Source organism: Chromobacterium alkanivorans, assembly GCF_016937655.1.
Lineage (GTDB): Bacteria > Pseudomonadota > Gammaproteobacteria > Burkholderiales > Chromobacteriaceae > Chromobacterium > Chromobacterium alkanivorans.
Genome location: NZ_JAFHKL010000011.1, coordinates 57,672 through 115,342, shown reverse-complemented (window position 1 = coordinate 115,342; position 57,671 = coordinate 57,672). Strand labels below are relative to the sequence as shown.

At 66.2% G+C, this 57,671-nt stretch carries 46 protein-coding genes and 1 pseudogene (2 of these 47 cut by a window edge); 26 read left to right on the top strand and 21 right to left on the bottom strand.

Annotated elements, in window-relative coordinates; genetic code table 11:
- From JW897_RS18900 to JW897_RS18875, 6 genes are all read left to right on the top strand, one after another.
- Positions 1-941 carry the 3' portion of a glutamine synthetase family protein gene (locus tag JW897_RS18900; protein ID WP_231589176.1) on the top strand. The gene continues 397 nt to the left of window position 1, outside the view, so the window shows 941 of its 1,338 coding nt (coding positions 398-1,338); its start codon lies off the left edge, out of view; its stop codon occupies positions 939-941.
- Positions 942-2,327, top strand: a complete 1,386-nt coding sequence (locus JW897_RS18895; RefSeq protein WP_205467269.1) for an aldehyde dehydrogenase family protein — start codon at positions 942-944, stop codon at positions 2,325-2,327. It begins immediately after the preceding gene.
- Between the two features lie 4 nt (positions 2,328-2,331).
- On the top strand, positions 2,332-3,492 hold the full coding sequence (locus JW897_RS18890; protein ID WP_205467268.1) for an iron-containing alcohol dehydrogenase: 1,161 nt from the start codon (positions 2,332-2,334) through the stop codon (positions 3,490-3,492).
- Positions 3,492-4,202, top strand: coding sequence for a gamma-glutamyl-gamma-aminobutyrate hydrolase family protein (locus JW897_RS18885; protein ID WP_048412139.1), 711 nt, complete (start codon positions 3,492-3,494; stop codon positions 4,200-4,202). Before JW897_RS18890 ends, JW897_RS18885 begins: the two co-directional genes overlap by 1 nt.
- Before the next feature lie 159 nt (positions 4,203-4,361).
- Entirely contained in the window at positions 4,362-5,900 is a 1,539-nt protein-coding gene (locus tag JW897_RS18880; RefSeq protein ID WP_048412140.1) for an amino acid permease, read from the top strand.
- A gap of 101 nt (positions 5,901-6,001) precedes the next feature.
- Positions 6,002-6,640, top strand: a complete 639-nt coding sequence (locus tag JW897_RS18875; protein ID WP_205467267.1) for a LysE family translocator — start codon at positions 6,002-6,004, stop codon at positions 6,638-6,640.
- 75 nt (positions 6,641-6,715) lie between these two features.
- Here the strand turns inward: JW897_RS18875 and JW897_RS18870 are convergent, their stop codons facing one another.
- The 5 genes from JW897_RS18870 to JW897_RS18850 form a co-directional block, all read right to left on the bottom strand.
- Entirely contained in the window at positions 6,716-6,919 is a 204-nt protein-coding gene (locus JW897_RS18870; protein WP_019099892.1) for a DUF2788 domain-containing protein, read from the bottom strand.
- Between the two features lie 114 nt (positions 6,920-7,033).
- A complete protein-coding gene (locus JW897_RS18865; RefSeq protein ID WP_205467266.1) occupies positions 7,034-7,921 on the bottom strand; it encodes a DMT family transporter in 888 nt (295 codons plus the stop codon).
- 57 nt (positions 7,922-7,978) lie between these two features.
- Positions 7,979-9,205, bottom strand: coding sequence for an argininosuccinate synthase (locus tag JW897_RS18860; RefSeq protein ID WP_048412217.1), 1,227 nt, complete (start codon positions 9,203-9,205; stop codon positions 7,979-7,981).
- Between the two features lie 99 nt (positions 9,206-9,304).
- Positions 9,305-10,228 (bottom strand): ornithine carbamoyltransferase, encoded by a 924-nt coding sequence (gene argF / locus JW897_RS18855; RefSeq protein ID WP_205467265.1) that lies wholly within the window; start codon positions 10,226-10,228, stop codon positions 9,305-9,307.
- 192 nt (positions 10,229-10,420) lie between these two features.
- Positions 10,421-12,379: an aminotransferase class I/II-fold pyridoxal phosphate-dependent enzyme gene (locus tag JW897_RS18850; protein WP_048412144.1), complete on the bottom strand. Its 1,959-nt coding sequence runs from the start codon at positions 12,377-12,379 to the stop codon at positions 10,421-10,423.
- A gap of 215 nt (positions 12,380-12,594) precedes the next feature.
- Between JW897_RS18850 and dinG the strand changes: the two genes are divergently transcribed.
- The 3 genes and pseudogenes from dinG (at position 12,595) to JW897_RS18835 (ending at position 16,529) form a co-directional block, all read left to right on the top strand.
- Positions 12,595-14,721, top strand: coding sequence for an ATP-dependent DNA helicase DinG (gene dinG / locus JW897_RS18845; RefSeq protein WP_205467264.1), 2,127 nt, complete (start codon positions 12,595-12,597; stop codon positions 14,719-14,721).
- Between the two features lie 126 nt (positions 14,722-14,847).
- Positions 14,848-15,132: pseudogene (locus JW897_RS18840) on the top strand (DUF3579 domain-containing protein); the annotation flags it as partial.
- 212 nt (positions 15,133-15,344) lie between these two features.
- The gene (locus JW897_RS18835) at positions 15,345-16,529 is read left to right on the top strand and encodes a porin (protein WP_205467263.1); all 1,185 of its coding nucleotides are present in this window, start codon (positions 15,345-15,347) and stop codon (positions 16,527-16,529) included.
- 52 nt (positions 16,530-16,581) lie between these two features.
- On the opposite strand, the gene JW897_RS18830 is transcribed toward JW897_RS18835, so the two are convergent.
- Complete coding sequence (locus JW897_RS18830; protein WP_205467262.1) at positions 16,582-17,466, bottom strand: LysR family transcriptional regulator; 885 nt, start codon at positions 17,464-17,466, stop codon at positions 16,582-16,584.
- 118 nt (positions 17,467-17,584) lie between these two features.
- On the opposite strand from JW897_RS18830, the gene JW897_RS18825 reads away from it, so the two are divergent.
- From JW897_RS18825 to JW897_RS18815, 3 genes are all read left to right on the top strand, one after another.
- On the top strand, positions 17,585-18,229 hold the full coding sequence (locus tag JW897_RS18825) for an NAD(P)-dependent oxidoreductase (protein ID WP_048412148.1): 645 nt from the start codon (positions 17,585-17,587) through the stop codon (positions 18,227-18,229).
- 452 nt (positions 18,230-18,681) lie between these two features.
- The gene (locus tag JW897_RS18820; protein WP_048412149.1) at positions 18,682-20,082 is read left to right on the top strand and encodes an L-serine ammonia-lyase; all 1,401 of its coding nucleotides are present in this window, start codon (positions 18,682-18,684) and stop codon (positions 20,080-20,082) included.
- Positions 20,083-20,170: 88 nt separating this feature from the next.
- A complete protein-coding gene (locus tag JW897_RS18815; RefSeq protein ID WP_205467261.1) occupies positions 20,171-20,701 on the top strand; it encodes a GNAT family N-acetyltransferase in 531 nt (176 codons plus the stop codon).
- Here JW897_RS18815 and JW897_RS18810 read toward each other — a convergent pair.
- From JW897_RS18810 to JW897_RS18800, 3 genes are all read right to left on the bottom strand, one after another.
- The gene (locus JW897_RS18810; protein ID WP_205467260.1) at positions 20,689-21,858 is read right to left on the bottom strand and encodes an MFS transporter; all 1,170 of its coding nucleotides are present in this window, start codon (positions 21,856-21,858) and stop codon (positions 20,689-20,691) included. The two genes, JW897_RS18815 and JW897_RS18810, sit on opposite strands and share 13 nt — an antisense overlap.
- Before the next feature lie 176 nt (positions 21,859-22,034).
- Positions 22,035-22,451 carry an RNA-binding S4 domain-containing protein gene (locus JW897_RS18805; RefSeq protein ID WP_205467259.1) on the bottom strand — a complete coding sequence of 139 codons (417 nt, stop codon included), beginning with the start codon at positions 22,449-22,451 and terminating at the stop codon, positions 22,035-22,037.
- Entirely contained in the window at positions 22,436-23,092 is a 657-nt protein-coding gene (locus tag JW897_RS18800) for a fumarylacetoacetate hydrolase family protein (protein ID WP_205467258.1), read from the bottom strand. Before JW897_RS18800 ends, JW897_RS18805 begins: the two co-directional genes overlap by 16 nt.
- A gap of 344 nt (positions 23,093-23,436) precedes the next feature.
- Here JW897_RS18800 and JW897_RS18795 point away from each other — a divergent pair, with 344 nt between their 5' ends.
- A complete protein-coding gene (locus tag JW897_RS18795) occupies positions 23,437-25,137 on the top strand; it encodes a PHA/PHB synthase family protein (RefSeq protein WP_420837272.1) in 1,701 nt (566 codons plus the stop codon).
- Between the two features lie 157 nt (positions 25,138-25,294).
- Positions 25,295-26,473: an acetyl-CoA C-acetyltransferase gene (locus tag JW897_RS18790; RefSeq protein ID WP_048412154.1), complete on the top strand. Its 1,179-nt coding sequence runs from the start codon at positions 25,295-25,297 to the stop codon at positions 26,471-26,473.
- 220 nt (positions 26,474-26,693) lie between these two features.
- Here JW897_RS18790 and JW897_RS18785 read toward each other — a convergent pair whose 3' ends face one another.
- Together JW897_RS18785 and JW897_RS24550 are read right to left on the bottom strand one after the other, a co-directional pair.
- Complete coding sequence (locus tag JW897_RS18785; protein WP_205467256.1) at positions 26,694-27,059, bottom strand: DOPA 4,5-dioxygenase family protein; 366 nt, start codon at positions 27,057-27,059, stop codon at positions 26,694-26,696.
- A gap of 300 nt (positions 27,060-27,359) precedes the next feature.
- Positions 27,360-27,488: a hypothetical protein gene (locus JW897_RS24550; RefSeq protein ID WP_275899884.1), complete on the bottom strand. Its 129-nt coding sequence runs from the start codon at positions 27,486-27,488 to the stop codon at positions 27,360-27,362.
- Positions 27,489-27,683: 195 nt separating this feature from the next.
- On the opposite strand from JW897_RS24550, the gene JW897_RS18780 reads away from it, so the two are divergent.
- On the top strand, positions 27,684-29,471 hold the full coding sequence (locus JW897_RS18780; RefSeq protein ID WP_205467299.1) for an aminopeptidase P family protein: 1,788 nt from the start codon (positions 27,684-27,686) through the stop codon (positions 29,469-29,471).
- 46 nt (positions 29,472-29,517) lie between these two features.
- On the top strand, positions 29,518-30,450 hold the full coding sequence (locus tag JW897_RS18775) for a LysR family transcriptional regulator (protein ID WP_107732372.1): 933 nt from the start codon (positions 29,518-29,520) through the stop codon (positions 30,448-30,450).
- A 199-nt stretch (positions 30,451-30,649) separates the two neighbouring features.
- Here the strand turns inward: JW897_RS18775 and JW897_RS18770 are convergent, their stop codons facing one another.
- The 6 genes from JW897_RS18770 to JW897_RS18745 all read right to left on the bottom strand — a co-directional run bounded on the left by JW897_RS18770 (position 30,650) and on the right by JW897_RS18745 (position 39,354).
- Complete coding sequence (locus JW897_RS18770) at positions 30,650-31,621, bottom strand: polysaccharide deacetylase family protein (RefSeq protein WP_205467255.1); 972 nt, start codon at positions 31,619-31,621, stop codon at positions 30,650-30,652.
- 27 nt (positions 31,622-31,648) lie between these two features.
- Positions 31,649-32,356, bottom strand: coding sequence for an SDR family oxidoreductase (locus JW897_RS18765; protein WP_205467254.1), 708 nt, complete (start codon positions 32,354-32,356; stop codon positions 31,649-31,651).
- Positions 32,353-32,877, bottom strand: a complete 525-nt coding sequence (locus JW897_RS18760) for an ester cyclase (RefSeq protein WP_240352294.1) — start codon at positions 32,875-32,877, stop codon at positions 32,353-32,355. The genes JW897_RS18765 and JW897_RS18760 overlap by 4 nt, the downstream gene beginning before the upstream one ends.
- A gap of 341 nt (positions 32,878-33,218) precedes the next feature.
- Positions 33,219-34,661, bottom strand: coding sequence for a metalloprotease TldD (gene tldD / locus JW897_RS18755; protein ID WP_205467298.1), 1,443 nt, complete (start codon positions 34,659-34,661; stop codon positions 33,219-33,221).
- 14 nt (positions 34,662-34,675) lie between these two features.
- Positions 34,676-35,485, bottom strand: a complete 810-nt coding sequence (locus tag JW897_RS18750) for a carbon-nitrogen hydrolase family protein (protein ID WP_205467252.1) — start codon at positions 35,483-35,485, stop codon at positions 34,676-34,678.
- Positions 35,482-39,354, bottom strand: a complete 3,873-nt coding sequence (locus JW897_RS18745) for a YhdP family protein (protein ID WP_205467251.1) — start codon at positions 39,352-39,354, stop codon at positions 35,482-35,484. Before JW897_RS18745 ends, JW897_RS18750 begins: the two co-directional genes overlap by 4 nt.
- Before the next feature lie 57 nt (positions 39,355-39,411).
- Here JW897_RS18745 and glnE point away from each other — a divergent pair, with 57 nt between their 5' ends.
- The 6 genes from glnE (at position 39,412) to JW897_RS18715 (ending at position 45,858) form a co-directional block, all read left to right on the top strand.
- Entirely contained in the window at positions 39,412-42,102 is a 2,691-nt protein-coding gene (gene glnE / locus JW897_RS18740; RefSeq protein ID WP_205467250.1) for a bifunctional [glutamate--ammonia ligase]-adenylyl-L-tyrosine phosphorylase/[glutamate--ammonia-ligase] adenylyltransferase, read from the top strand.
- Positions 42,103-42,204: 102 nt separating this feature from the next.
- On the top strand, positions 42,205-43,128 hold the full coding sequence (locus tag JW897_RS18735) for a branched-chain amino acid transaminase (protein WP_205467249.1): 924 nt from the start codon (positions 42,205-42,207) through the stop codon (positions 43,126-43,128).
- 43 nt (positions 43,129-43,171) lie between these two features.
- A complete protein-coding gene (locus tag JW897_RS18730) occupies positions 43,172-43,372 on the top strand; it encodes a zinc-finger domain-containing protein (protein WP_019104039.1) in 201 nt (66 codons plus the stop codon).
- Positions 43,373-43,504: 132 nt separating this feature from the next.
- Positions 43,505-44,545 (top strand): lipopolysaccharide heptosyltransferase II, encoded by a 1,041-nt coding sequence (gene waaF, locus JW897_RS18725; RefSeq protein WP_205467248.1) that lies wholly within the window; start codon positions 43,505-43,507, stop codon positions 44,543-44,545.
- A gap of 41 nt (positions 44,546-44,586) precedes the next feature.
- Positions 44,587-45,135 carry a TetR/AcrR family transcriptional regulator gene (locus JW897_RS18720; RefSeq protein ID WP_231589177.1) on the top strand — a complete coding sequence of 183 codons (549 nt, stop codon included), beginning with the start codon at positions 44,587-44,589 and terminating at the stop codon, positions 45,133-45,135.
- Between the two features lie 123 nt (positions 45,136-45,258).
- Complete coding sequence (locus JW897_RS18715) at positions 45,259-45,858, top strand: hypothetical protein (RefSeq protein ID WP_205467247.1); 600 nt, start codon at positions 45,259-45,261, stop codon at positions 45,856-45,858.
- 67 nt (positions 45,859-45,925) lie between these two features.
- Here the strand turns inward: JW897_RS18715 and JW897_RS18710 are convergent, their stop codons facing one another.
- From JW897_RS18710 to JW897_RS18695, 4 genes are read right to left on the bottom strand one after another with little or no spacing between them, the layout of a single operon-like run.
- A complete protein-coding gene (locus JW897_RS18710; protein ID WP_048412172.1) occupies positions 45,926-46,486 on the bottom strand; it encodes a cob(I)yrinic acid a,c-diamide adenosyltransferase in 561 nt (186 codons plus the stop codon).
- Positions 46,479-49,304, bottom strand: coding sequence for a hypothetical protein (locus JW897_RS18705; RefSeq protein ID WP_205467246.1), 2,826 nt, complete (start codon positions 49,302-49,304; stop codon positions 46,479-46,481). The genes JW897_RS18710 and JW897_RS18705 overlap by 8 nt, the downstream gene beginning before the upstream one ends.
- Positions 49,305-49,306: 2 nt before the next feature.
- Positions 49,307-49,732, bottom strand: coding sequence for a DNA polymerase III subunit chi (locus JW897_RS18700; RefSeq protein ID WP_231589178.1), 426 nt, complete (start codon positions 49,730-49,732; stop codon positions 49,307-49,309).
- Positions 49,716-51,281 carry a leucyl aminopeptidase gene (locus JW897_RS18695; RefSeq protein ID WP_205467245.1) on the bottom strand — a complete coding sequence of 522 codons (1,566 nt, stop codon included), beginning with the start codon at positions 51,279-51,281 and terminating at the stop codon, positions 49,716-49,718. The genes JW897_RS18700 and JW897_RS18695 overlap by 17 nt, the downstream gene beginning before the upstream one ends.
- A 201-nt stretch (positions 51,282-51,482) precedes the next feature.
- Here JW897_RS18695 and lptF point away from each other — a divergent pair, with 201 nt between their 5' ends.
- The 4 genes from lptF to JW897_RS18675 form a co-directional block, all read left to right on the top strand.
- Positions 51,483-52,583, top strand: coding sequence for an LPS export ABC transporter permease LptF (gene lptF, locus JW897_RS18690; RefSeq protein WP_048412175.1), 1,101 nt, complete (start codon positions 51,483-51,485; stop codon positions 52,581-52,583).
- Positions 52,584-52,590: 7 nt separating this feature from the next.
- Complete coding sequence (lptG, locus tag JW897_RS18685; protein ID WP_048412176.1) at positions 52,591-53,667, top strand: LPS export ABC transporter permease LptG; 1,077 nt, start codon at positions 52,591-52,593, stop codon at positions 53,665-53,667.
- A 1-nt stretch (position 53,668) separates the two neighbouring features.
- Complete coding sequence (locus JW897_RS18680; RefSeq protein WP_205467244.1) at positions 53,669-56,242, top strand: [protein-PII] uridylyltransferase; 2,574 nt, start codon at positions 53,669-53,671, stop codon at positions 56,240-56,242.
- 342 nt (positions 56,243-56,584) lie between these two features.
- Positions 56,585-57,671, top strand: partial view of a S53 family peptidase gene (locus JW897_RS18675; RefSeq protein WP_205467243.1) — the 5' portion only. It continues 542 nt past the right edge of the window; the window shows 1,087 of its 1,629 coding nt (coding positions 1-1,087); its start codon is at positions 56,585-56,587; the stop codon falls past the right edge of the window.

The following is a 57,671-nucleotide window of genomic DNA, read 5'->3' as shown; positions in this document are numbered from 1 at the left end:
TCCTGGCGGTGGACGAAGACAACGACGCGTTGCAGCAGCGCCTCTACCAACACCCCAAGCCGCTGGGCAGCGGCGCCTTCGGCTACTCCATCCTGCGCAGCTCGGTGAACACCGACTTCTACCGCGCGCTGCTGGACTTGTGCGAGCGGATGCAGATGCCGATCGAAGGCCTGCACGAGGAAACCGGGCCCGGCGCGCTGGAGGCCGCGCTGTGCGTGGACAACGCCTTGCGCGCCGCCGACAACGCCGTCTGTTTCAAGACCTTCTCCAAGGTGCTGGCGGAAAAACAGGGGCGCATGCTCTGCTATATGGCCAAGTGGCACCAGGAGCAATCCGGCCAGGGCGGCCACATCCACATCTCGCTGCGCCGCCGCGACGGCGGCGACAGCGCCTTCCACCAGCCTGGCCGCGAGCACGCGATCAGCGACGCGATGCGCCACTTCATCGGCGGCATCCAGCGGCTGATGCCGGAATTCATGAGCCTGGCCGCGCCCACGGTCAATAGTTTCCGCCGGCTGGTGCCCGGCTACTGGGCGCCCACCAGCTCGCTGTGGGGCGTGGACAACCGCACCGTGGCCATCCGCGCGATTCCCGGCAGCGCCAAGTCCCAGCGCGTCGAATACCGGCTGCCCGGCGCCGACAGCAATCCCTATCTGGCGCTGGCCAGCGGCCTGGCCGCCGGCCTCTACGGCATCGAGCACCGCATCGAGCCGGAAGAGCCGGTCAGCGCCAACGGCTATTTGCTGGACGCTCCGCCCCACCTGAAGCTGCATCGCACGCTGTGGGAAGCCGCCCAGGCGCTGCGCGCCTCCAGCGCCGCCCGCGACTGGTTCGGCGACGACTTCGTCGACCACTTCGCCGCCACCCGCGAGTGGGAGGAGCGCGAGTTCCAGCGCCACGTCACCGACTGGGAATTGAAACGCTACTTCGAGATCATCTAAATGAGCGAAAACTACTCCGTCATCACCCCGCTGGACGGCTCCACCCTGCTGCAGCGCGGCTACACCAGTCCGGTCCAGACCCAGGCCGCGCTGGACGCCGCCCGCGCCGCCCAGGCCGGCTGGCGCGCCACGCCGCTGGCCGAGCGCAAGGCCTTGATCGGCCGGGCGGTGGACTGGCTGATCGCCCACAAGAGCGACTGCGCCGACGCCATCACCCGCCAGATCGGCCGGCCCATCCGCCAGTCCCCCGGCGAGATCGGCGGCCTGGCCGAGCGCGCGCGCCATATGCTGGACATCGCCGAAGAAGTGCTGGCCGACCTCCATCCCGCGCCCAAGCCCGGCTTCGAGCGTTGGCTACGCCGCGAGCCGCTGGGCACGGTGCTGGTGCTGGCGCCGTGGAACTACCCCTTCCTCACCGCCATCAACACCATCGCGCCGGCGCTGGCCGCCGGCAACTGCGTGCTGCTCAAGCACTCCTCGCAAACACCATTGATCGCCGATCTGTTCCGCCAGGCCTGCACCGCCGCCGGCCTGCCCATCGGCGTGTTCCAGACCCTGGAGCTGGACCATGCCGCCGCCTTGAAGCTGACGGCCGCGCCCGAGATCGACTTCGTCGCCTTCACCGGCTCGGTGAGCGGCGGCCGCGCGGTGCAAAGGGCGGCCGCCGAGCGCTTCATCGGCGTCGGCCTGGAGCTGGGCGGCAAGGACCCGGCCTATGTGCGCGCCGACGCCGACCTGCCGGCTGCGGTGGAAAACCTGGTGGACGGCGCCTTTTTCAACTCCGGCCAGTCCTGCTGCGGCATCGAGCGCATCTATGTTCAGCGCCAGCGCTACCGCGACTTCGTCGACGGCTTCGTCGAGCTGACCCGCGCCTATCGCTTCGGCCACCCGCTGGACCCGGACACCAATCTGGGGCCTATGGTGCGCGCCGGTGCCGCCGATTTCGTCCGCGGCCAGATCCAGGCGGCGCAGGCCGCCGGCGCGCGCGCGCTGATCCCGGCCGGCCATTTCGCCGCCGACGCGCCGGGCAGCGCCTACCTGGCGCCGCAGGTGCTGGTGGACGTGGACCACGCCATGAGCGTGATGCGTGACGAGAGCTTCGGCCCGGTGATAGGCATCATGGCGGTGGATTCCGACGAAGAAGCGCTGCGGCTGATGAACGACAGCGCCTACGGCCTGACCGCCTCGATCTGGACCGCGGACCGCGACGCCGCCGTCCATCTCGGCCAACAGCTGGAAACCGGCACCGTGTTCATGAACCGCTGCGACTACCTGGACCCGGCGCTGGCCTGGACCGGGGTCAAGGACACCGGCCGCGGCGTCTCCCTGTCCACGCTGGGCTATCAGCAGCTGACCCGGGTCAAATCCTTCCATCTCAAGGGGTAAGGCGATGCAACTGCAAGGCAACTGGAACTATCCGACCAGCATCCGCTTCGGCGCCGGCCGCGCCGCCGAACTGCCGGCGCTGTGCCGCGAACTGGGCATGCGCCGCCCGCTGCTGGTCACCGACCCCGGCCTCGCCAGGCTGCCGATGCTGGCGCGGCTGCAAGCCCTGCTGAGCGACGCCGGCCTGGAGACGGCGCTGTTCAGCGATATGCGCCCCAACCCGGTGGGCCGCGACGTCGACGCCGGCGTCGCTGCCTTCCGCGACGGCCGCCACGACGGCGTGGTCGCCGTCGGCGGCGGCAGCGCGCTGGACGTGGGCAAGGCCATCGCGCTGATGTCCGGGCAAAAACGCCCGCTGTGGGACTTCGAGGACGTGGGCGACAACTGGCTGCGCGTCGATCCCGCCGGCGTCGCGCCCACGCTGGCGGTGCCCACCACCGCCGGCACCGGCTCCGAGGTGGGCCGCGCGTCCCTGATCATCGACGAGGCCGCCCACCGCAAGGTCATCATCTTCCACCCGGCCATGCTGCCCAAGCTGGTGCTGGCGGACCCGGAACTGACCGTAGGCCTGCCGCCGGCCTTGACCGCCGCCACCGGCGTCGACGCGCTGGTGCACAATCTAGAAGCCTTCTGCTCGCCGTTCTACCACCCCATCGCCCAGGGCGTGGCGCTGGAAGGCATGCGGCTGGCGCACGATTGGCTGCCGGCGGCCCACGCCGACGGCGGCAATCTGGAAGCGCGCGCCCAGATGCTGTCCTGTTCCATCATGGGCGCCACCGCCTTCCAGAAAGGCCTGGGCGGCGTGCACGCGCTGGCGCATCCGATCGGCGCGGTGTTCGACACCCACCACGGCCTGGCCAACGCCGTGCTGCTGCCCTATGTGCTGGTGCGCAACCGGCCGGCGATAGCCGAGCGGCTGAGCGCCGCCGCCCGCTACCTGGGCCTGGCCGACGCCGGCTTCGACGGCTTCCTGGCCTGGGTGCTGCAATTGCGCGCCGGCCTGGGCATTCCGCACACGCTGGCGGAGATCGGCATCGGCGCGGACGCCGCCGCCGACATCGGCCGCATGGCCAAGGCCGACCCCAGCGACGGCGGCAACCCGCTGCCGCTGTCCGCCGACGACTACCGCGCGATCTTCCTCGCCGCGCAGCAAGGCAGGCTGTGATGAGGCGCCCGCTGATCGGCCTGACCACCTACCCGGCCGCGCCCGAGCACGGCTATCACACGCCGCTGGAATACGTGGCGGCGGTGGTGCGCGCCGGCGGCGCGCCGGTGCAATTGCCGGCGCTGGGCCCCGACATGGTGGACAGCTGGCTGGACAAGCTGGACGGCGTGGTGCTGATAGGCGGCGGCGACATCGACCCTGCCCGCTTCGACGGCGGCGGCCATCCAACCATCTACAACCTCAGCCCGGAGCGCGACGCCACCGAAACCGCGCTGGCGCGCGCGCTGCTGCAACGCAAGCTGCCGACGCTGGCCATCTGCCGCGGCCTGCAAATTCTCAACACAGTGCTGGGCGGCAGCCTGCACCTGCACCTGCCGGACGTGGTGGGCGAAGCCGTGCCCCATCGCGCGCCGCCGCGCGCGCCGACGCCCCATCCGGTGCGCGTCGCCGCCGACTCCTGCCTGGCGGGCCTGATCGGCACCGAAGTCCTCACCCAGTCCTGGCACCACCAGGCGATAGACCGCCCCGGCCACGGCGTGGTGCCGGTGGCCTGGGCGCCGGACGGCGTGATCGAGGCGATAGAAATCGCCGGTTTCCCCCAGTTGATCGCGGTGCAATGGCATCCCGAACTCTCCGCCGAGCGCGACAGCGGCCAGCAAAGGCTGTTCGACGCGCTGGTCACCATGAGCGGCAGTCCGCCGCCCGGCTGAGCAAGGCCGCGCCTCGCCTCAGATTCAGATACAGACACGAAGCCCGGACCACCGGGCCAGAACCCGGCCGGCCTCCGCCGCCGTTCGGGCGTCGGCGCGTACCCGCGCCTTGGCGGAACAACAGCAGCAAACAGACATGCACAATGAGAGAGGAACATCATGGAACCAGTTCGGCATGAGTCCGCGCCCGTCGGCGAGGATGAGAAACTGTTGCACAGCATGGGTTACGCTCAGGAGTTGTCCCGGCGCATGAGCGGCTTTTCCAACTTCGCCATCTCCTTTTCCATCATCTGCGTGCTGGCCGGCGGCATCACCGCCTTCCCGGCCGGACTCAGCGCCGGCGGCGGCGCGGCCATCGGCATAGGCTGGCCGGTGGGCGCGCTGTTCGCCGCCATCGTCGCCGCGGCGATGGCCCAAATCGCCTCCGCCTACCCCACCGCCGGCGGGCTCTATCACTGGGCGTCCATCCTGGGCGGCAAGGGCCTGGGCTGGACCACCGCCTGGATCAATCTGCTGGGACTGATCTTCGTCACCGCCGCGGTCAACTTCGGCGTTTACGACCCCTTCTTCAAAACCCTGGTCGCGCCGCTGCTGGGCCTCAATCCGGAGCAATTGGGCTGGGGGCATCAGACCCTGTTTCTGTGCGCGGTGGCGCTGAGCCAGGCCTGGCTCAATCACCTGGGCATCAAGCTCACCACCCGGCTGACCGATCTGTCCGGCTACCTGATCTTCATCGTCACCCTGGCCTTGGTGGCTTCGCTGCTGATCTACGCGCCCGGACCGCTGGACTTCTCCCGGCTGTGGACCTTCCACAACTTCAGCGGCGCCGACGGCAGCGCCTGGCCGCGGATGGACAATGGCGTGATGGTGTTCCTGGCCGGCCTGCTGCTCACCGTCTACACCCTGACCGGCTACGACGCCTCCGCCCACACCTCGGAAGAAACCCGCGAAGCGGCGCGCAACGTGCCCAAGGGCATCTTGCGCTCGGTGCTGTGGTCCGGCCTGTTCGGCTACCTGATGATCTGCGCCTTCGTGCTGGTGCTGCCGGACCTGGGCGCCGGGGTCAAGGCCGGCATGGGCTTTTTCGACTTGCTGCTGAGCGCGCTGCCGCCGGCCCTGAAGGCGGCGCTGGGCATAGGCATCTTCCTGGTCAACTATCTGTGCGGCCTGGCCTGCCTGACCTCCACCTCGCGCATGATGTACGCCTTCGCCCGCGACGGCGGCCTGCCGGCCTCGCGCTGGCTGCGCCAGGTGCATCCGCAGCACCGCACGCCGGGCCCGGCGATCTGGGTCAGCGCCGTGCTCGCCATCGCCGTCACCCTGTACGGCGACGCCTTCCTGGTGCTGTCCACCGGCGCCGCGGTGTTCCTGTACATCTCCTACATCCTGCCCTCCGCCGCCGGCCTGTTCGCCGAAGGCCGCAGCTGGACCCACAAGGGGCCGTTCGACCTGGGCCGGGCGTCCAAGCCCATCGCCGCGCTGGCCACGCTGGGCGGCGCGGTGCTGGTCTTCGTCGGCATGCAGCCGCCCAATGAGAAAGTGCTCTACCTGACCATCGCGCTGTTGCTGGTGCTGTCGGTGTTCTGGTTCGCGCTGGGCGTGCGCAAGCAATTCAAGGGGCCGCCCACCGGCCAGCGCATCCAGGGCCATCAGGCGCATATCCGCGAAATCGAAAGCGCGCTGGACGAGGCCGGCTGAACGCGCCGTCAAAACGGGAGGCCGGCGCGGTCGGACAAAGCGCTTGTCTCCCGGCGGCAAATGCGGAATCATCCGGACACGAACCACCGCCAGAGAAGCCCATGCTCGTCACCCCGGAACAATTGCTCGCCTTTACCGCCGCCGCGATGCTGATCACCCTGTCGCCCGGCCCGGACAATCTGATGGTGCTGAGCCAGGGCATTGCCCGCGGCCGCCGCCAGGGCGTGGCCTTCGGGCTGGGCTGCGCCTTGGGCTGCCTGAACCACACGGTGCTGGCCGCGCTCGGCGTCAGCGCGCTGATCGCCGCTTCGCCGCTGGCCTTCAGCCTGCTCAAGTTCGCCGGCGGCGGCTACCTGATCTATCTGGGCTGGCAGGCGCTGCGCAGCCCCGGCGCCAGCTTCCGGGCCGGCGGCGCCGGACAGGACGCCGCGCCCTTGTCCGCCACCTTCCGCAAAGGCCTGATCGCCAATGCGATCAACCCCAAGGTGGTGCTGTTTTTCCTCGCCTTCCTGCCGCAATTCGTCAATCCGGCCCAAGGTCCGGCCGGGCTGCAGATCGCCGTGCTCGGTCTGGTGTTCACGCTGCAAGGCGCGCTGATCTTCGGCTGCCTCGGCTATTTTTCCGGCACGGTCGGCCAATGGCTGGCCAAGAGCCGTCGCGCCAGCCAGTGGCTGGACCGTGTCGCCGGCAGCGTGTTCATCGCGCTGGGCCTGAAGCTGATACTGGACCGCGGCCACTAGCGGCTCGCTCGTTTTCCGTAGGCGATAAAAAAGCCGGCAAGCGCGCTTGCCGGCTGTTCGCGGTATCCCGGGTCTTCACTTCTGGATCAGGAACTCCACCAACACGTTCTTGAACAGGAAGCCGGACACGCCGAAGCCCAGCACCAGGAACAGGATGAACATGCCCATCTTGCCGGCCTGAGCCTTCTTGCCCAGGTCCCAGATGATGAAGCCCATGAAAATGATCAGGCCGCCCAGGCAGACGATCATGGAAATATTGGTGAATTGTTCTTCCGACACTTGTTGTCCTTTGCGTCCACAGCAGATCACGGACCGGCGGGGTCTTAGCGATGCGCCCCGCCTGGCCGTAATAAGATACTCGCCATCGCCCGCCGGCTCAATGCCCGCGCGCGGCTATCGACGCCAGCGCAGCCGCTGCAGCACCAGGGCGACGCCCAGCGCGGCCAACAACATGCCCGCCACCGCCAGCAGGCTCAGCTGCTCGTCGAACAGCCACCAGGCCTGCACCGCCGCCAGGCCCGGCGTCAGATAGAAGTAGCTGGCCACCTTGCTGACCTCGCCGTCCTTCAGCATACGCATCAACAGCAGGATGGCCAGCACCGACAGCGCCAACACGCTCCAACCCAGGGCCAAGGCCAACTGTCCGTTCCAGTGGACGGGATCGCCTCGCTCCAGGCCCAAGGCCAGCGCGCCGGTAATCAGGAAGGCCGCCAGGTATTGATGAAAGGCGCCGGTCAGCGGATGCACGCCCTGGCCGAAACGTTTCTGGTACAGGGTGCCGGCGGTGATCGCGCACAAGGCCAGCGCGGTCAGCCACAGGCCGGGATTGGCGCCTAACTGCAAGCCCTTGCCGCCCAGCACCACCAGCAGCGCGCCGCCGAAACCCGTCGCCAGGCCCAGCCACTGCATACGGCTCAGCCGCTGTTCGCCCATCAGCCAGCTCAGCACCGCGGTCAGTATCGGCTGCAGGCCGACGATCAGCGCGGTGATGCCGGCCGGCACCGCCAGCTTGATGCCGGCGAAGCTGGCGCCCAGATAAAGGCCGTGCAACATGGCGCCGCAAGCCCATTGGTGCCTGGCCGCCGCCAGATCCGGCCAGGCGGGCCGGAAGCAGGCGATCAGCGCGCCGAAGCACAGCAGGGTCAGGCCCATCCTTATCGCCAAAAAGGTGAACGGGCCGATGAAAGGCAGGCCCAGCTTGGCGCCGATGAAGCCGGTGCTCCACAGCAGCACGAAGGCCCAGGGGATCCAGGCGTTGGATCGATTACTATTGGTTTCCATATTTTGCGTCATTAAAAAAAGCCCCCAGCGGGGGCTTTTCGGGCCAAGCGCGGGGCTTTAGCCGCGTTTCAGTTTGGCGTTGCCGGCAATCCGCATCCGCAGCGCGTTCAGGCGGATGAAGCCGGCCGCGTCGGCGTGGTTGTAGGCGCCGCCGTCTTCGTCGAAGGTGGCGATGGTGGGGTCGAACAGCGAATCGGTCTTGGATTCGCGGCCCACCACGATCACATTGCCCTTGTACAGCTTCAGCCGCACCCAGCCGTTGACCGTGGCCTGGGAGGCGTCGATCATGCCTTGCAGCATCTGGCGCTCCGGGCTCCACCAGTAGCCGGTGTAAACCAGCTTGGCGTACTTGGGCATCAACTCGTCCTTCAGGTGGGCCACTTCGCGGTCCAGGGTGATGGATTCGATCGCGCGGTGCGCCTTGAGCATGATGCTGCCGCCCGGGGTTTCGTAGCAGCCGCGGGACTTCATGCCCACGTAGCGGTTTTCCACGATGTCCAGCCGGCCGATGCCGTGCTTGCCGCCCAGGCGGTTCAGCTCGGTCAGCACCTGGGCCGGGCTCATCGCCACGCCGTTGATGGCGGTGATGTCGCCCTTCTCATAGCTGAGCTCGATGTATTCGGCCTGGTCCGGCGCGTTCTCCGGGCTCACCGTCCACAGCCACATGTCTTCTTCCGGCTCCGCCGCCGGGTCTTCCAGCACCGTGCCCTCGTAGGAGATGTGCAGCAGGTTGGCGTCCATCGAATACGGGCTGCCGCCGTTCTTCTTCTTGCTGATGTCGATGCCGTGGGTTTCCGCGTAAGTCAGCAGCTTTTCCCGCGACAGCAGGTCCCATTCGCGCCACGGCGCGATCACCTTGACGTCCGGCTTCAGCGCGTAATAGCCCAGCTCGAAACGCACCTGGTCGTTGCCCTTGCCGGTGGCGCCGTGCGACACCGCGTCGGCGCCCACCTGGTTGGCGATCTCGATCTGGCGCTTGGCGATCAGCGGCCGCGCGATCGAGGTGCCCAGCAGATACTCGCCCTCGTAGACGGCGTTGGCGCGGAACATCGGGAACACGAAGTCGCGGACGAACTCCTCGCGCAGATCGTCGATGAAGATGTTTTCCGGCTTGATGCCCAGCGACACCGCCTTCTTGCGCGCCGGCTCCACCTCTTCGCCCTGGCCGATGTCGGCGGTGAAGGTCACCACCTCGCATTGATAGGTGTCCTGCAGCCACTTGAGAATCACCGAAGTATCCAGACCGCCGGAGTACGCCAATACCACTTTCTTGATGTCAGACATTTTGTATTCTTTCAAATCCATTGATTGCCGGATCCGGCCCGCGCCTGGCGCGGCCTTGCCGGATCGCTTGAACGGCGGGCGCTCGCCCGCATCGTGTGTTCAGTCGTAACGCTGGCCCAGCAGCAGGAACTCGATCAGCGCCTTCTGCACGTGCATGCGGTTCTCCGCCTCGTCCCAGACCACGCTCTGCGGCCCGTCTATCACCGCGGCGGCCACTTCCTCGCCTCGGTGCGCCGGCAAACAGTGCATGAACAAGGCGTCCGGCTTGGCCAGCTTCATCAGCTCCGGCGTCACCTGGTAGTCGCGGAAGGCTTCCAGCCGCGCTTCCTTCTCCGCCTCGAAGCCCATGCTGGTGAACACGTCGGTGGTCACCAGGTCCGCGCCGGCCGCCGCGTGGCTGGCGCTGTGGCTGGGTTCGAAGTGCTCGGGGCCGTAATGCTGGCCGTCCAAGGCCTTCAGCTCGAAGCCCACCGGCGTCGCCACCTTGAGCTTGAAGCCCAGGATGCGAGCCGCCTGCAGCCAGGTGCGGCAGACATTGTTGCCGTCGCCTATCCAGGCCACGGTCTTGCCCTTGATCGAGCCGCGTTGCTCGATATAGGTGAAGATGTCCGCCAGAATCTGGCACGGGTGGTACTCGTTGGTCAGGCCGTTGATCACCGGCACCCTGGAGTGCGCGGCCAGCCGCTGCACCAGCGCCTGCTCGTAGGTGCGGATCATGATGATGTCGCTCATCCGGGACAGCACGCGGGCGGTGTCCTCGATGGGCTCGCCGCGGCCCATTTGCGAGCTTTGCGAGTCCAGGAACATCGCGTGGCCGCCCAGTTGCGCCATGCCCGCCTCGAAAGAAACGCGGGTGCGGGTGGAATTCTTTTCGAACACCATGGACATCACCTTGCCGACGAGCGGCTGGTACAGCTGGCCGTCGCTACGTCGTCGTTTCAGGACCTTGCTGCGCTCGAAGATGTGGCGGTATTCCTCGTGGGTCAGGTCGCTGAATTGCAGGTAATGCCTAGGGGACGTCATGGTGCTCCATTTCAAAAAAAAGGCCACCGCGCGTTCGACACCGTTTCAGTGTCCTTCATGCGCGATGGCACATTACTACACGCTGGTCTCAAGTCATTCACAGGCGTCGCAAGCATGTCTACGCAGGGCGTATAATTTACATAATTGCGACAAGAGTTATATTTATCGGAAATCAGCCTGTCTGACAAGCATTCATTTGAACAAGGCGCGTCCCGGCAGTTGCGCCAGCTCCCCCTCTTTGAGCACCCGCAGCAAAAACTCGCCGCCGTCCTCGGCCAAACCGTGCATTTCTATGGATTTCTGGGTTTTTTGCAGTCGCGCCAAATAAGCGAGGATGGTGTCGTCTATCACCTGGCCGGGCACCAGCACCGGAATGCCGGGCGGATACGGCACGATCTGGTCGCAGCAGACGCGTCCAACCAGCGCCGCGTTGGGCCGGCCGTCGTCGTCCAGCAGCGGCAGGCGCTCGCCGGCCTCGTAAAACGCGTCGCGCGGCAGACTGGCCAAGCGGGAGAAACGCGGGATTTCCGGCATCCTCCCCAGCGGCCGCGGCGGGCGCTTTTCCTTGGCCAGCCGCAGCATCGCGTCATACAGCCGCGACACCTTGCTGCGAGTGGTTCCCAAGGTCAGCAGCAGGGTGATGGTGCTGAAGGTGGACTTCTCCACCTGGACGTTGTAGCGCTCGAACAGCGCCTGCTGCAGCTCGTCGGCGGTAAAGCCGGACTGAGTGATGTCCACGGTCAGCTTGGTCGGGTCCAACTGGATGCCGTCCTCGCGCACCTCCTCCGGCAGCAGGTCAGACAACTCCAGCACCCGGAAGGCGCCGGTGGAGTTGATCTTGTCGCGCAACTCCTGCGCCAGCTTCAGCGTGCGGTCCAACAGCCGGTAGCCCTCCATCACCGCCTGCTTGCGCGCCACGTCCAGGCTGGCGATCAGGTTGTACTGCGGGCTGGTCGACGCGTGCATATTGAAGTTCTCGCGGAACAGATGCGCGTCGAAGCCGGGGTCGTTGACGTGGATCATGCTGGCCTGGGAGAACGCCGACAGCACCTTGTGCGTGCTCTGGGTCACGTAGTCGGCGCCGGACTCCAGCGCCGTCGGCCGGAACGCCGGGTGGAAACGGGCGAAGCCGTACCAGGCCTCGTCGACGATGACCTTGATGCCCTGCTCGTGCGCGGCCTCGATGATGGGCTTCAGATCGTAGCGCAGGCCGTCGTAGGTGCAGGAGGTCAGGATCAGCACCCGCGCGTCCGGATTGGCTGCGATGGCGGCGAAGATGGTTTCCTTGGGCACCGGACCGAAAATGCCGAACTGCTTGTTGATCGAGGAGTCCAGGTACACCGGCAGCGCGCCGGACAGAATCACCCCGTGGTGCACCGATTTGTGACAATTGCGGTCCAGCAGCAGCTTGTCGCCGGGCGCCAGCAAGGTCTGGAAGATCACCTTGTTGGAGGTGGAGGTGCCGTTGGTGGCGAAATAGGTGCGCTTGGCGCCGAAGGCCTTGGCCGCCAGCATCTGCGACTCCTCTATCACCCCGGTCGGGTGCAGCAGCGAATCCAGCATCGGCACCGACACCGACAGATCGGCGCGCAGCATGCTTTCGCCGACGAAGTCGTGGAAGTCGCCGACCCAGGGGCTGCCTTTCAGGGAATCCCCGCCGGAATGGCCTGGCGTGTGCCAGGAGTCCTTGGCCATGCGCACGTATTGCTTGAGCTTGTCGTAGAACGGCGTCGCGGACTTCTCCGCCAGCTCCGCCGACAGGATGCGGAACCAGCCGTGAAAATCCAGTTCGTCGCGATAGAAATAACCGTCCACCGCGTGGCTGGCCAGGTCTTCCACCAAGGCGCGTTCGTCGTCGTCGAACAACAGCACGTACAACGAAATTTCCGGGCGGAAGGCGCTGATGCGGTTGGCCAGCTGCGCCGCCGCCTGGCTGACGCCCTTCTCCTGCAACTGCTTGTCCACCAGCACCACCTGGACGTCGCCGTCTCGGGCGATCTGATCCAGCGCGTCCTGGCTGCGCGCGACGCCGACGAAAGTCAGGCCATAGGGGTTTTCCAGCCGGACCGCGGCGGCGCCCAGTCCGGCCAGCACATCGGCCTGCCATTTGGCGTCGTCGCTAACCACCAGCACTCGGCTAACGGGTGTCATGATAGGGTTTCTCCTGTTGATGTTGCTTTGCGCTGTTATTGATGGATTTGTCTGCCTGAGTCGCTCGCGCAATTTCGCTTGTTTTTATATTTGCCTATCCTATCCACATCGGCGCGTCGGCGTCATTTTGCAGTCGCACATCAGCATTTCCCCATATTCGGCGCCCGGCTCGGCGCGGCCAGACAAGGCCGCCCCCTTGCGGTACAATCGCCGCCATGCTGACCCCTGCTGAAAAAGACGCGATTCGCGACCATTACCGGACCATAGCCGACAACCTGCCGGGCTTTCGCCCGCGCGCCGCGCAACGCCGCATGCTGGCGGAAATCGCCAACGCCCTGTCGCGCAGCAAGGACAAGGAAGGCGACGACTGGCCGGAACGCGCCGGCGAAAGCATCGCCGTGATCGAAGGCCCCACCGGGGTCGGCAAAAGCCTGGCCTATCTGCTTGCCGGCGGCGTGATGGCCAAGTCCCGCGCCAAGAAGCTGGTGGTCACCAGCGCCACCATCGCCCTGCAGGAACAGCTGGTCAACCGCGACCTGCCCTTCGTCGTCGAGAACAGCGGCCTGCCGCTGACCTTCGCCTTGGCCAAGGGCCGCGGCCGCTATCTGTGCCCGCAGCGCATCTACGCGCTGACCGCCGAAAACGCCCAAGGCCAGCTGCTGGACCTGGACCCGACGCTGGCGCTGTGGGACCGCAAGCCGGAAGCCGGCGAGATCGAAACCCTGCGCCAGCTGGCCGACGCCTTCTACTACCGCCGCTGGAACGGCGACCGCGACGCCTGGGACAGCGTGATCGACGACGGCCTGTGGTCGCGCGTCACCAACGACCGCCACGGCTGCCTGAAGGCCGCCTGTCCCAACCGGCCGGAATGTCCGTTCTACCTGGCGCGCGACGTGCTGGAAAACGTGGACGTGGTGGTGGCCAACCACGATCTGATGCTGGCCGACGTGTCCATGGGCGGCGGCGTAATCCTGCCGGCGCCGGAAGAAAGTTACTACTGTATCGACGAGGCGCACCACCTGGCCAAAAAGGCGGTTAACCAGTTTTCCGCCGAACATTCGCTGGCTCAGGCCATGTCCTGGCTGGACAAAGTGGCCGCCGCCGCCATCCGCGTGGAGGCGCTGACCGACAAGGTGGAAATCGTCAGCCAGGCGATAGAAGCCGCCAGCGCCTGTTCCGAAACGCTGACCGAATGGCTGTGGCTGCTGGAGGGCGAAGACACGCTGGCCGCCTCCAGCGACAATCTGGAGCCCACCTGGCTGATAGAAGACGGCGTGCTGCCGGAGCGCTTCCAGGGCCCCACCGCCAATATGGCCACCTCGGCGCGCTCGCTGTTCAAGCAACTGAGCCTGCTGACCGACGCGCTGGGCGAGGCGCGCAAGGACAAGGGCGGCGAAGCGGCCCAAGTCGACAAGACCTCCTCCGACCTGGGCTTCCTCACCGCGCGCGCCGAACAGCTGCTGGCGGTGTGGGAGTTGTTTGAAAAGGAAACCGAGCCCAGCAGCCCGCCCATCGCCAAATGGATTACCCGCCGCGCCGAGGGAAAGGGCGATTACCTGTTTTCCGCCTCGCCGGTCAGCGCCGCCGCCAGCCTGGCTGCCACGCTGTGGCGTCGCGCCGCCGGCGCCATCCTGACCTCGGCCACGCTGCGTTCCTTGGGCGAATTCGACCTGCTGCTGTCGCAAACCGGCCTCAAATGGATGCCGGAGGTCAGCTGCGTGGCGCTGGACTCCCCGTTCAACTTCGACGAACAGGGCGAGCTTTATCTGCCGCCTATGCTGGCCAGCCCCAAGGACGCCGGCGGCCATACCCGCGAAATCGTCGAATGGCTGCCCAAGCTGATCGATCTGAAGGAAGCGGTCGGCACCCTGGTGCTGTTCTCCTCCCGCAAGCAGATGCAGGACGTCGCCGCCGGCCTGCCGTCCGCGCTGCGCGAGCGGCTGCTGATCCAGGGCGAAATCCCCAAGAGCCTGCTGATAGAACAGCACCATCAACGGCTGAAACAGGGCGAGCCCAGCGTGATCTTCGGCCTGGACTCCTTCTCCGAAGGCCTGGACCTTCCCGGCGAAAGCTGCGTGCACGTGATTATTGCCAAGCTGCCGTTCGCGATGCCGGACGACCCGGTGGGCAAAACCCTGTCGCGCTGGATAGAGAAACGCGGCGGCAACCCCTTCATCGAACTGACGGTGCCGGAAGCCTCGATCAAGCTGGTGCAGGCCGTCGGCCGCCTGATCCGCACCGAGCGCGATTACGGCCGCGTCACCATCCTGGACAATCGGCTGCAAAAGCAAAGCTACGGCAAACGGCTGCTCGCCTCGCTGCCGCCATTCAAGCGCATCTGATTTTCGGGTAAAATGCTAAATATTCAGCAACAAACAAAACGCCTGAACATAAAACGCCAAGCGCAAATCGCTTAGCAGACGATAAAAAACAGGCTAAACCAAAAGCAAACACTCCGGTCCACCGCCATGATCTGCAATCCATACGAAATAGTCATCCAGGGCATCACTTCCGAGGGGCGCACCTTTCGCCCCAGCGACTGGGCCGAACGCCTGGCCGGCATCCTAGCCTCCTTCGACGATCAAAAGCTGCACTACCACGCCCACGTCCGCCCGATGATGCTGGACGGCGTCCGCTGCGTGGCCGTGGACAAGAAACTGGAAAAAATCAGCCCGCAGGTGTTTTGCTTTCTGATGGATTTCGCCAAGGACAACGACCTGCGCATCGTCGACTGCCGCACCCTGCTGGACGAGGTCTACCCGAATCAATTCTTGGCGTAATTGCAACACTAACCCTGTCCGAATTATCTTGATGCAACAACATTGCAACACCCACGTCATATTTTGTGGCTAAACTAAGACAAGTGTTGTGGCGATACCGCAGTTTATTGATGAATAAATATTGCGGGGCCGCCAGGTTCGGCACCTGACTTTAGTAAAGCAAAAACTGACTTGGAGCATTCAAGATGCAAAAGAAAAATCTGGCAGCACTGCTTGCCGCAATGTTCGCCTTGCCCGTTGCAGCCCACGCTGACGTGACCATCTACGGTTTCCTGAGCGGCGGCATCGAATCGAGCAAAGCCACCGGCGCCAGCGCCGGCGGCACCGAATACAGCAGCCGCACCCGCATCGTCGACCACAACTCCCGCATCGGCTTCAAGGGCTTTGAGGATCTTGGCGGCGGCACCAAGGCGATCTGGCAGGTGGAAAACAGCCTGCGCAACTTCGAGCAGGGCGGCACCAACGACAAGGGCCAGACTGCTACCTTCGCTACCCGCAACACCTTCATCGGCATCGACAACGGCGACTTCGGCCGCGTGTTGCTGGGTCAATACGACTCCGCCTACAAGATGTTCACCGGCAGCGGCAACAGCGCGCTGGGCACCGACCTGATGACCAACACCACCGCCGACAACTTCGGCAGCAGCTCGGTCAACAGCCGCGGCGAAGCCCGCCTGGCCAACTCGGTGCACTACTTCTCCCCGAGCTGGGCCGGCTTCAAGCTGGGCGCGTCCTGGGGCGTGGACGAGAACCGCGTGTCCGGCAACGACTCCAAGCGCATCTCCCTGGGCCTGGGCTATACCTGGCAAGGCCTGAACCTGGCCGCCGGCTGGGATCGCCAATACGATATGGCCGTTCTCGCCAACAACAACTCCTACAACACTTCCAGCAGCAACAGCCCCGCGGTGCTATCGCTGAACTCCGGCAAGAACGTCACCTTCTACAGCATTGCCGCCAGCTATAAATTCGACACCGGCACCTTTGTCGGCGGCAACTACGAATGGGGCACTTTCGACCAGGTTGGCGGCGGCCAGCTGAAGCAAGACAACTGGCTGCTCGCGCTGGGCCAGGACTTCGGCGCGGCTTCGGTCAAGCTGTCCTACGGTCAGCTGGGCACGCTGAAGAACACCGGCGCCGGCGTCAACGGCGACGACTTCAAGGCCAAACAATGGGTCCTGGGCGGCACTTACAATCTGTCCAAAACCACCCAAGTGCTGGCTTATTACACCAAGATCAGCAACAACGCCAAGGCCAAGGCCAACTTCGCCAACAACCCGGTGTACGACAGCAACCTGGGCGCCAGCAACGCTTCGCTCTCCGCCGGCAACGACCCGCAAGCCTTCGGCGTGGGCTTCAAGGTCGCCTTCTGATCCTGAGCAAGCGCAATCCTAATCACGCCGCCGGCTTTGCCGGCGGCGTTTTTCATTTGCTCAGGCTGGCGCGCAGCGCCTCGATCGCGTAGCGCACCTTCGCCGGCTGGATGTCGCGGCGCGGCGTCACCGCGTAGATCGCCAGCGGCGGCAAGCTCCACTCCGGCAACACCCGCAGCAGCCTGCCGTCGGCCAGTTCCTGGCGTATCTCCGGCTCCGGCTGCACCGCCACCCCCATGCCGGCCAGCACAAACTGGCGCGCGGCGACGATGTTGTTGCTGACCAAGCGCGCGTCCGGCTCGGCGGTGAAGCAGCTGCCGTCCGCGTGCTCGAAGGCCAGCCAACCCAGCTTGCGGTCGGACAAGGCCACCCATTGCAGCGCGGACAATTGCTCCGGCCGCGTGATCGCCGACTGACGCGCGAGATAGGCCGGCGACGCGCACAGCACGTTCGGCCAGTCAGCCAGATGGCGCGCCACCAGGCTGGAGTCCTTGAGCACGCCGGCGCGCAAGGCCAGATCGATGCGATTGTCCACCAGGTCTATCATTTCATCGTGGAAGAACAACCGCAGCTTCAGGCCCGAGTGCGCGCTCAATAGGGGCGTCAGCGCCTCACTCAATAGCGCACCGGCAAAACCGGTGGGCGCGGCGATGCGCAACTCGCCCACCGGCGCGTCGCGCAGCTCCAGCAAGCGCTGCTCGGCCAGCTGCGCCGCCGCCAGCATGTCGGCGCAACCCTGGTAGAACAGGCTGCCGGCCTCGGTCAGCGTCAGCTTGCGGGTAGTCCGGTGCAGCAGGCTGACGCCGTGCTGCTGCTCCAGCTTGCTGATGTGCTGGCTGACCGCCGACGGCGTCATGCCCAGTTCCCGCGCCGCGCCATTCATCGAACCCTTGTCCACCACCATGGCGAAGACCGCCATCCGTCGCAATGCATCCATTTATTAAGCTCAGCTAAACTATCAATCTTATTCTTGCCGGATTATCGCCCTATAATCAAGCTGCTATTCTGAACGCCGTCAAACTTCATTACGTGAATCGCGGAAAGGAATCATCCTCATGAAAATCGCACTGATCGGCGCCAGCGGCTTTGTCGGCTCGGCCATCCTGCAGGAACTGCTGTCTCGCAATCATCAAGTCAGCGCCATCGTCAGCAATCTGTCCAAGCTGCCGCAACACCCGCAGCTCAGCGGCGTCGCCGCCGACGCCTACCAGGCCGGCCAGATCGCCGCCGCCGTCGCCGGTCACGACGCCGTGGTCAGCGCCTTCAACCCGGGCTGGGACAAGGCCGACATCCAGGCGCTGGCGGTCAAGGGTCACGACGCCATCGTCGCCGGCGTCAAGCAGGCCGGCGTCAAGCGCTTCCTGGAAGTGGGCGGCGCCGGCAGCCTGGAAGTGGCGCCCGGCGTGCAACTGGTAGACACCCCGGAATTCCCGGCGGAATGGAAGGAAGGCGCGCTGGGCGTACGTGAGGCGCTGCGCCGCCTGCGCGAGGAAAGCGCGCTGGACTGGACCTTCGTCTCGCCGCCGGCCTTCCTCCACCCCGGCGAGCGCAGCGGCAAATACCGGCTGGGCGGCGATCAACTGCTGTTCAACGGCGACAAGCCCGCCGACATCAGCGTGGAAGACCTGGCCGTGGCCATCGTCGACGAACTGGAAAAACCGCAGCATCTGCGTCGTCGCTTCACCGCCGCCGCAGTTTAAAAGCCTGTTCAAAGTCTCGCGAGCAAGGGCGAGAGCAGGCGCATACGACCGGGCAAACGAAATGGTCGATGCGTCTGTTTCCCCCAGCGCCGACGCGCGGCCCATCGAAAACCGCTTCCAAACCTCAAGCCCGGCGCGCCCGGGCTTTTTCGCGTCCAATCCCCCTCCCCGCCTTTCCAAACGGGCCTTCCGCCCGCCCCAACCATGCCATCCGGGTGCAATGTGGCGTCGACTCGCGGAATCCCCGATGCAACTTAGTCCTGACTCTATAATTCTAAATTGACAGCCGCCGCCGGCTTGTCTAGATTGCCCGGCTGCCGCAAGATGGCGAAGCGCAGGCAGGCCCTGACGCCAAAACCATGCGAAACCATGACAACGACAATAATAAGGACGGCCCAGGCCGTTCTCACAACAACCCGCTTGCCGGGACACAGCCCTTAAAGAGAAGCATTATGGCCATCAGTGTTTTTGATTTGTTCAAGATTGGCATCGGCCCGTCCAGCTCCCACACGGTTGGACCGATGCGCGCCGCGCGCCAATTCATCGCGCGGCTGGAAAAAGACGGCTTGCTGACGCAAACCGCCAGCGTGCGCGCCGAAATGTTCGGCTCGCTGGGCGCCACCGGCAAGGGCCACGGCACCGACGTCGCGGTGCTGCTGGGCTTGCAGGGCGAACAGCCCGACCTGGTGGACACCGACGCGGTGGACGGCATGCTGGCCGCCATCCGCGCCGACAAGGCCATCGCGCTGCTGGGCAAACAGACCGTGCCCTTCATCGAAGGCGAGCACCTGATTTTGCACAAGAAGAAAACCCTGCCCTACCACCCCAACGGCATGATTTTCGAAGCCTTCGACGCCGCCGGCGCCAGCCTGTCCAAGCGCGCCTATTACTCGGTGGGCGGCGGCTTTGTGGTCGACGAGGCCGCCATCGACGCCGGCTTCGTCCCGCCGGGCGTCACCGAACTCAAGCACCCGTTCAAGAGCGCGGCGGAATTGCTGGCCTTGTGCCAGCGCCACGGCAAATCCATCAGCCAGATCATGCTGGAGAACGAACTGGCCTGGCGCAGCGAGGAACAAGTGCGCGCCGAACTGCTGAAGATCTGGCAAGTGATGCAGGACTGCGTCAAGCGCGGCTGCGATCGCGAAGGCATTCTGCCCGGCGGCATGAAGGTGAAGCGCCGCGCCGCCGACATGCACCGCAAGCTGCTGGCCTCGCCCGAAGCGGCGCTGCGCGACCCGCTGACGGTGATGGACTGGGTCAATCTGTACGCGCTGGCGGTCAATGAGGAAAACGCCGGCGGCGGCCGCGTGGTCACCGCGCCCACCAACGGCGCGGCCGGCATCATCCCGGCGGTGATGCACTATTACGCCCGCTTCGTGCCCGGCGCCAGCGACGACGGCATCGTGCGCTTCCTGCTCACCGCAGGCGCCATCGGCGTGTTGTTCAAGCTCAACGCCTCGATCTCCGGCGCCGAAGTGGGCTGCCAGGGCGAAGTGGGTTCGGCCTGCTCGATGGCCGCGGGCGCCTTGGCCGAAGTGCTGGGCGGCACCCCGGAACAAGTGGAAAACGCCGCCGAAATCGGCATGGAGCACAATCTGGGCCTGACCTGCGACCCGGTGGGCGGCCTGGTGCAAGTGCCCTGCATCGAACGCAACGCCATGGCCTCGGTCAAGGCCATCAACGCGGCCCGCATGGCGCTGCGCGGCGACGGCCAGCACTTCGTGTCGCTGGACCGGGTGATCAAGACCATGCGCGACACCGGCATGGACATGAGCACCAAGTACAAGGAAACCGCGCGCGGCGGCCTGGCCATCAACGTCATCGAAGTGCCGGTGAATATTGTTGAGTGCTGAGCCTCCGGCCTGTTAGCATCGAAGCCGATGGCGCTTGCGCGCCGTCGGCTTTTTTTACGACCTCATTCCCGCGAAACTCGAACCAGCCATGCATCACATCGCCACCGCCAGACTGCAACTGCGCCCGCTGCACGCCAGCGACGCCCCCTTCATGCTCATGCTGCTGAACGAGCCGGCCTTCATCGCCAATATCGGCGACAAGGACGCCCACGACCTGCTCGGCGCGCTGCGCTACATCGAGGAAGGCCCGCAAGCCAGCTACCGCAAGCACGGCCACGGCCTGCTGCTGGTGGAGCGGCTGGACGACGGCGTCCCGGTCGGCATCTGCGGCCTGGTCAAACGCGACGGCCTGGCCTATCCGGACATCGGCTACGCCTTCCTGGAACAATACTGGGGCTGCGGCTACGCCAGCGAGGCGGCCTTGGCCGCGATAGAACACGGCCGCGAACAGCTGGGGCACGCGGTGGTGGTGGGCATCACCGCGCCGCACAACCAGGCGTCCATCCGCGTGCTGGAGAAAATCGGCCTGCGTTACCAGGGCCGGATCGAGCTGCCCGGCATCGATGGCGACAGCTGCTATTTCGTGCCGCCGACGCTATTGAAAGATCAACCCGCCTGATGCGCCGCCGGCCGCAGCCAGCGCCGGCACAGCGCTACGCCCAGCGCCGCGGCGGCGGCCGACATCGCGAAGGTCGTCGCCATGCCGCCGTGCGGCCACACCAGCCCGCCGATCAGGCCGCCGGCGCTGCCGCCGACGCCAAACGAGGCGATGATGTACAGGCCCTGGGCGCGACCGTGGTGCTGTTGCTCGAACATGCGGTGGATCAGCCCCACCGAGGCCGCGTGATGCAGGCCGAAGGTCAGCGCGTGCAATAACTGCGCGCCTATCGCCACCCAGGCCAGCTGCGCCGCGGCGGCGATCAGCGCGAAACGCAGCGCCGCCGCCGCCAGCGACAACAGCATCAGCGCTTCCAGCCGCGCGCGCGCCATGATCTTGGGCATCAGCAGGAACACCGCCACCTCGCTGACCACGCCCAGCCCCCACAGCATGCCGATCGCGCCCTGCTCGTAGCCCGCCTGTTTCAGGCCTATGGAGAAAAAGGTGTAGTAAGGGCCATGGGCGAAGGCCATCAGGAAACAGCAGCCGAACAGCGCCATCACCTCCGGCCGCCGCAGCGTGGCGGCGATAGGCGTCGACGGCCCGCTCCTGCGTTCGGCCGCCACTTCCGGCACCCGCCAGGCCGCCGCCGCCACCAGGCCCAGCAACACGCACAGCGCCCACGGCAGATTGCCTATGCCTATGCCGTCCAGCAGCACGCCGCCGCTCATCGCCAGGCAGACGAAGCCTATCGAACCCCAGACCCGCACTCGGCTGTAACGCCCAGGCTGCGCGCGGGTCAGGTGGGCGGTGCTGGCCTCCACCAGAGGCAGCGCCGCCGCCCAGAAGAAGTGCGACACCGCCAGGCTGACGAACACCCACCAGAAGGCGCGGTCCAGCCCCACCAGCAGGAAGGCCGCCGCCGACAGCAGCGAAGTCGTCAGGATGATGGCGCGCCGCCGGCCGCGCCGGTCCGCCAGCCAGCCCCAGAAGCCGGGCGCCACGATGCGCGCCAGCGTGGACAAGGCCATCAGCACAGAAATCTGCCAGGCGGAAAAGGACAGCGACTGCAGATACAGCCCCCAAAACGGACTGAACAGACCCTGAAAGGCGAAATAGCTGAAATAGAACAGGCTGAACGGCAGCAGGGATGCGGCGGGTGACGCGGAAGACGGCATGATCTGAAAACTCGGCCCGTGACGGGCTCCTGGTTGAAAACAAAAACAGCGCTTAGAGCCTGTTCAAAGTCTCGCGCGCGGCTGCGGCACCAGGCCAGGCAAGCGAGAAAGCGGCCTTGGCCAAGCGCTGCGCGGGCATGCCGAGTCCATGCCCTCCGTGTCGCGCCAACGGCTTCTCAGAACTGCCCTTTGAACTTGCCGATCTCGCGCCTCGCCTTCTTGGTGGGCCGGCCGTCGCCGTGCGGGAAGCTGGCGCGCTCCGCCTTCAGCAGCAACTGCTGTTCCTCGCGCGCGAGCCGCGAGGCCTCGTCCTCGCGGTAAAGCAGCTGCGCCTCTTTCGCCGGACGGCGCTGGGTGCTCAAGGCCAACACCTCGACGCGGTACTCCAGCTGATTGATGCGCATCACCAGCTGATCGCCCTCCTTGACCACCCGCGAAGCCTTGACCCTATCGCCGTTGACCTGCACCCGGCCCAGCTCCAGCGCCTCGTGCGCTAGTTGCCGGGTCTTGAAGAAACGAGCGGCCCACAGCCATTTGTCGAGACGGACCTTGCCGTCGTCCTCGGCGCCGGCCGCCATCAGAGCACGCTCCATTCGGCGGCGGCCAGCCCCTCCAGTTTCAGGCTGAGCCTGTCGCCGGAACGCACCGCCGCCACCCCTTCAGGGGTGCCGGTATAGATCAGGTCGCCGGCTTGCAGGCCGTAGATGCGCGACAGATAGGCGATGATGGCCGCCACCGGGAACAACATCAGCCCGGTGTCGCCTTGCTGGCGCAACTCGCCGTTGACGCGCAGTTCGAAGCTCAGCCGCTGCGGATCGGCCACCTGGGCCGCCGGCGCCAGCCGCGACAGGCAGGCGGCGGTGGGAAAGCCCTTGGCCTTGGTCCACGGATGGCCCTTGCTCTTGGCCGCCGCTTGCACATCGCGCGCCGTCATGTCCAGGCCGATGCCGTAGCCGGCCACATGGCCGAGCGCTTCCGCCTCGGCGATGTCGCGGCCGCCCTTGCCTATCAGCAGCACCAGCTCGCATTCGTGGTGAACGTCGCTGGAGTAATCCGGCAACCGCAAGGGCTCGCCCTCGCCGGCCAGCGCCGAAGTCGGCTTCAGAAACACCAGCGGCTCGTCTTCCAGCGGGTTGTTCAATTCCGCCGCGTGCGCGGCGTAATTGCGCCCGATGCAGAAGATATTGCCCACCGCGACGTCCTGTTCGCCCAAACGCGCCTTGAATGCCGACATGACTATCCTTTCCCGTTCTGTTCAACGCCAACCATGCAAGCTCGCGATTATCCCATAATTTCCCCCCCCTCGGCATGCCAGTCCGAAAGGACAGCTAGGCAGATTGTGCACCGCGGCAACAAGATGCGGCTTTTGACGCGCCGATTGCCCGCCACCCGGTGAAAATGTCATGTAACCCTGTTACAGTCATGGCGTACCTTGCGACCGCACATTTTGTTACACGGTCCAATGCAGGAAAGCTTCGATAACGCTTCGGCACGTTTCAGGAGACAGCTTTGACCCAAGAAAGTACAAACCCGCTGGATAGTTTCTTCGCCAGCCTATCCGAGGCCAACCAACAGTGGATGCAGCAGTTCGTCAACAATCTGCCGCTGCCGCCGCAACCTGGAAATACCGAATTGCCGCTGGCCAACGCCTGGGGCGCCATGCTCAGCAACGCCGGCCAGCTGTTCGCCTGGCAAAGCAGCCTGTATCAGCAGCAGATGCATCTGTGGTCGCAGTTTCTGGGCCAGGCGCCCGCCGCCAACGGCGACGCCTCGGCGAAAAAGGGCGACCGTCGCTTCGCCTCCCCGGAATGGGACGAACATCCGTTCTACCACTTCCTCAAACAAGGCTATCTGCTCACCAGCAAATGGATGACCGAACTGGTTGACAACGCCCAGCTGGAGGAGGAAGCCAAGGACAAGCTGGCCTTCGCCACCCGCCAATACCTGGACGCGGTCTCCCCCAGCAACTTCATGCTGACCAACCCGGACGTGATGAAACGGGCGATAGAGACCAAGGGCGAAAGCCTGGTCGACGGCATGAAGAACATGCTGGAGGATTTCCAGAAGGGCCACATCTCGATGTCGGACGAGAGCCAGTTCGACATCGGCAAGAACATCGTGGTCACGCCCGGCGAGGTAGTGTTCCGCAACGACTTGATCGAACTGATCCAGTACACCCCGACCACCGGCCAAGTCTATGAGAAGCCGCTGCTGATCGTGCCGCCCTGCATCAACAAGTACTATCTGATGGACCTGCAGCCGGACAATTCCATGGTGCGCCACTTCGTCGCCCAGGGTTACCGCGTGTTCCTGATCAGCTGGCGCTCGGCGGTGCCCGAGATGAAGCACTTCACCTGGGAAAGCTATATCGAGAAAGGCGTGATCGCCGCGGCGGAAACCGTGCGCAAGATCACCAAGCAGGACAGCATGAACGCGCTGGGCTTCTGTGTCGGCGGCGTGATCCTGACCACCACTCAGTGCGTACTGCAAGCGCGCGGGCTCAAGTACTTCGACTCCACCACCTTCATGACCTCGTTGATAGATCACGCCGAGCCGGGCGAGATCTCCTACTTCATCGACGAGAATCTGGTGGCCAGCCGCGAGGCCAAGATCGCCGCCGGCGGCATCATCAGCGGCAAGGAGATTGGCCGCACCTTCGCCAGCCTGCGCGCCAACGACCTGGTGTGGAACTACGTGGTCAACAACTACCTGCTGGGCAAGACCCCGGCGCCGTTCGACCTGCTCTACTGGAACAACGACGCGGTGGACCTGCCGCTACCGATGCACACCTTCATGCTGCGCCAGTTCTACATGAACAACGCGCTGACCAAACCGGGCTCCATCACCTTGTGCGGCGTGCCCATCGACGTTTCCAAGATCAACATCCCGGTCTACATCTTCGCCGCGCGCGAAGACCACATCGTGCTGTGGAGCTCGGCCTACTCCGGCATTCACTACCTGACCGGCGCGCCGTCGCGGCGCTTCGTGCTGGGCGCCTCCGGCCATATCGCCGGCTCGATCAATCCGGTGACCAAGGACAAGCGCAATTACTGGGTCAACGACAAGCTGCCCGAGCACGCCGACGCCTGGCTGGAAACCGCGGAAAGCCACCCCGGCAGCTGGTGGAAGGACTGGGACGCCTGGCTGGCGCCGCAATCCGGCAAGCAGGTCGCCGCGCCCAAGGCCTTGGGCAGCAAAGACTTCCCGCCGCTGCAAGCGGCGCCGGGCAGCTATGTGCTGGCCAAGGCCATGCCCAGCGTGGTGGCCAGCCTGCAATAAGAACAAGCGGTTCAAAGTCTGCCGCGCTTCGGCGGGATAGTCAGGTACGGGGTTGAAAGCCGCTCGATGTGCTTTAGCGGTTTCCTCGTTCCGCCGCCGGCGCGTTGGCCGACACACCGACCTTCGCGGTCACATTAGAAGAGAGACGGAGAAAAACATGGAAGTCGTGATTGTCGCAGCAACCCGCACCGCCATCGGCAGTTTCGGCGGCGCGCTGGCCAAGATCCCGGCCCCGGAACTGGGCGCCACCGTCATCAAATCGCTGCTGGCCCAAACCGGCCTGAAACCGGAAGACGTCAGCGAAGTCATCCTCGGCCAGGTGCTGACCGCCGGCAGCGGCCAGAACCCGGCGCGCCAGGCGCTGATCAAGGCCGGCCTGCCGGTCTCCACCCCGGCCACCACCCTCAACGTGGTTTGCGGCTCCGGCCTGCGCGCCGTGCACCTGGGCGCCCAGGCCATCGCCAACGGCGACGCCGACATCGTCATCGCCGGCGGCCAGGAAAGCATGTCCCTGTCCCCGCACATCCTGCCCGGCTCGCGCGACGGTTTCCGCATGGGCAACGCCCAGCTGATCGACACCATGGTCAACGACGGCCTGACCGACGCCTACAACGCCTACCACATGGGCATCACCGCCGAAAACGTGGCGGAGAAGTACGGCATCGGCCGCGAAGAGCAGGACGCGCTGGCGCTGGCCTCGCAGCAACGCGCCGCCGCCGCGCAGAAAGCCGGCAAGTTCAAGGACGAGATCACCCCGGTGCTGGTGCCGCAGCGCAAGGGCGATCCGGTGGCCTTCGACAGCGACGAGTTCATCAAGCACGACGCCAGCGCCGAAGGCCTGGCCAAGCTGCGCGCCGCCTTCAAGAAAGAAGGCACCGTCACCGCCGGCAACGCTTCCGGCATCAATGACGGCGCCGCCGCGGTGCTGCTGATGTCGGCGCAGAAGGCGGACCAGCTGGGCCTGAAGCCGCTGGCCACGATCAAGGGCTACGCGCTGACCGGCTGCGCGCCGGAAATCATGGGCATAGGCCCGGTGGCCGCCACCCGCAAGGCGCTGGACAAGGCCGGCTGGACGGTGGAAGAGCTGGACCTGGTGGAAGCCAACGAAGCCTTCGCCGCCCAGGCGCTGGGCGTGGCGCGCGAATTGGGCTGGGGCCCGGACAAGGTCAACGTCAACGGCGGCGCCATCGCGCTGGGCCACCCGATCGGCGCTTCCGGCTGCCGCGTGCTGGTCACCCTGCTGCATGAAATGCAGCGCCGCGACGCCAAGAAAGGCCTGGCCACGCTGTGCATAGGCGGCGGCATGGGCGTGGCGCTGGCGGTGGAACGGCGCTAAAACCTGTTTACGATCTGCTGCGCGTCGTGAAGCGTTGCACGGTGAGTACCAGCTCAAAATGCTCATGTACCACGAGTACATTCCGCTTTTTCGCTCGTTTCCGCCTTGTCTCGCCTTAGCTCGCAAGATCGTAAACACGTTCTAAGTCCTTACCCGTCAATAACAAAACCCACCGGCCGAAGCCGGTGGGTTTTGTTTTCAGCGCGCGGCTCGCCGCCACTCAGCCCGAGCGCCCGTTGTCGCCATGCTGGCGCAGGAAAGCCATGTTCAGCTCCAGCGGCGCGCCCAGCCACATGGCGAAATCGCTGTGGTCTTCGACGTCGTCGCCGCTGAGCGGATGCAGCAGCACGCTCAGCCCTTCCCGGTTTAGCATCAGCCACGGCACGATCTGACCAAACAGAGCCGGCGCGAAGGCGATCTGGTAAGCGCCCACCGGGTGCGGCCCGTAAGCCTGCTCGCGCCAGCGCCCCAGCTCCACCTCGAAGCGCTGCGCCACCGCCTCGCGCAGCCGCCTCGCCGCCGGCTGTTGCGCCGCGTCATAATAAACATGGGCGTGATAGCCCGTCACCTCAATCGCCTGCTGCATCGCTCGCCCTTTGTCCCTTGCCCGCTCGCGGCGGACCGGCCCCGAATAAAGCCAGTGAAGCTATCGTCTCCGCCGCAAAAAATCAAGACAGCATATTCCTGCCGCGCGCGCCTGCCTGCGCGCCGAAACCTCCCGCGCCAAACAAAAACCCCCTGGCCGCGATGGCAGGAGGTTTGGGCGATTGACCGGCCCACTGGCCGGTGTAGACGGTCGGATCGACCGTGGAGAGGAACAACGCGCGAATTGAAGCCAACGGCACGATCGGCACATCAAGGCTGCCGCATCGCCGCGGCGCTCGCCTTAGTGGGGAACAATGATGGGGGCGCCGTCCGGCCCATGTTTCTTCTGATGCTTGGCCGCCCGTTTCTCCTTGGGCGTCAACAACGGCTGCTTCTTGGCTTCCTTGCTGCTGTGTCTTGATTTACTCATGATCAGCTCCTTGGCATGCATCGGCGGTGCCGATGCCGGCTCCAGTATAGACCTGTCCGCGGCGCTTGTGCCGGCTCAAGAAATGACATGGCAATCATCAGCTATGCTCATACTCTTGCGCCCCGGTTTCATTGGCCACAGAATGCATGGCATACATCCCCCGGAGCCGGCATGAACACCCTCGCAACCCCGCAACTGGACACCATCCTGCAACGCATCGCCTCCTTGCGCGCCGCCATGAAGAACGCCGGCGTCGACGCCTGTCTGGTGCCCTCGTCCGACCCGCATCTGTCCGAATACCTGCCGGCGCGCTGGCAGGCGCGCCAATGGCTGTCCGGCTTCACCGGCTCCATGGGCACCCTGATCGTCACCCGCGACTTCGCCGGCGTCTGGGCCGACAGCCGCTACTGGGTGCAGGCCGAGGCCGAGCTGGCCGGCAGCGGCATTCAATTGGTCAAGATCGTCAGCGCCGCCAGCGCCGACCACCTGGGCTGGATCGCCAAGACCCTGAGCGCCGGCCAGACGCTGGCGGTGGACGGCGATTCGCTGGGCCTGGCCGCGGCCAAGGCGCTGCAAGGCGCGCTGGAGCAGGCCGGCGCCCGGCTGCGCACCGATCTGGACCTGATAGACGCCATCGATCCGCAGCGCCCGCCGCTGCCGGAGGCGCCGGTCTATCAACATGAATCGGCTTTCGCTCCGCAAAGCCGCGCCGACAAGCTGGCGCGCTTGCGCGCCGCCATGGCCGAGGCCGGCGCCGACTGGCACTTCCTGTCCACGCTGGACGACATCGCCTGGAGCTTCAATCTGCGCGGCAGCGACGTCAACTACAACCCGGTGTTCATCAGCCACGCGCTGCTGAGCCGGCAACAGGCCACGCTCTTCGTCGGCGAAGGCAAGATTTCCGCCGAACTGCGCGCCCAACTGGCGGCCGACGGCGTCGAGGTCCAGCCCTACGCCCAGGCCAAGCCGGCGCTCGCCGCGCTGCCGGCCGGCGCCAGCCTGCTGCTGGACCCGCGCCGCGTGACCCTGGGCCTGCGTCAGGCGGTCAATTCGGCCGCCCGCGTGATCGAGGCGATCAACCCCAGCACTCTGTTCAAGTCCTGCAAGACGGAGGAAGAGGCCGCCCACATCCGCCGCGCGATGGAACAGGACGGCGCGGCGTTGTGCGAGTTCTTCGCCTGGTTCGAATCCCAGGTCAACCGCAGCCGCGTCACCGAGCTGACCATAGACGAGGAAATTACCGCCGCGCGCGCGCGCCGCCCCGGCTTCGTGTCCCCCAGCTTCGGCACCATCGCCGGCTTCAACGCCAACGGCGCATTGCCGCACTACCACGCCACCGAGGCCGCCCACAGCGAGATCAAGGGCGACGGCCTGCTGCTGATCGACTCCGGCGGCCAATACCTGGGCGGCACCACCGACATCACCCGCGTGGTGGCGGTCGGCGCGCCGTCCGCCGAGCAGAAGCGCGACTTCACCCTGGTGCTGAAAGGCACCATCGGCCTGTCCATGGCCCATTTCCCGCGCGGCACCCTGTCGCCGATGCTGGACGCGCTGGCGCGCGCGCCGCTGTGGCAGCACGACATCGACTTCGGCCACGGCACCGGCCACGGCGTCGGCTACTTCCTCAATGTGCACGAAGGCCCGCAGAGCATTTCCCGCGCGGTGCCGGACGCCAATATGGCGATGCAGGAAGGCATGGTCACTTCGATCGAGCCCGGCGTCTACCGCCCCGGCCGCTGGGGCGTGCGCATCGAAAACCTGGTGCTGAACGTGGCCTCGTCGCAGAATGAGTTCGGCGACTTCCTGCGCTTCGAAACCCTGACCCTGTGCCCGATCGACACCCGCTGCCTGGACTTCAACCTGCTGTCCCGCGCCGAGGTGGACTGGCTGAACCAGTACCACGCCGAAGTGCGCGCGCGACTGCTGCCGCTGGTGGACGGCGCGGCGCGCGAATGGCTGCTGTCCAACACCGAAACCATTTAAACCCCTCGCCGCCCGGGCGCCTCCGCGCCCGGGCCGTTTCTGCCCGATGCTAGACCGACTCAACGACCTCCGCCTCTTCCTCGACGCCGCCCAGCTGGGCAGCTTCTCCGCCGCCGGCCGCAAACAGGGCCTGTCGCCCGCCGCCGCCAGCGCCTGCATCCAGCGGCTTGAAGCCGCGCTGGACAGCAGGCTGTTCCAGCGCACCACCCGCCAGCTGCGGCTGACCGAGGCCGGCGAGATATTCCGCGACCACTGCCAGCGCGCGCTGGACACCCTGCAGCAAGGCCAGGACCGGCTGCAGCGGGAGCAAAGCGAACTCAGCGGCCTGATCCGGCTGTCCGCGCCGTCGGATCTGGGCCGCCACGCCTTGCTGGACTGTCTGGACGAATTCCGCCGCCTGCATCCGGCGGTGCATTTCGCCCTGCAATTGGACGACACCCCGGCCGATTTGATCGGCGAAGACATCGACATCGCCATCCGCTACGGCCAGCCGGCGGACAGCGGCCTGATCGCGCGCGAGCTGGCCGCCAGCCGCCGCGTGGTCTGCGCCGCGCCGGCGCTGCTGGCCCGCACCGGCACGCCGCGCCATCCGCGACAGCTGGCCGAGCTGCCGACGCTGACCTTGGTCACCGGCGACGGACCGATGCATGAATGGCCTTACCGCGAGCACGGCCAGCGCCGCGCGCTGCGGCTGGAGCGCGCGCAGCAGAGCAACGACGGCGAGGTGATCCGCCGTTGGGCGCTGCAAGGCCAGGGCTTCGCCTACAAATCGCTGCTGGACATCGCCGACGATCTGCGCCAGGGCCGCCTGCTCACGGTGCTGGACGACTACTTCACCGACAGCGCGCCGCTGCACCTGCTCTATCCCGGCCAGCGCGGCCAGCCGCTGCGCATCCGCCGGCTGATCGATTTCCTGCGCGAGCGGCTGTCGGCGCTGCCGGCCACCGCGCTGCTGCCGGAGGCCGGCGCCCAATTGTAAGAACCTGTTTACGATCTGCTGCGCGTCGGCGACACGGCGTTGAAACCGAGCTCAAAATGCTCATGTACCATCTGTACATTCCGCTTTCTCGCTCGTTTTCGCCTTGTCTCGCCTTAGCTCGCGAGATCGTAAACAGGCTCTAAGAAAACCGCGGCGCGGCCAATGGCCGTCCCGCGGTTGTGGAACGCAACTCAAAAACTCAGTCCGCCGGCACCTTGTCCGCCTGCAGCGCGAAGCGCGCGATTTCGTCCTTGCGCATGAAGGCGACGCCGGCGTGGCTTTGCGCGTAGCGGATGAACTGCTCCAGCGCCTTGACCCGCGCCGGCGAGCCGGAAATGCGGTCGTGGGTGCTGATCGACATCATCCGCCGCCGCGAACCCGCCTCGGAGTAGAGCAGATCGAACTCGGCCTTCAGATCGGACAGATAAGCCTCGTTGCTCAAGGCCGGCGAATCGAAGCGCACGATGTCGTTGTTGCGCAAGGTATAGGGCACCACCACGAAGGGCTTGCCCTTGACCGGCACCGTGAACGGCTCGTCGCGGCTGACGTTGTCAATGTGATAGAGAAAGCCCAGCTGCTGCAGAATGCCCAGGGTATTCGGCGTGCCGCGCAGCCAAAAGGCGTTGAAGCCCACCGGACGCGTGCCGGTGGCGCGCTCTATGCTGGCGATATTGGCGCGATAGGCCGCCTCCTCCTGCGCCGGCGTCATCGGATACTGCGGCTCCCAGGTCTGGCCGTGCGCCGCCGCCTCGTGGCCGCGCGCCACGATCTCGCGCGCCAGCTGCGGGCTGCGGTCCACCGCCTGGCCCACCATATGCGAAGTCACCTTGACCCCGGTGCGGTCCCACAGGTCCAGCAGCCGCGGAATGCCCTCCTTGACGCCGTAGTCGTACCAGCTTTGCATCGGCAAATCCGCGTACTTGGGGTCCAGCGGCGGGAAGGGCCCGCTGGCGCCGCGTTCCGGCTGGGCGCCGGCCTCGAACTGCATGGAAATAGAAATCGCCAGGCGCGCGCCGTTGGGCCAGAAGGCGCCGCCGCTTGTTGAGTTTGCCGTCATCTTGCTTGCTCCTGTCGCCGCCAGCGCCGCGCCGTGCGCCAGCATCAGCGCGGTGCTGCCCGCGGCCGCGCCGGCCAGGAACTGGCGACGATTGATGGGTAGGGTATCGGACATTTCGGGTCCTCTTTCTCGAAGCGAGGCCTACAACAAGGCCCCGCCCTCCACGTCCAGCACCGCGCCGGTGACGAAGCCGTTGGCCATCGCCAGCAGATAGGCTTGCGCCAGTTCTTGCGGCAGGCCGACGCGGCCGACGGGCAGGCCCTGGCCGATGCGGGCCAGCGTCGCCTGGCGCGCGGCCGAACCGGCCTCGCCCCATAGTTCGGTGTCCACCACGCCGGGGCTAACCACGTTGACGCGGCGCGGCGCCAGCTCCTTGGCCAGATTCTTGGCCGCCGCCTCCAGCGCGGCGTTGACCGTGCTTTTCAGCAGGCCGCCGCTGGAGAATTTGCGCGCCAGCAGGCCGGAGGTGAAGGTCACCGACGCCCGCTCCGTCAGATAGGGCAAGGCCTCGCGCACCGCCAGCAGGCTGCCGAACAGCTTGACGTCGAAAGTCTGCCGCAACGCTTCCTCGCTCAGCTCGGCCAGCGCCGGCGCGCCGACCCGGGCGCCGGCGGTCAGCACCAGATGATCGATGCGGCCGATGGCGGCGAAGGCCTGGGCCAGCGCCCGGCTGTCGGTGATATCCGCCTGGATGCCGTCCCGGTCCGCGGAAGACTGGACTGAGCGCCCCAGCACATAGACCCGAGCGCCGGCTTCCACCACCGCGTCCGCCACCGCTCGGCCGATGCCGGAACCGCCGCCCAGCACCGCCACGGTCTGGCCCTGGAAGGAAAAGGCCGCCGCGCTCATGGCTTCACCACGCCCAGTTGCTGCATCAGGGTCAGATTGTCTTCCAGATGCCAGTTCTCAGCGATGCGGCCGTTCTTGACGCGGTACAGATCGAAAGCCTGGAACTCCACCGGCTGGCCCTGGCCTTGCAGCTCGCCGAAACGGCCGCTGAAATGGCCCTGGAAATGCAGGCGCAAGGCGACCCGGTCGCCGGCCAGCACCATGTCGGTGACGTCCACCTTCAAGTCCGGCACCGCGGCGCGGAACTGGCGCGAAGCCTGCAAGGGGCCGGCCACACCCTGCTGGCGGCCGGCGGGCAAAGTGCGGTCGATGAAGTCGGGGTCCAGCGCCAGTTCGGCGTAGCGCGGATCGCCGCTGTTCCAGAACGCCGCGTAGCGCAGCGCGGCCAGCTTCACCGCCGCCACGCTGCCGGCCGGGCGGTCCGCCCACACCCGCGCCGGCTGCGGCAGGTTTTCCGCCGCGCCGGCGAAGGCCGCGTTCATGGCCAGGCCGAAGCCCAGCGCCAAGGTCAAAGCTTTCATCATCGTCTCCCGATTGCGGCGCCGCCACCATGGCGACACCGGACCAGCGCATTGTGTCGCCGCCGATCGGAATTGATAATTGGCTTTGTATTTGGATGATCTGCTTGTTGAATTTGAAAATAGACGCAAAGAAAGGCGAAGCGCCTGCGCTTCGCCTTTCTCAAACACAACCCGCAGCGGATCGTGAACGGGTTCTTAGAACGTGTTTACGATCTCGCGAGCTAAGGCGAGACAAGGCGAAAACGGCTGAGAAAGCGTAGTGTACAAACGGTACATGAGCATTTCGAAGCGGTACTCACCGTGCCACGCCTCGCGACGCGCAGCAGATCGTGAACGGGTTCTTAGCCGCCGGTGCCGCCCACGGTCAGCCCGCCGTCTATGCGCAGCGTCGGCTGACCCACGCCCACCGGCACGCTCTGCCCTTCCTTGCCGCAGACGCCCACGCCCTGATCCAGCTCCAAATCATTGCCTATCATGCTGACGTAGTTGAGCACGTCCGGCCCGTTGCCGATCAGGGTGGCCCCCTTGACCGGATAGCTGAGCTTGCCGTTTTCGATGCGCCAGGCCTCCGACGCCGAGAACACGAACTTGCCGCTGGTGATGTCCACCTGGCCGCCGCCGAAGTTGACCGCGTACAGGCCGTCCTTGACCGAGGCGATGATTTCCTGCGGGTCGTGCTGGCCCGCCAGCATATAGGTGTTGGTCATCCGCGGCATCGGGATGTGGGCGTAGGACTCGCGGCGGCCGTTGCCGGTGGCGCCCACCTGCATCAAGCGCGAATTCATCGCGTCCTGCATATAGCCCTTGAGCACGCCGTCCTCGATCAACACGGTGCGCTGGGTGGGATTGCCCTCGTCGTCTATCGCCAGCGAACCGCGGCGTTCTTCCATCACGCCATCGTCCACCACGGTGACGCCGGGCGCCGCCACCCGCTGGCCGATCTTGCCGGAGAAGGCCGAAGTGCCCTTGCGGTTGAAATCGCCTTCCAGGCCATGGCCTATCGCCTCGTGCAGCAGCACGCCGGGCCAGCCCGGCCCCAGCACCACGGTCATCTGGCCGGCCGGCGCCGGCCGCGAATCCAGATTGGTCAGCGCCTGATGCACCGCCTGGCGCGCGTAGCGCTCCAGCACCTCGTCGTCGAAGTAGGCCAGATCGAAGCGGCCGCCGCCGCCGCTGGAGCCTTGCTCGCGGCGGCCGTTCTGCTCGGCGATCACCATCACCGACAGCCGCACCAGCGGCCGCACGTCGGCGGCGCGCACGCCGTCGTGGCGCGCCACGTAGACCACGTCGTATTCGCTGGCCATGCCGGCCATCACCTGGATCACCCGCGGGTCCAGCGCCCGCGCCATCCGCTCCACCTTTTCCAGCAAGGCCACCTTGGCCGCCGCCTCCAGGCTGTGACACGGGTCCAGCGCCGGATACAGCGGCTTGGGCGCGCGCGGCGCCTGGCGGCCGGCGGAGCCGTCGCCGCCCGCCTGGCCGATGGCGCGCACCGCGTCGGCGGAGCGGCTCAGCGCCTCCAGGCTGATGGCGTCGGAATAGGCGAAGGCGGTCTTGTCGCCGGCCACCGCGCGCACGCCCACGCCCTGGTCGATGCTGAAGCTGCCGGACTTGACGATGCCCTCTTCCAGGCTCCAGGCCTCGCTGCGGGTGTATTGAAAATAGAGGTCGGCGTAGTCGATGGCGTGGTGGCGCATGCGCGCCAGCGTGGCCTCCAAAGCCGCCTCGTCCAGGCCGTAAGGCTTGAGCAGCAGGCTGTCTGCCGCGGAAAAAGCATCTTGCATCATGTCGGGTTCTTTCACGCGAGTACGCGGTGCGCCAGCGCCGGCAGGCGGGTGCGCACCGACTGGATCAATGTCGGGTCGATTTCGGCGAGGATCACGCCCTCGCCCTTGTCGAGTTCGGCCAGCACGCGTCCCCACGGATCGATGATCATCGAATGGCCGTGGGTCTTGCGGCCGTTGTCGTGTTCGCCGCCCTGCGCCGAGGCCAGCACATAGCTCTGGTTCTCGATCGCGCGCGCGCGCAGCAGGGGCTCCCAATGGGCCTCGCCGGTGGTGGCGGTGAAGGCCGCCGGCAGAATCATCAGATCATAGGGCGACAACTGGCGGAACAGCTCCGGAAAGCGCAGATCGTAGCAGATGCCGAAGGCCATCTCGGCAAAGCCCAGGTCCGCCTTCACCGGCTGTTCGCCCGGGCGGATGGTGTTGGATTCGCAATAGCTCTCGCCCAGGCCGGAAAAGCCGAACAGATGGATCTTGTCGTAGCGGGCGCGCACCTCGCCGTCCGGGTCGAACAGCAAGGTGGTGTTCAGCACCCGCTGCGGCTCCGGGCTGCGCAAGGGCACGGTGCCGGCCGCCAGCCACACGCCGTTGTCGCGCGCCATCCGCGCCAGCGCGCTCTGGATGGGGCCGTCGCCGTAGGCTTCGCACACGGCAACCTTGTCGGTTTCCTGCCGTCCCATCAGGCAAAAATACTCGGGCAGGACCACCAGCCGCGCGCCCTTGCCGGCGGCTTCCGCCACCCAATGCGCGGCGCGGCGCAAATTGGCCGCCACGTCGGCGCCGGACACCATCTGCACCGCCGCCGCCAGGAATTTCTGCTTCATGGTTTCCCCCCTTTGTTCTGCTGTATCGGACCGATCGCCGTGCGCACCACCTTGGGGTCGCGCAGCGAGCCGCTCACTTCGTAATCCACCGACAGGATGCGGCCCACCGGGTCGCGCAGCACTTTCTGCGCCGCCAGCGTGGCGATGCCCACCACCGGATTGAGCAGGGCCGCGCCCGCGGCCAGCGCCACGCTCTCCGCCAAACGCGGCATCACATGCACTTTCAAGGCCTGGCTTTCCTTGCCCAGATCCAGCTCGCCGGAAATCGTCACGTCCGCACCCGGCCCCTTCATCTCCACCTTGGACGAAGTGAACAGGCCGTTGCGCGCCTGCGCCTCGCCCTTGAGGCTGTCGAAGGCGAAACCGTCGCTGAACACGTCGGTGAAGTCCAGGCGGATGCGGCGCGGCAGCGATTGCAGGCTGAGCGCGCCCAGCAATTTGACCACGCCCGGGTCCACCTTGGCGAAGCGTCCGTCCTTGAAGTCTAGCGCCAATTCGCCGGACACCTTGGCCAAATCCAGATCGCCCAGGCCGCCGGGCCAATTCAAGCGGCCGCTGAGCGTGCCCTGGCCGTTGCGGAAAATCTCGCCCTGGCCCAGCCGCGTCAGCAGCTTGCCGGCGTCGCCGACATTCAGTTCGAAGCGGGCGTCGACATTGCCGGCGCCGCGCGCGTCCGAGCGCACCGTGGCCTTCAGCGTGCCGTCGTTGGTCGTCAGCCGCAAGGGCGCCATCTGCCAGACGCTGCCGTCGCGGCGCGCCTCCAGTTCCAGCCGGCCCACCGAACGCCCCTGCAGCACCAGCTCGCCGACGCGCACCTTCATCTCGGGCAGCTTGCGGTTCAGCACCGAGGGCTCGCCGCCGGCCTTGGCCTCGGCCGCGCCCTCTTTCTTGTCCGCCGGCAGGCTCAAGGCCAGCCGGCTCAGATTGGCCTGCAGCAGGCCGTTGCCCTCCGGCCGATAGCTGGCGTCGCCGCTCATCTCGTTGGAGCGCAGCTGTATGGTCCAGGCCTTGGACAGCTCGCGGTTGCCCAGCCTGGCGTTGACCTTGTGCAGGCTCAGGCCCGGCAACACCAGCTCCGGCGTTTCCAGTTCCAGCTGCAAGGCCGGCAAGGCGGACAGCGCCGCCGGCTCGCCGCCGCCGGACTGCGCTGCGCCGTCGGCCAGTTTCAGCCAGTCGTCCAGCACCACTCTGGGCTGCGCCACCCGCACCGTCAGGCCGGACGCCGCCGGCTCTCCCGGCGCGCGTCCCACGCCCAGCGCACCGGACTGCAAGTCGCCGCGCTCGTTCAAACGCAGGCGGCCGCCCAGCATGCCGTCCAGGCCGAAGTCCAGCCGCAGGGTCTGCGCGCCGCGCATCTGCTGCGGCCGCAGCTGCAGTTGCAGCGGCAAGGCCGCGGCGGCGGTCTTGCCCAAGGGCGCCGGCAAGTTGAAAGCCGTGCCCTGCAGGTCCGAGGCCACCGTCAGGCTCTCCAAGCCCTGCTTGACGACGAACTGCGCGCGGTAGCCGGACTTGCCCGCCACCTGCTCCGCCAGCGCCGGCAGGTATTGCTTCAACACTTGGCGCGAATCGGCCTGTCCGGCCAGTTCGAAGCGCATGCGCTTGTCGGCGCCGGTGTTGGCCTTCAGCTGGAAGGGGCCGCCGAAGCCGACGAACTGCAGGCCGGGGCTGTCCACGCCGCGTTCGGTAAAGGTCAGCCGGCCGCGGGTCTTGCTCAGCGGCGGAATCGGCAGGGATTTGAAGCGCAGCGCGTTGTCGGCGAAATGCAGATCGCCGCGCACCGCCACGCCCTGTTCGCCGGCCAACGGTATCGTCAGCTTCAAGTCCAGGCTGGCGTCGCCGCCGGCCTCGATCTGGCCGGTGAAACCGTCCAGCCAACCGTCCACCGGGCTTTGCGTGGTGAAGGCCAGCATGCGCTGCAAGCGGTCGGCCGCGCGGCCCTCCACCGTCAGCACGGGCACGTCGGCGCCCAGATTAGCGATCACCGCCTTGACGCCGCTCAACGGCACGCCCACGGTGACGGCGCGGCGCGCGTTCACTTCCATCCGTTCGTTGTGGAACAGCAATTGGGCGTCGATGTCGTCGATGCGCGGCCAGCCCGCTTGATAGCTGAGACGCGCGCGCTCCACCTCGGCCTCCACCAGGAACTCGCCGCCCTTGCCGCCGGCGAAGGGGAATTGCTCCAGATCGCCGCGCAGCTTCATCGTCGCCTGGCGCAACTGGCCGCCCTGCAAGGCTTGGCGCAACCAGCGCAAGGTGTGCTCGCCCACCTCGTGCGGCAGATACTCCGCCACCCTGGCCGCCGGCACTCCGGCAATGCTTGCGCGCAGATCGGCGACGCCGGCGCCGCTGCCCTGGTGCCGATAGCTGCCTTGCAGGCTGCCGGACAAATCGGCGTTGGAGAAGGCCACCTGGCGGAAATCCAAGGCCACCGCCTGCCCCTGCCGCTGCCAGCCCACGTCGGCGGTCAGCTTGTCGAAGGCCAGCGGCGCGACGAAGACCGAGGGATAGCTGACCTGGGACTTGCCGGTGTCCAATTGCAGGCGGCCGCCCTTTTCGTCGAAGCTGATCGCGCCGCTGACGCCGGCCACGCCGGGCAGCTCGCCGAACGGTTGCCAGGCCAGCTTTTCAAAACGGGACTTCAGCTTGAAGGCCTTGGGCGTCTCCAGCGCGCCCTTCCAGCTGACGGTCAGGTCGCGCAGCGCGCCGCTGGGCGAGAAACGCGCGAACAGCGGATTGCGGTCGGCGCCCAGCGCGTGAATGAAGGGGGTCAGATGGCCGAGATCGACATTGTCCAGGGTCAGCTGGCCGAAGCCCTGCTCGCCGTAGCGCCACTCGCCGTCGATATTGGAATTGTCGAAGGCCAGACCGCTGGCGCTGGCCAGGGTCAGCCGGCTGGCCTTGACCTTATAGCTGCCGCTGAGCTGGCGCGTCAGTTGCAGCTCGCCCTGCAGCCGCGGCAGCACCAGTTCCTGCGAATCCGGCGGAGTGTAGGCGGCGTCGTGGACATTGACGCTGGCTTTCAAGGCGTCGACGGCGCCGTCGGAGAAGGACATCTCCACCGTGCCGCTGCCCTCGCCGCTGCGCAGCATGCCCAGTTGCTGCAGATAGCGCGTCCACGAACCCACCCGCGCGCCGTCCAGCGCCACCTTGATCGAGCCGGACCACTGCTGCCAGGCGGCGATGTCGTCGCCGCGCCAGGAGGCGGTCAGATCGAAGCCCTTGCCCAGGGACGCGGCCGGCTGGCCGGACAGCTTCAGGCCGTGGCCGAACAGGCCGGCGCTCAGCTTGAGCTGGCCCTGGCTCAGGTCCAGCCGCGGCAGGCCCAGCAATTCGTCCTGCCAGCTCAGCCGCGCGTCGCTGATCTCCAGGCTGGGCTGGCGCAACAGCCAGTTGCCCAGGCCGCTGTCGGCGGGACCGGAACTCAGATCGAAGCCGTTCAGATAGATCACGCCCTGGCGCGAGCGCAGCAGCTCCACCGCCGGACCCTTGACCACCACGCTGGCCAGGCGCGGCTCCAAGGCCAGCAGCGAACGCCAAGACGGCTCCAGCGACACCTGGCGCAGGGTCAACGCCTTGCCGTCCTGCGGATTGGCGATGGTGACGCCGCCCAGCTCGAAGCGCGGCCCCACGGTCAGCCACTCGCCGGACAGGGCCGCCACCTGCACCGGCCGCCCCAGCGACTGGCTCAGATAGCGCTCCAGCGGCTGACGGAACTGGTTCAGATTGGGCAGCACCCAGAAAGTGAACGCGCAAAACGCCGCCAGCAGCAGCGTCAAGGCGACGGCGACGGCCATTCCCAACAGCGCACAGGTCCGTTTCAGGACCTTGATCACATGGATATGGGACAGAACGGAGAATAGCTTTTCCAAATGCGGCAAACCGTTACAATGTGGCCATCAAGAATTGACATGCCGTAGAGGCCTATTATGCCAGCAAACACGGCCGCTGCCATTGCCCGCAGCCGCGAGTTCTCCCACTATCTGCAACGTTTGCTGACCGCCCAGCCCGCCGAGCTGACGCGACTGGAAAACCGGCTGGGCCACCGCTTCGACGCGACGGAGATGGCCGGCTTCGCCGACTGGGCGGCGTTGGACGACGCCGAACTGCTGGCGCCGGCGCTGCGGCGGCTGCGGCAGGCGGTGGTGGCGCGGCTGATTTGCCGCGACCTCAACGGCCTGGCGGACCTGGACGAAGTGGTGACCACCGTCAGCGCGCTGGCCGATTTCGCCGTCGAGCGGGCGCTGGCCTCCGCGCGCGCCGGCCTCGCCCATTACGGCCAGCCGATAGGCGAGGACAGCGGCGAGGTCCAGCAGCTGATCGTCATCGGCATGGGCAAGCTGGGCGGCGGCGAGCTCAACGTCAGCTCCGACATCGACCTGATCTTCATCTACCCGGAAAGCGGCGACACCGACGGCGCCGCCCACGGCGGCCGCTCGATCAGCAACCACGAATACTTCACCCAGGTGGGCAAGCGGCTGATCGCCCTGCTCAACGACGTCACCGCCGACGGCCAGGTGTTCCGCGTCGACATGCGGCTGCGGCCCTACGGCGACTCCGGCCCGCTGGCGATGAGCTTCGCCGCGCTGGAAAACTACCTGCTGAGCCAGGGCCGGGAATGGGAGCGCTACGCCTGGATCAAGGCCAGGCCGCTCAGCGGCGACGCGGCGGCGCTGGCCGACACGGCGCGCCCCTTCGTCTACCGCAAATACCTGGACTACAGCGCCTACGGCGCGATGCGCGACCTGCACGCGCAAATCCGCCGCGAAGTGGCGCGTCGCGACATGGCCGACAACATCAAGCTGGGGCCCGGCGGCATCCGCGAAGTGGAATTCATCGCCCAGGTCTTTCAACTGATACGCGGCGGCCGCGACCGCAGCCTGCAACTGCGCGGCACCCGCGAAACCTTGCGCCGGCTGGGCGAGCTGCGCCTGCTGGAACCCGCCGCCGTCGAGGAACTGCTGCAGGCCTACGCCTTCCTGCGCAATCTGGAACACCGGCTGCAATACCTGGACGACCAACAGACCCAGACCCTGCCCGCCGGCGCCGACAACCGCGCCCGCATCGCCGCCGGCATGGGCTGCGCCGACTGGGACCAGTTCATGAACCGGCTCAATCAGCAGCGCCGCAAAGTCACCCGCCACTTCGAGCAAGTGTTCATCCTGCCCACCGAGGGCGCCGCCGATCATCCGCTGGCCGACCTGTGGCGCGACATCGCCGACGAACTGCCGACGGAGCGGCTGCGGCGGCTAGGCTTCGCCGAACCGGATCAAGTGGCGCGCCAGCTGCAAAGCCTGGCTCTGGGGCAGCGCTACCAGCAGATGCCGCTGAACGGCCGCAAGCAGTTCGACCAATTGATGCCGGCGCTGATCGAAGTCGCCTCCCGCTTCGACAACGCCGACGCCACGCTGTCGCGCATCATCGCGCTGATGGAGGCGATCAGCCGCCGCGCCTCCTACCTGGCGCTGCTGACCGAATACCCGCAGACCCTGCAGCGTCTGGCCTCGCTCTACTCGTCCAGCGCCTGGGTCTCCGGCTACCTGACCCGCCATCCCATCCTGCTGGACGAATTGCTGGACGCGCGCGTGCTCTACGCCACGCCGGACTGGCCGCAGCTGGCCGAGCAACTGGAGCTGCTGCTGCGCCAGGCCGACGGCGACGTGGAAGCCAAGATGGACGCGCTGCGCCACTTCCAGCACGCGCAATCCTTCCGCCTGGTGGCGCAGGACCTGGCCGGCATGTGGACGGTGGAGGCGCTGTCCGACCAGCTGTCGCTGCTGGCCGACATCGTGCTGGCCGCCACGCTGCGCCACGCCTGGCTCGACATTCCCAGCCGCCACTGCGACGCGCCGCGCTTCGCCATCATCGGCTACGGCAAGCTGGGCGGCAAAGAGCTGGGCTACGCCTCGGACCTGGACCTGATCTTCCTCTACGACGACGAACACCCGGACGCCGCCGAACTGTATTCGCGGCTGGCGCGCAAGATGTCCACCTGGCTGACCAGCGCCACCGCCGCCGGCGTGCTCTACGACATCGACCTGCGGCTGCGCCCCAACGGCGCCAGCGGCCTGCTGGTCAGCTCGGTCAACGCCTTCCGCCAATATCAGGAGCAACAGGCCTGGGTCTGGGAGCATCAGGCGCTGACCCGCGCCCGCTACGTGGCCGGCGACGCCGAAGTCGGCGTCCAGTTCGAACAGGAGCGCCACGCCATCCTCACCCGCCGGCGCGAGCTCGGCGCGCTGCGCGACGAAGTGCTGGCGATGCGCCAGCGCATGCTGGACAGCCACCCCGCCCGCGACGAAGACCCGAAAAACGCGCGCGGCGGCATCATAGACATCGAGTTCCTCGTCCAGTACCTGATCCTGGCCCACGCCCACCAACTGCCGGCGCTGACCGCCAACGCCGGCAACATCGCGCTGCTGGCCACCGCCGCCGACGCCGGCCTGATCCCCGCCGCCGACGCCGAAGCCGCGCGCAACGCCTACCGCCACTACCGCCGGCTGCAACACGCCGCCCGGCTCAATGAAAAGCAAACGGTGACGCCGGACGCGGCCTTGCTGGAGGACTACGGCCTGTGCCGATCGCTGTGGCGGCGAGTATTCGAGCAAGCGCTCAAATAAACGGTTCACAGCGTCATAAGGGCGAGATAAACTCATTGGATACGGTCGGACAAGATCCGGCCCCATCCGCAAAGCGAAAACACAATATTGGAGAACACCAAGATGTCGATGGCTGATCGTGACGGAAAAATCTGGTATGACGGCGAAATGGTTGACTGGCGCGACGCCACCACCCACGTACTGACCCACACCCTGCACTACGGCATGGGCGTGTTCGAAGGCGTGCGCGCCTACGAAACCCCCAGGGGCCCGGCCATCTTCCGTCTGGAAGACCATACCGCGCGGCTGTTCCGCTCCGCCAAGATACTGGGCATGGAACTGCCGTTCACCCCGGAGCAGATCAGCAAAGCCCATCATGACGTGCTCCAAGCCAACGGCCTCAAATCCTGCTATTTCCGCCCGATGGCCTTCTACGGCTCCGGCAAGCTGGGCGTGGCGCCGCTGAAGAACGACGTGCGCGTGATCGTGGCCGCCTGGCCCTGGGGCGCCTACCTGGGCGACGAAGGCCTGGAAAAAGGCATCCGCGTGAAGACCTCCTCCTTCACCCGCCACCACGTCAACATCACCATGTGCAAGGCCAAGGCCAACGGCAACTACATGAACTCCATCCTGGCCAACAACGAGGCCACCGCCGACGGCTACGACGAAGCGCTGCTGCTGGACGTGGACGGTTTCGTGGCGGAAGGTTCCGGCGAAAACATCTTCATCGTCCGCAAAGGCAAACTGTACACTCCGGACCTGACCAGCGCGCTGGAAGGCATCACCCGCGACACCGTGGTGCAGATCGCCAAGGAAATGGGCCTGGAACTGATTGAGAAGCGCATCACCCGCGACGAGGTCTACAGCGCCGACGAAGCCTTCTTCACCGGCACCGCCGCCGAAGTGACCCCGATCCGCGAACTCGACAGACGCGCGATCGGCGACGGCAATCGTGGTACCATCACCGCCGAAATCCAGAAGCGCTACTTCGACATCGTCAAAGGACTGGATGCCGAACACCAGCACTGGCTGACCTACGTCAACTAAGCAAGACGAGCCGCCCGCGCGGCGGCTCCGCAAGGAATACAGAATGGCTGAACAGAAAGAAAACACGCAACGCGTGATCGAAGTCACCCAGCACGACCTGCCGCTGCATTGCCCGATGCCGGACATGGTGTCCTGGAACTCCCACCCGCGCGTGTTCCTGCCCGTGCACAAGACCGGCGAAGCGCTGTGCCCGTACTGCGGCACCCGCTACAAGCTGAACGGTCCGGCAGGCGGCCACCACTGAGCCTGGCCCCGCGCCGGCAACGCAGCTAAGGTGTGGCGCGAGCCGCACCTTTTTTGCTTGCCGCCCGCCTCGTCTGCAAACCCAAGCCGGGCCGCCTCGACCCGGTTTCGGTTTGCAATCGGAACATCTGCAATGAAGAAGAAAATCCTGGTCATCGGCCCCTCCTGGGTCGGCGACAGCGTCATGGCGCAACCGCTGTACCAAAGACTGCATCAACGCCACCCCGATCTGGAACTGCACGTGTTCGCGCCGGCCTGGACCTTGCCGCTACTGGCGCGGATGCCGGAAGTGGCCAAGGCCCACCTCAACCCCTTCGGCCACGGCGCGCTGCGCCTGGGCGAACGCTGGAAAGTGGCGCGCCAGCTGGCCGCCGAGCGCTTCGATCAAGCCATCGTGCTGCCCAACTCGCTGAAATCCGCCTTGATCCCGCTGTTCGCCGGCATCCCGCTGCGCACCGGCTTCCTCGGCGAATCCCGTTACTGGATACTCAACGACGCGCGCGAACTGGACGAACAGGCGCTGCCGATGATGGTGGAGCGCTTTTGCGCGCTGGCCGAAGACAAGGGCGAGCCGCTGCCGCGGCCGCTCAGCCACCCGCGGCTGGCGCTCACCGACGCCAGCCAGCAAGCGGTGCTGGACAAGCTGAAACTGGACGTCAGCCGACCGGCGGTCGCCTTCTGCCCCGGCGCCGAATACGGCCCGGCCAAGCGCTGGCCGGCCCGCCACTTCGCCGAACTGGCGCGTCGCTTCGACGCCGCCGGCTACGCGGTGTGGCTGTTCGGCTCCGGCAAGGACAAAGAAGTCGGCGACGACATCAGCCGCCTGTCCGGCGGCCTGGCCGTCAACCTCTGCGGCGCCACCGGCCTGGAAGAAGCGATAGACCTGATCGGCCTGACCCGGCTCGCCGTCTGCAACGACTCCGGCCTGATGCACGTGGCGGCGGCGCTGGACAAGCCCTTGGTGGCCTTGTACGGCTCCTCCAGCCCCGACTTCACCCCGCCCTTGTCCGAACAGGCCGCCATCGTCTCCCTCAACCTGGATTGCAGCCCCTGTTTCGAACGGACCTGTCCGTACGGCCATACCGATTGCCTGGAAAAAATGGAGCCGGAGCGGGTCTGGCAAGCCGCGCTTCCGCTGCTGCCCGCCAACGTCCAACGCCCAACACAACAATGAATACAGACAACACCGCACCCGTCGAAGAAAACAGCCGCCGCATGGAGCTGGTCCGCGCCGCGGCGATGCTGTTCCGCGACCAGGGCTACGAACGCACCACGGTGCGCGACCTGGGCAACGCGGTCGGCATGCAGTCCGGCAGCCTGTTCTACCACTTCCGCACCAAGGAGGAGATCCTGGTCGCGGTGATGGCGCTGGGCATCACCAGCACCACCGAGCAGCTGAAGCGCGCGCTGGACGAGGCCGGATCGCCGCGGGCCAAGCTGGCGGCGCTGTTCCGCGTGCACCTCAATTCACTGCTGGGGGACAATCAGGCGGCGCTGGAAGTGATGCTCTACGAATGGCGCAGCGTGTCCGCCTCCGCCAGGCCCGGCCTGATCGTGCTGCGCGACCGCTACGAGGCGCTGTGGCAGCAGGCGCTGGACGAAGCCGCCGCCGCCGGCCTGGTCAAGCCCGACACCGCGCTGCTGCGCCGCACCTTGCTGGGCAGCCTGCATTGGTCGGTGCAATGGTACCGCTCCGAAGGCCCGCTGAGCGTGGATCAGCTGGCCGAACGCATGCTGGAATTGGTATTGCTGCCACAAATCTGACCTTTAGACTGGAAAAAATTCGGCAATCCGGCAAAAAAGATTCTAGAATCAGCGATATAGGGCAACTGGGCTCTATACCGTCCTGCGCGACGGCAACGGCATCCACGGTTTGGAGAGAGCGATATGGCAAGCACCGGCAGCATAGGCAGCCTCAACTCTCTGCAGCAATTGCAATCGCTGCAGAACACGCGGCCTGAGCAAAAGACGCTGGAAGAACCGCGGTCCGCCACGCCGGCGGTTTCACAGCAAAACGTCAGCCAGACCGCGGTCCGGCAAAACCCCGACACCGCCCGCGTCGAGCAGCAGCTGCAACGCCAGCTGAACTCCGCACAGGCCAACGCCGCGCAAACCCGCAATAGCGAGCAGCAGCGGGTCAGCCAGGAACAAGCGCAAACCGCCAACCTGGCCAGCACCGCCGCTCCCGCCGCCGCGGCCAACGACACCCCGCGGGCGCAGCAGCGCGCGGCGGAAGCGGCCAGCGCCAATCGCGCCGCCAGCGCCCCGCCGGCGACGCCTCCGCGCCCGAACACGGTGCCGGCGGCCAATGAGCAGCAAGCCGCCAACAATCAGACGGAACAGCAAACCAGCCAGACCAACAACAACGCGGTGGCCCGTTCGCAACAGCAGAACGCCAGCGGCCAACTGGCGGTCACTCAGTACCAGACCACCCAGTCCCTGCTGCAGAACAGCACCTACCGGCCGCGGGTCTCGGAAGTGGCCTGACGACGCGCTCGTCCCAAAAAAACGGCAACCCTCGCGGATTGCCGTTTTTTTTGTCCCTACGCCACGCTCAGGCCTCGCCGGTTTTGCGCCCCGGCCGCCACAACACGTCCGGCTCGCCAAGCTGGCGGTTCAGATAGCGCGACAGCACGAACAGCAAATCGGACAAGCGGTTCAGATAGCGGCGCGCGGCGTCGGACACCGCCTCCTGCTGCGCCAGCGCCACCACCGCGCGTTCGGCGCGGCGGCATACCGAACGCGCCTGATGCGACAGCGCGGCCGCCCGGCAGCCGCCGGGCAGGATGAACTCCTTCAGCGGCGGCAAATCCTCGTTGAGGAAGGCCACCACGGCCTCCAGCGCCTGCACGTGGCCGGCGCCCAAGGCGCTGTAGCCGGGCACCGCCAGCTCCGACCCCAGGTCGAACAGATCGTGCTGCGCTTCGGACAGCCAGGTCCTCGCCTCGTCCGGCAGCGTTTCCGCCAGCAACACCCCCAGCACCGAGTTCAGCTCGTCCACCTCGCCTAGCGCGTGGATGCGCAAGCTGTCCTTGCCCACCCGGCTGCCGTCGCCCAGACCGGTGCTGCCGTCGTCGCCGGTGCGGGTGACGATATGCGACAATCGATCACTCATCGCGCTTCCCATCCTTTTCAATCTTGCCCAAAGAGTTGATGGTCTGGCGCAGACTCTCTTTCAAGGCTTCGCCGAACAGCATCTCGTAGTCCTCCTTGAGCTGGTGCATCACGCCGGACAACATCTGCTTGGCCTGCAACTCCAAAGCGTCCTGCAACCACAGCGACAGCTCCACCTTCATCCGCGGCAGCATTTTCTCGTACATGGACTGCAGCAAAGCCTGTTCGTCTATCACCGCCACCGTGCCCGGCGGCGCATTGACCGCCTGAGGCGCCATCATCGCGGCCGCGGCCGCGGCGGAAGCCACCTCGGACACCTTCAAGACTTCCACGCCTCGCGCCGCCGGCGCCTCGGGTGCGGGCTCCTGTTCGCCCTCGCCCGCCGTCGGCTCGGTTCCGGCGGCCAGCGCCACTCCCGCCGCGGCCAAGGCCCCCGCTCCAAGCGCCAACTCCGCGGCGCCGATTCCGCTCGCCTCGGGCGCGGACTCAAGCTCCGTCAGCTCGGGAATATCGCTCTCGGCCAGGGCCGGCGCGGCGGCAGCTTCGACCTCCGCCGGTTCCGCAAACGCGGCGTCCATCTGCGGCGCGTCCGGCTCGACAGCCTCCAGCTCCGGCGCATCGTCCAGCACCGGCTCGTCCGCAACTTCGACCGCCGCCGGCTCCGCAAACTCGACATCCAGCGAGGGCATTTCCAGCTCGGAGGCCTGCGGCTCGAGCACCTCGTCCAGCGCTGGCTCGACCACAGCTTCAACCACCGCCGGCTCCGCAAACGCGGCGTCCATCAGCGATTCTTCCGGCTCGACAGCCTGCGGCTCCAGCACCTCGTCCAGCACCGGCTCGGCCACAGCTTCACCCGCCGCCGGTTCCGCAAACGCGGCGTCCATCAGCGATTCTTCCGGCTCAATAGCCTGCGGCTCCAGCACCTCATCCGGCACCGGCTCGGCCACAGCTTCAACCCCCGCCGGCTCCGCAAACGCGGCCTCCATCAGCGACTCTTCCGGCTCGACCGCCTCCGGCTCCGGCACATCGTCCAGCACCGGCTCGGCCACAACCTCGGCCTCCACCGGCTCCGCAAACTCGACATCCAGCGAGGGCATTTCCAGCTCGGAGCCCTGCGGCTCGAGCACCTCGTCCAGCACCGGCGCGGCCGCTGCTTCGACCGCCACCGGCTCCGCAAACACTGCCTCCATCAACGACTCTTCCGGCTCGACAGCCTCCAGCTCCGACGCCTCGTCCAGCAACGACTCGGCCACAGCTTCAACCGCCGCCGGTTCCGCAAACGCGGCTTCCATCAGCGATTCTTCCGGCTCGACAGCCTGCGGCTCCAGCGCCTCGTCCAGCAGCGGCTCGGCCACAGCTTCAACCCCCGCCGGCTCCGCAAACGCGGCCTCCATCAGAGGTGCTTCCAGCTCGACAGCCTCCAGCCCCGACGCCTCGTCCAGCAACGACTCGGCTACAGCTTCGACCTCCGCCGGCTCCGCAAACGCAGCTTCCATCAGCGGCGCTTCCGGTTCGGCAACGTGTAGCTCCGGCGCCTCGCCCAGCGCTGGCGCTGCGACAGCTTCGGCCTCTGCCGGAACATCCAGCTCGGTGTCCAACAAGGGCATTTCCGGCACGACAACCTGCGACTCCAGCGCCTCATCCGGCACCGGCTCGGCTACAGCTTCACCCTCCGCCGGCTCCGCAAACGCGGCGTCCATCAGCGGCGCGTCCGGCTCTACAGCCTCCAGCTCCAGCGCCTCGTCCAGCACTGGCGCAGCGACATCTTCGGCCTCTGCCGGAATATCAAACTCGGCGTCCAGCAAGGGCACTGCCGGTTCGGCCGCTTCGGCCGGCGTCAAGGCCGGCTCCGCCTGCAAATCCGCCAATGCTTGGTTGATTTCGGCCAACAACGGCTGTTCGGGGGCCGCGGCCAGCTCCGACGCGACAGGCTCGGCAAGCACCGGCGCGGGGTCCGGCGTCAGCGCGGCCAACTCGTCCGCTTCCGGCTCCGCGAGGAACGGTTCGGCAACGCTCTCGCCCAAAGCCGGCGCGGGCTCAAGCGCCGCGCTTTCCGGCCAGTTGGGCAACAAGCTGTCCACCTGGGTTTCCGGCCCCACTCCGCCGCCCAGCACGCCAGTGGGCAGGCTATCCAAGGAAATGGAAGTGAAAGGCGTCGGCGCGGGCGTTGCGGCAAGGGCCTCGAGCGCGCCGGCATCGGACACGGGCGACTCGACGGCTTGGACGTCCGGAAGCTCGGCGCCCGCGGGCTCCGGCTCCGCGGCCGCAAACGCGGCGTCCGTTTCCGGCAAAGTCTCGGCCAGCGGCGGCTCGGCGACGGGCGCAGCACTCGCCGCGGGCGCCTCCTCCGCGATCAGCGCGGGCTCGGCGGCCAAGGCCTCGGCCGGCGACTCCTCGCCGGCCGGCATCAGCGAAAATTCGAAATCGGCGGCCTCCGCCGCCGGCGCCGCTTCCGGCAAGGCCGCGGCGGGATTCCAGCCCGGCAGCACTTGCTCGACGCCCAGTTCGGAGGCGGGAATGTCGTCCAGGTCCAAAGACGGCAGCGAAGCCAGGTCCAGCAGGGGCTCTTCGCCGGGAGCCGGAGCGGCGATCAGCTCTTCCAGGCTTAGTTCGGGAATTTCCAGCTCGGCGGGCAACTCCTGCGGCGGCTCGCCCAGCTGGTCGGCCAGCGCGTCCAGTTCGCTGGAGAAATCAAAATCAGGGATGTCGATGACTTCGTCGCCCAAGGTGGGCACCTGCGACTCATCCACCACCTCGGTCAACACCGGCAGGTTGAGGCCGGACCAGTCAGGCTCTTTGGGCTTTGACGGCTCGCTCATGGTCACTTATTGCTCATGTCGTGATGTTCGATTGCATAACCGCGCTCGCGATACGCCTTGAACCGCAGGCGCGCCGTCTCCAGCGACGCTTCGTCGCGTCCGACTATTTCCAGAATACGATCAAAGCGCTCCATCCGCTCCGGCAAATTCGAACCCAGGTTCAACAATACCGGGTGCTCCAGCGCGTCCGGCAGGCGGGCGGTCAGCCAGATCGGCGTGTCCGCCGCCTCGTCGGCACCCAACCTGCAGTGCGGCACGAAGCGGGTATCGCCGAAGCTCCACAGCTGCCGGCTGAAGGTGTCGAGCTGCTGCTCGCTGTCGAACCAGATCAGCAGCCGCTCCCCCTTGCGCATCACCGTGGCCGCCAGCAGGCAGGCGAAGCCCTGCGGGTCGGCCACTTTGGTGTAAAAATCAATCCTGCTCATCATCCACCGTTTCAGGGGTTTCGCGGCGCGGACGGCCGCGTCGCACCACATTGCCCAGCGCGATGTCGGCGCGGTCTTGCAGGAACTGCACCAGCAGCGGCACCGGCCGCGCGGTGGCGCCCTTGTCCTTGCCGCCCTTCCAGGCGGTGCCGGCGATGTCCAGATGCGCCCAATCATAAGCCTTGGCGTAACGCGACAGGAAGCAGGCCGCGGTGATGCTGCCGCCCGGGCGGCCGCCGATATTGGCCATGTCGGCGAACGGGCTCTTCAGCATGTCCTGGTACTCGTCCCACAGCGGCATGTGCCAGGCGCGGTCGGCCACTTCCTCGCCGGCGGCCAGCAGTTCGCGCGCCAGGCTGTCCTGATTGCTGTACAGCGCGGTGGCGATATGGCCCAGCGCGATCACGCAGGCGCCGGTCAGCGTGGCCACGTCGATCACCGTCGCCGGGTCGAAGCGTTCGGCGTAGGTCAGCGCGTCGCACAGAATCAGCCGGCCTTCGGCGTCGGTGTTGAGGATTTCAATGGTCTGGCCGGACATGGAGGTGACGATGTCGCCCGGCTTCAGCGCGTTGCCGTTGGGCATGTTCTCGCACGTGGGCACGACGGCGACCAGGTTCAGCGGCAGGTTCATTTCCACTGCGGCGCGGAAAGCGCCCAACACAGTGGCCGCGCCGCACATATCGTACTTCATCTCGTCCATGCCCTCGCCCGGCTTCAGCGAGATGCCGCCGGAGTCGAAGGTGATGCCCTTGCCCACCATGACGATGGGTTTATCGCCCTTGTCCTTGGCACCGTGGTGGCGCAGCACGATCAGGCGCGCCTCTTCCACGCTGCCCTTGGCCACGGACAGGAAGGAGCCCATGCCCAGTTCGGCGATTTCCTTGGGGCCCAGGATTTCGGCGTCGGCGCCGAAGGCCGCGGCCATCTGACGCGCTTCTTCGCCCAGGTAGCTGGGGGTGCAGACATTGCCCGGCAGATTGCCCAGGTCCTTGGCCAGCTTCATGCCGCTGCCGATGGCAAGGCCGCGTTGCAGGCCTTTTTCGCCGTCGGCGAGGTCACTGCGGCGCGGCACCGCCAGCGTCAGCTTGCGCGGTTCGCGCACCGATTCGTCCACCTTGCTCTTGAAGCGGTCGAAGCGGTACAAGGCGTCCAGCGTCACCACCGCCGCCTGTTCAATCATCCACTCCACGTCGTGCTTCTTGACTGTCAGTTCGCTCAGGTAGCTGACCGCTTCCACCGCGGAGGTCTGGGTCAGCGCTTTGACCGAGGCGCGCACCGCCTCGCGGTATTCCTTGGCGCGGAATTCGCGCTCCTTGCCCAGGCCCACCAGCATCACCCGGTCGCACAGGGTGTGCGGCACCGAATGCAGCACCAGCGTGCTGCCCAGTTTCCCCTCCATGTCGCCGTGGCGCAGCACGTCGCTGATGAAGCCGTTGGAGATGCGATCCAGCAAATCCGCGGCGAAGGTCAGCTTGCGGGATTCGTATACGCCGACGATAACGCAAGCAACCCGTTGCTTTTCCGGACTGCCGCTTTTTATGTTAAATTCCATTGAGAACTCCCGTGTAGAGCGAGTGTCTGTAGCTCCACCTCTTAACCGGCCGTCGATGCGCAGGTAGAATCCTGACGGCCCGGCCTTCCGGTGAAGACGGATTTTGTTGTTGATTCCGAAATCGTCCGTTTTTGACGTTTCTGGATGGTCCCCGGAATTATCACAATGCTTTTCATGAAAAGTCAAAAAGGCACTGAATAAATGGTTTTTCAAAAAAGCCTGACTCGCGAGCTGACTTTGAGCGCATTAGGCGTTTTCATCGTGCTCCTGGCGATTATCGTTTCCACTCAGGCAGTCAACCTGCTGGGCCGCGCGGCCGAAGGACAAATGGCCAACGAGGCCGTTGCCGCGGTGCTTGGCTTCACTACGCTGGGCTTTTTCCCGGTATTGATGATTTTGACGGTTTTCGCCACCATTTTGGTGGTGTTGACCCGCATTTGGCGCGATCACGAGATGGTGGTCTGGCTCAGTTCCGGCCTGTCGCTGAGCAATTGGGTGTGGCCGGTGATGCGCTTCACCCTTCCGCTGGCGGTGCTGATCGCCGGCGTCACCCTGTTCATCGGCCCATGGGCCGACCAGCGCAGCCAGGACTATGCCGAACAGATCAAACGCCGCGAAGAGGTGTCCGCGATCTCTCCCGGCGTGTTCAAGGAATCCGCCTCGTCCAACAAGGTGTACTTCATCGAGAACTACTCCGGCGAGCACGGCGCGGCCACCAATATCTTCATGCAGGAAATCACCGACGGCAAAGTGGCCACCATTTTCGCCAAATCCGGTTTTATTACCACTCGCCCGGACGGCGAGCGCGTGGTGGTGCTGGAGCACGGCCAGCGCTACGTCGGCGAGCCCGGCAGCGCCAGCTACGAAGTGGCGGAGTTCCAGCGCTACACCGCCGGCATCGGCGAAAGCCAGCAGATGCCCGGCCCGTCCGGCAACCGTCAGGCCATTCCCACCGCCCAGCTGCTGAGCCAGGATTCGGCCGACTACCGCGCTGAGCTGGCCTGGCGGCTGTCGATGCCGATCAGCTGCGTGATCCTGGCGCTGCTGGCGATTCCGATGTCCTATTTCAACCCGCGCAGCGGCCAGACCTACAATCTGCTGCTGTCCCTGCTGGTTTTCTTCGTTTATCAGAACGGACTGACCGTGGCCCGCAACTGGGTGGCCCAGGGCAAGGCCGGCGTCTGGCTGGTGCTCCTGGTGCACCTGGCCATGCTGGCGCTGGCGCTGGCGCTGTTGAGCTACCGCAACCGGCCGGCCCGTCCCATCGGCCAGGCCTTGTCCCTGTTGTTCCGGAAACCCTGATCCCGTCATGAAACTGATTCATCGCTACATCGTCGCCACCCTGAGCCAGGCGACCTTGTTCACCCTGCTGGCCCTGCTGGGCCTGTACGGCTTCTTCGACCTGCTGGCCGAAGTGCCCAATCTGGGCAAGGGCAGCTACACCCTGGGCAAGATGCTGGGCTATGTCGCGCTGCTGATGCCGGGCCACGCCTATGAACTGATGCCGCTGGCGGTCTTGATCGGCGGCATGGTGGCGATGACCCAGCTGGCCACCAGCAGCGAATACACGGTAATACGCACCAGCGGCGTGACGCTGCCGCAGATCGCCGCCACGCTCTTGAAGTTCGGCCTCGGCTTCGCCCTGCTCACCGTGCTGCTGGGCGAGGTGGTGGCGCCGCGCACCGGCCAGCAGGCGCAAAGCCTTAAGCTGTCCGCCACCCACTCGATGGTGGCGCAGGAATTCCGCTCCGGCATCTGGGTCAAGGACAACCAGAACTTCATCAACGTCCATGAAATGCTGCCGGACACTTCTCTGCTGGGCGTGCGCATTTACACCTACGACGACAATTTCCGCCTGGTGCGCACCCGTTACGCCGAACGCGGCTCCTTCTCCAAGGACGAGCAGCAATGGCGGCTGATCAATGTGCGCGAAACCACGCTGGGCGCGGATCAGTCCGTCAGCCGCCACTACCCGGAGCTGTCATGGAAATCCATCGTCGAGCCGGAAATCCTGTCGGTGCTGCTGGTGGTGCCGGAACAGATGTCGGCCAGCGCGCTGCTGACCTATCTGGAGCACTTGCGCAGCAACAAACAACAGACCCAGCGCTATGAGATCGCGCTGTGGAGCAAGCTGTTCTACCCGCTGGCCTGCATCTCGATGGCGCTGGTGGCGCTGGCCTTCACCCCGCAGCAACGCCGCCACGGCCAGCTGGGCATCCGCCTGTTCGGCGGCATCTGCCTGGGCATCGCCTTTCACTTCGTGAACCGCCTGTTCGGCCATCTGGGCCTGCTGTACGACTGGAACCCCATCCTGTCCGCCACGCTGCCCACCTTGCTGTTCCTGGTGGCGGGCGTCGCCATCATCGCCAGGCAGGAAAGGCGCTGACATGAACTCGCCGGCCGCGGACTCCCTCGCTCGCATGCGCCAGGAACTGGCCGGCAAACGTCAGGCGCTGGCGGAGCAATACCGCCAGCAACGCAATCCCCAGGAGTACCTGAAGCGGCACAGCCAGACGGTGGACGGCGCGCTGCAAGCCTTGTGGGCGCAGTCCGGCCTGGACGGCACCGCCAGCCTGATCGCGGTGGGCGGCTACGGCCGCGGCCAGCTCTTCCCCCACTCCGACATCGACCTGCTGGTGCTGCTGGACCAGCCGCCGTCGCCGGAGCTGGGCGAGCGCGTCGGCGCCTTCATCAGCCTGCTGTGGGACGTGGGCCTGGAGATAGGCCACAGCGTGCGCACCGTCGACGAATGCCTGTCCGAGGCGCGCGGCGACATCACCATTGAAACCAATCTGCTGGAAAACCGGCTGATCGCCGGCGACGCCGCGCCCTGGCGGCGGATGAGCGCGCTGCTGGACCGCCAGCGCGACCCGCTGGCCTTTTTCGAAGGCAAGACCCAGGAGCAGCAGCAGCGCCACACCCGCCACTTCGGCGTGGGCAACAATCTGGAGCCCAACATCAAGGAAAGCCCGGGCGGCCTGCGCGATCTGCACACCATTCTGTGGATCAGCAAGGCCATCGGTCTGGGCGACAACTGGGACGCGCTGGTGCGCCGCGGCATTCTGACCCTGGCCGAGGCGAGGCTGATCAAGCACAGCGAACGCCAGCTGCTGGGCCTGCGCATCGAGCTGCACCTGCTGGCGCGCCGGCGCGAAGACCGGCTGATCTTCGATTTGCAACAGCAGCTGGGCCGGGCGCTGGGCCTGCAGGACACGCCGGCCAAACGCGCCAGCGAACAGGCGATGCAGCTGTATTACCGCGCCGCCAAAACCGTCAACCAGCTCAACGGCATCTTGCTGCCCAATCTGCGCGGCCGGATCTATTCGCAAGTGCCGCGCATCACCCAGAACCTGAACGAACGCTTCTACTCGGTCAACGGCATGCTGGGCATCCGTCAGCCGGACGTGTTCGAGAAATACCCGTCCGCCATCCTGGAAGCCTTTCTGATGCTGCAGCGCAATCCGGAGCTGACCGGCTTCGCCCCGCGCATGCTGCGCGCGTTGTGGCACGCGCGCAGCCACATCAACGAACGCTTCCGCAACAATCCGCGCAACCGCGAACTGTTCCTGCAACTGTTTCGCGAGCCCAACGGCCTGACGCGCTGCCTGCGGCGGATGAATCTGTACGGGGTGCTGGGCCGCTACCTGCCCAATTTCGGCCACATCGTCGGCCAGATGCAGCACGATCTGTTCCACGTCTACACCGTGGACGAGCACATTCTGATGGTGGTGCGCAATCTGCGGCGCTTCGCCAGCAGCGCCTTCACCCACGAATACCCGCTGATGTCCCGGCTGATCAACGACTTCGAACGGCCGGAAACGCTGTACCTGGCAGGCCTGTTCCACGACATCGCCAAAGGCCGCGGCGGCGACCACTCGACGCTGGGCATGACGGACGCGGCGGATTTCTGCCGTCAGCACGGCTTGCCGGCCGAGGACGGCGAACTGGTGGCCTGGCTGGTGGGCCAGCACCTGACCATGTCCAGCGTGGCGCAGAAACAGGACATCTACGACCCGGAAACCGTGCGCCGCTTCGCCGAGCTGGTCGGCACGCCGCGCCGGCTGACCGCGCTCTACCTGCTGACCGTGGCCGACATCCGCGGCACCAGCCCCAAGGTCTGGAACGCGTGGAAGGCCAAGCTGCTGGAAGATCTCTACCACGCGGCGATGCGCCAACTGGTGCGCGGCGGCCAGCTGGACGTCGCCTCGGAACTGGAGGAGCGCAAGCATCAGGCCCAGGCGCTGCTGCGCCTGCACGCGGTGCCCAGCGGCGTGGAGGCCGCGCTGTGGCAGGAGCTGGACACCGTCTACTTCCTGCGCCACGAGGCCAAGGAGATCGCCTGGCACGCGCGGCTGCTCAACCGCTTCGTCCACGCCGACGGCCCGCTGGTGCGCGCCCGGTTGTCCGACGACCACGAGGGCATACAGGTGCTGATCTACACCCGGGACCGGCCGGAACTGTTCGCCCGCGCCTGCGCCTTCTTCGGCCGCACCCATTACAGCATCGCCGACGCCAAGGTCTACACCACCCGCCACGGCTACGCGCTGGACACCTTCCACGTCTTCGTGCCCGAGCACCACGACGGCGATTACCGCGACATGATCAATTTCATCGAGTTCGAGCTGGCCGAATGCCTGCGCCAGGAGGGCGAGTTGAGCCTGCCCGCCTCCGGCCGCATCAGCCGCCACCTCAAACACTTCCCGATCACGCCGCAAATCCTGATCCGCCCGGACGACAAAGCCAGCTTCTACGTGCTGTCCATCGTCGCCGGCGACCGCCCCGGCCTGCTGGCGCGCATCGCCAAAGTGCTGTCCGACTACCGGATGAACGTGCAATCCGCCAAGATCATGACCCTGGGCAGCCGCGCCGAGGACTCCTTCCTGATCTCCGGCCCCGGCCTCAACGAAGACAAGACCGTGCTGGCGCTGGAGAACGCGCTAATGGCAGCGCTGCGGCTCTAGGCTAGGCAGCGGCCCAGGCCACGGAACAAGAACGCGGCCAAGACTTGAAGCAAACGCCCGGCCCGGCTCCGGCCATGCGCGCCGCTCATTCCCTCGATCAGTAAACCGCATTGCAAACGTCATAGATTTGCTTTTTTCAGACAGTTTATCCGCTGTACGTAAATTTATTTGTCATTCTCCGGCATCAAGGATTACACATTCAGCGTTCCCCATTGGGAGCAGCCCTTCCGCACCAAGGGCAACCAACCTGGACCAAAGGCGCGCCGTCGAGCGACCACAAGCCTGGTCCAAGGGCCTTGCCCGACAGCAGGCCCGCGCGGTACTTCTTCAGAGGAGAAGTGAATGTTTGCCAAGCAATACACGGCCGCACTGGTGTCCGCCGCCTTCTTCAGCATCGCGGCGCAAGCAGCAACCCTAGACTGGCAATCCACCAACACCCTGGCTCATCCCGTGCAGACGCTGATTCCGCAAGCGCAGGACAGCGGCGAAGTCGCCGCCGGACAAAGCGTGCACATCGCGGTGGCGCTGAAAGCGCGCAACAAGGCGCAACTGGACGCGCTGACCCAGGACATCCTGCAGGGCCGCAGCAAGCGTTACCTGAGCAAGACCGAGTTCCTGAATCAGTTCTCCCCCACCGAAGCCCAGGCCCAGGCCGTGGTCAAGCACCTCCAGGCCAGCGGCTTCCGCAACATCAAGGTGGCGCCCAACCGCCTGCTGATCACCGCCGACGGCAGCGCCGCCACGGTCAAGGCCGGCTTTCAGACCTCGCTGCACCGCTACACCATCGACGGCCGCCAGGCCTACGCCAATGTCGCCAACGCCCAGGTGCCCGGCGCGCTGGCCGACATCGTGCTGGCGGTGCACGGCCTGCAGAATGTCCACCAGTTCCACACCGCGCTGCGCCACCCGACGCCGCAAGCCTTCAAGACCTCCAGCGTCAGCGGCCACTCGCCCACCGATTTCCCGAGCATCTACAACGCGAACAGCCTGCCGCCGGCCGGCAACACCACCGTCGGCATCATCGCCGAGGGCGACCTGAGCCAGACGCTGAGCGATCTGCAGGACTTCGCCAGCGGCGCCGGCTACGGCGCGGTGGCCACCTCGGTGATCAATAGCGGCGCGCCCAGCAGCGACACCTCCGGCACCGAGGAATGGAACCTGGACAGTCAGGACATCCTCGCCGCCGCCGGCGGCGTGGTGCAGCAGATGAATTTCTACGTGGCGCCGTCGATGACCAACGCCGACATCACCGCCGCCTTCAACGCCGCGGTCAGCGACGGCACGGCCAAGGTGGTCAACGTCTCGCTGGGCGAGTGCGAAACCAGCGCTAAGAGCGACGGCATGACCGCCAGCGCCGACCAAATATTCCAGGCGGCGGTGGCCCAGGGTCAGACCTTCTCGGTGTCCACCGGCGACTCCGGCTCCTACG

What these genes read in the sequence shown, in the direction of transcription:
- JW897_RS18895 (WP_205467269.1), top strand. Translation starts at nt 942, where the DNA reads ATGAGCGAAAACTACTCCGTCATCACCCCGCTGGACGGCTCCACCCTG.
- JW897_RS18890 (WP_205467268.1), top strand. Translation starts at nt 2,332, where the DNA reads ATGCAACTGCAAGGCAACTGGAACTATCCGACCAGCATCCGCTTCGGC.
- JW897_RS18885 (WP_048412139.1), top strand. Translation starts at nt 3,492, where the DNA reads ATGAGGCGCCCGCTGATCGGCCTGACCACCTACCCGGCCGCGCCCGAG.
- JW897_RS18880 (WP_048412140.1), top strand. Translation starts at nt 4,362, where the DNA reads ATGGAACCAGTTCGGCATGAGTCCGCGCCCGTCGGCGAGGATGAGAAA.
- JW897_RS18875 (WP_205467267.1), top strand. Translation starts at nt 6,002, where the DNA reads ATGCTCGTCACCCCGGAACAATTGCTCGCCTTTACCGCCGCCGCGATG.
- JW897_RS18865 (WP_205467266.1), bottom strand. Translation starts at nt 7,921, where the DNA reads ATGGAAACCAATAGTAATCGATCCAACGCCTGGATCCCCTGGGCCTTC.
- JW897_RS18860 (WP_048412217.1), bottom strand. Translation starts at nt 9,205, where the DNA reads ATGTCTGACATCAAGAAAGTGGTATTGGCGTACTCCGGCGGTCTGGAT.
- argF (WP_205467265.1), bottom strand. Translation starts at nt 10,228, where the DNA reads ATGACGTCCCCTAGGCATTACCTGCAATTCAGCGACCTGACCCACGAG.
- JW897_RS18850 (WP_048412144.1), bottom strand. Translation starts at nt 12,379, where the DNA reads ATGACACCCGTTAGCCGAGTGCTGGTGGTTAGCGACGACGCCAAATGG.
- dinG (WP_205467264.1), top strand. Translation starts at nt 12,595, where the DNA reads ATGCTGACCCCTGCTGAAAAAGACGCGATTCGCGACCATTACCGGACC.
- JW897_RS18835 (WP_205467263.1), top strand. Translation starts at nt 15,345, where the DNA reads ATGCAAAAGAAAAATCTGGCAGCACTGCTTGCCGCAATGTTCGCCTTG.
- JW897_RS18830 (WP_205467262.1), bottom strand. Translation starts at nt 17,466, where the DNA reads ATGGATGCATTGCGACGGATGGCGGTCTTCGCCATGGTGGTGGACAAG.
- JW897_RS18825 (WP_048412148.1), top strand. Translation starts at nt 17,585, where the DNA reads ATGAAAATCGCACTGATCGGCGCCAGCGGCTTTGTCGGCTCGGCCATC.
- JW897_RS18820 (WP_048412149.1), top strand. Translation starts at nt 18,682, where the DNA reads ATGGCCATCAGTGTTTTTGATTTGTTCAAGATTGGCATCGGCCCGTCC.
- JW897_RS18815 (WP_205467261.1), top strand. Translation starts at nt 20,171, where the DNA reads ATGCATCACATCGCCACCGCCAGACTGCAACTGCGCCCGCTGCACGCC.
- JW897_RS18810 (WP_205467260.1), bottom strand. Translation starts at nt 21,858, where the DNA reads ATGCCGTCTTCCGCGTCACCCGCCGCATCCCTGCTGCCGTTCAGCCTG.
- JW897_RS18805 (WP_205467259.1), bottom strand. Translation starts at nt 22,451, where the DNA reads ATGGAGCGTGCTCTGATGGCGGCCGGCGCCGAGGACGACGGCAAGGTC.
- JW897_RS18800 (WP_205467258.1), bottom strand. Translation starts at nt 23,092, where the DNA reads ATGTCGGCATTCAAGGCGCGTTTGGGCGAACAGGACGTCGCGGTGGGC.
- JW897_RS18795 (WP_420837272.1), top strand. Translation starts at nt 23,437, where the DNA reads ATGCAGCAGTTCGTCAACAATCTGCCGCTGCCGCCGCAACCTGGAAAT.
- JW897_RS18790 (WP_048412154.1), top strand. Translation starts at nt 25,295, where the DNA reads ATGGAAGTCGTGATTGTCGCAGCAACCCGCACCGCCATCGGCAGTTTC.
- JW897_RS18785 (WP_205467256.1), bottom strand. Translation starts at nt 27,059, where the DNA reads ATGCAGCAGGCGATTGAGGTGACGGGCTATCACGCCCATGTTTATTAT.
- JW897_RS24550 (WP_275899884.1), bottom strand. Translation starts at nt 27,488, where the DNA reads ATGAGTAAATCAAGACACAGCAGCAAGGAAGCCAAGAAGCAGCCGTTG.
- JW897_RS18775 (WP_107732372.1), top strand. Translation starts at nt 29,518, where the DNA reads ATGCTAGACCGACTCAACGACCTCCGCCTCTTCCTCGACGCCGCCCAG.
- JW897_RS18770 (WP_205467255.1), bottom strand. Translation starts at nt 31,621, where the DNA reads ATGTCCGATACCCTACCCATCAATCGTCGCCAGTTCCTGGCCGGCGCG.
- JW897_RS18765 (WP_205467254.1), bottom strand. Translation starts at nt 32,356, where the DNA reads ATGAGCGCGGCGGCCTTTTCCTTCCAGGGCCAGACCGTGGCGGTGCTG.
- JW897_RS18760 (WP_240352294.1), bottom strand. Translation starts at nt 32,877, where the DNA reads ATGAAAGCTTTGACCTTGGCGCTGGGCTTCGGCCTGGCCATGAACGCG.
- tldD (WP_205467298.1), bottom strand. Translation starts at nt 34,661, where the DNA reads ATGCAAGATGCTTTTTCCGCGGCAGACAGCCTGCTGCTCAAGCCTTAC.
- JW897_RS18750 (WP_205467252.1), bottom strand. Translation starts at nt 35,485, where the DNA reads ATGAAGCAGAAATTCCTGGCGGCGGCGGTGCAGATGGTGTCCGGCGCC.
- glnE (WP_205467250.1), top strand. Translation starts at nt 39,412, where the DNA reads ATGCCAGCAAACACGGCCGCTGCCATTGCCCGCAGCCGCGAGTTCTCC.
- JW897_RS18735 (WP_205467249.1), top strand. Translation starts at nt 42,205, where the DNA reads ATGTCGATGGCTGATCGTGACGGAAAAATCTGGTATGACGGCGAAATG.
- JW897_RS18730 (WP_019104039.1), top strand. Translation starts at nt 43,172, where the DNA reads ATGGCTGAACAGAAAGAAAACACGCAACGCGTGATCGAAGTCACCCAG.
- waaF (WP_205467248.1), top strand. Translation starts at nt 43,505, where the DNA reads ATGAAGAAGAAAATCCTGGTCATCGGCCCCTCCTGGGTCGGCGACAGC.
- JW897_RS18720 (WP_231589177.1), top strand. Translation starts at nt 44,587, where the DNA reads ATGGAGCTGGTCCGCGCCGCGGCGATGCTGTTCCGCGACCAGGGCTAC.
- JW897_RS18715 (WP_205467247.1), top strand. Translation starts at nt 45,259, where the DNA reads ATGGCAAGCACCGGCAGCATAGGCAGCCTCAACTCTCTGCAGCAATTG.
- JW897_RS18710 (WP_048412172.1), bottom strand. Translation starts at nt 46,486, where the DNA reads ATGAGTGATCGATTGTCGCATATCGTCACCCGCACCGGCGACGACGGC.
- JW897_RS18705 (WP_205467246.1), bottom strand. Translation starts at nt 49,304, where the DNA reads ATGAGCGAGCCGTCAAAGCCCAAAGAGCCTGACTGGTCCGGCCTCAAC.
- JW897_RS18700 (WP_231589178.1), bottom strand. Translation starts at nt 49,732, where the DNA reads ATGATGAGCAGGATTGATTTTTACACCAAAGTGGCCGACCCGCAGGGC.
- JW897_RS18695 (WP_205467245.1), bottom strand. Translation starts at nt 51,281, where the DNA reads ATGGAATTTAACATAAAAAGCGGCAGTCCGGAAAAGCAACGGGTTGCT.
- lptF (WP_048412175.1), top strand. Translation starts at nt 51,483, where the DNA reads ATGGTTTTTCAAAAAAGCCTGACTCGCGAGCTGACTTTGAGCGCATTA.
- lptG (WP_048412176.1), top strand. Translation starts at nt 52,591, where the DNA reads ATGAAACTGATTCATCGCTACATCGTCGCCACCCTGAGCCAGGCGACC.
- JW897_RS18680 (WP_205467244.1), top strand. Translation starts at nt 53,669, where the DNA reads ATGAACTCGCCGGCCGCGGACTCCCTCGCTCGCATGCGCCAGGAACTG.